The organism is Brevibacterium paucivorans, from assembly GCF_016907735.1.
Lineage (GTDB): Bacteria > Actinomycetota > Actinomycetes > Actinomycetales > Brevibacteriaceae > Brevibacterium > Brevibacterium paucivorans.
On the sequence record NZ_JAFBCP010000001.1, the window covers coordinates 345462 to 401737 of the forward strand.

58 protein-coding genes and 1 pseudogene (1 of these 59 only partly in view) are annotated in these 56276 nt (G+C 56.6%); 36 read left to right on the forward strand and 23 right to left on the reverse strand.

What is annotated here, in order from left to right; translation table 11 throughout:
* Positions 1-260 precede the first annotated feature (260 nt).
* The 5 genes from JOE56_RS01620 (at position 261) to JOE56_RS01640 (ending at position 5917) form a co-directional block, all read left to right on the forward strand.
* Positions 261-1940 (forward strand): peptide ABC transporter substrate-binding protein, encoded by a 1680-nt coding sequence (locus tag JOE56_RS01620; RefSeq protein ID WP_204514535.1) that lies wholly within the window; start codon positions 261-263, stop codon positions 1938-1940.
* Between the two features lie 96 nt (positions 1941-2036).
* The gene (locus tag JOE56_RS01625) at positions 2037-2963 is read left to right on the forward strand and encodes an ABC transporter permease (RefSeq protein ID WP_204514536.1); all 927 of its coding nucleotides are present in this window, start codon (positions 2037-2039) and stop codon (positions 2961-2963) included.
* Positions 2956-3903 (forward strand): ABC transporter permease, encoded by a 948-nt coding sequence (locus tag JOE56_RS01630; protein WP_204514537.1) that lies wholly within the window; start codon positions 2956-2958, stop codon positions 3901-3903. Before JOE56_RS01625 ends, JOE56_RS01630 begins: the two co-directional genes overlap by 8 nt.
* A 3-nt stretch (positions 3904-3906) precedes the next feature.
* Complete coding sequence (locus tag JOE56_RS01635) at positions 3907-4917, forward strand: ABC transporter ATP-binding protein (protein ID WP_204514538.1); 1011 nt, start codon at positions 3907-3909, stop codon at positions 4915-4917.
* Complete coding sequence (locus JOE56_RS01640; protein ID WP_102237695.1) at positions 4901-5917, forward strand: ABC transporter ATP-binding protein; 1017 nt, start codon at positions 4901-4903, stop codon at positions 5915-5917. The genes JOE56_RS01635 and JOE56_RS01640 overlap by 17 nt, the downstream gene beginning before the upstream one ends.
* 73 nt (positions 5918-5990) lie before the next feature.
* Here the strand turns inward: JOE56_RS01640 and JOE56_RS01645 are convergent, their stop codons facing one another.
* The gene (locus JOE56_RS01645) at positions 5991-6491 is read right to left on the reverse strand and encodes a PH domain-containing protein (protein WP_204514539.1); all 501 of its coding nucleotides are present in this window, start codon (positions 6489-6491) and stop codon (positions 5991-5993) included.
* A gap of 20 nt (positions 6492-6511) precedes the next feature.
* The gene (locus JOE56_RS01650) at positions 6512-7153 is read right to left on the reverse strand and encodes an MBL fold metallo-hydrolase (protein ID WP_204514540.1); all 642 of its coding nucleotides are present in this window, start codon (positions 7151-7153) and stop codon (positions 6512-6514) included.
* A 73-nt stretch (positions 7154-7226) separates the two neighbouring features.
* Between JOE56_RS01650 and JOE56_RS01655 the strand changes: the two genes are divergently transcribed.
* Both JOE56_RS01655 and JOE56_RS01660 read left to right on the forward strand, forming a co-directional pair.
* Entirely contained in the window at positions 7227-7526 is a 300-nt protein-coding gene (locus JOE56_RS01655; protein ID WP_338028668.1) for a DMT family transporter, read from the forward strand.
* Positions 7523-7876: a DMT family transporter gene (locus JOE56_RS01660; protein WP_204514541.1), complete on the forward strand. Its 354-nt coding sequence runs from the start codon at positions 7523-7525 to the stop codon at positions 7874-7876. Before JOE56_RS01655 ends, JOE56_RS01660 begins: the two co-directional genes overlap by 4 nt.
* Here JOE56_RS01660 and JOE56_RS01665 read toward each other — a convergent pair.
* Positions 7849-8634 carry an alpha/beta fold hydrolase gene (locus JOE56_RS01665; protein WP_204514542.1) on the reverse strand — a complete coding sequence of 262 codons (786 nt, stop codon included), beginning with the start codon at positions 8632-8634 and terminating at the stop codon, positions 7849-7851. The genes JOE56_RS01660 and JOE56_RS01665 overlap by 28 nt on opposite strands.
* Before the next feature lie 44 nt (positions 8635-8678).
* The gene (locus JOE56_RS01670; RefSeq protein ID WP_204514543.1) at positions 8679-9308 is read right to left on the reverse strand and encodes a thymidine kinase; all 630 of its coding nucleotides are present in this window, start codon (positions 9306-9308) and stop codon (positions 8679-8681) included.
* An 86-nt stretch (positions 9309-9394) separates the two neighbouring features.
* Here JOE56_RS01670 and JOE56_RS01675 point away from each other — a divergent pair, with 86 nt between their 5' ends.
* From JOE56_RS01675 to zupT, 4 genes are all read left to right on the forward strand, one after another.
* A complete protein-coding gene (locus tag JOE56_RS01675; protein ID WP_204514544.1) occupies positions 9395-11611 on the forward strand; it encodes an NADP-dependent isocitrate dehydrogenase in 2217 nt (738 codons plus the stop codon).
* Positions 11612-11619: 8 nt separating this feature from the next.
* Positions 11620-12045, forward strand: coding sequence for a lipopolysaccharide assembly protein LapA domain-containing protein (locus JOE56_RS01680; protein ID WP_204514545.1), 426 nt, complete (start codon positions 11620-11622; stop codon positions 12043-12045).
* Between the two features lie 66 nt (positions 12046-12111).
* On the forward strand, positions 12112-12477 hold the full coding sequence (locus JOE56_RS01685; RefSeq protein ID WP_204514546.1) for an immunity protein Imm33 domain-containing protein: 366 nt from the start codon (positions 12112-12114) through the stop codon (positions 12475-12477).
* A 99-nt stretch (positions 12478-12576) separates the two neighbouring features.
* Positions 12577-13335, forward strand: a complete 759-nt coding sequence (zupT, locus tag JOE56_RS01690) for a zinc transporter ZupT (RefSeq protein ID WP_204514547.1) — start codon at positions 12577-12579, stop codon at positions 13333-13335.
* A 502-nt stretch (positions 13336-13837) separates the two neighbouring features.
* Here the strand turns inward: zupT and JOE56_RS11720 are convergent.
* Together JOE56_RS11720 and JOE56_RS11410 are read right to left on the reverse strand one after the other, a co-directional pair.
* Positions 13838-14143: pseudogene (locus tag JOE56_RS11720) on the reverse strand (diacylglycerol kinase family protein); the annotation flags it as partial.
* Positions 14140-15321 carry a C40 family peptidase gene (locus JOE56_RS11410; RefSeq protein ID WP_204514549.1) on the reverse strand — a complete coding sequence of 394 codons (1182 nt, stop codon included), beginning with the start codon at positions 15319-15321 and terminating at the stop codon, positions 14140-14142. The pseudogene JOE56_RS11720 and the gene JOE56_RS11410, both read right to left, overlap by 4 nt.
* 162 nt (positions 15322-15483) lie before the next feature.
* On the opposite strand from JOE56_RS11410, the gene JOE56_RS01705 reads away from it, so the two are divergent.
* A complete protein-coding gene (locus tag JOE56_RS01705; protein ID WP_204514550.1) occupies positions 15484-17250 on the forward strand; it encodes an N-acetylmuramoyl-L-alanine amidase in 1767 nt (588 codons plus the stop codon).
* A 112-nt stretch (positions 17251-17362) separates the two neighbouring features.
* Here JOE56_RS01705 and tpx read toward each other — a convergent pair whose 3' ends face one another.
* Positions 17363-17854, reverse strand: coding sequence for a thiol peroxidase (tpx, locus tag JOE56_RS01710; RefSeq protein ID WP_102237682.1), 492 nt, complete (start codon positions 17852-17854; stop codon positions 17363-17365).
* An 89-nt stretch (positions 17855-17943) separates the two neighbouring features.
* Here tpx and JOE56_RS01715 point away from each other — a divergent pair, with 89 nt between their 5' ends.
* On the forward strand, positions 17944-18927 hold the full coding sequence (locus tag JOE56_RS01715) for a DUF808 domain-containing protein (protein ID WP_204514551.1): 984 nt from the start codon (positions 17944-17946) through the stop codon (positions 18925-18927).
* Here JOE56_RS01715 and JOE56_RS01720 read toward each other — a convergent pair.
* The 3 genes from JOE56_RS01720 to JOE56_RS01730 form a co-directional block, all read right to left on the reverse strand.
* Positions 18869-19834: an undecaprenyl phosphate translocase family protein gene (locus JOE56_RS01720; RefSeq protein WP_204514552.1), complete on the reverse strand. Its 966-nt coding sequence runs from the start codon at positions 19832-19834 to the stop codon at positions 18869-18871. The two genes, JOE56_RS01715 and JOE56_RS01720, sit on opposite strands and share 59 nt — an antisense overlap.
* Positions 19831-20283, reverse strand: coding sequence for a SufE family protein (locus JOE56_RS01725; RefSeq protein WP_204514553.1), 453 nt, complete (start codon positions 20281-20283; stop codon positions 19831-19833). Before JOE56_RS01725 ends, JOE56_RS01720 begins: the two co-directional genes overlap by 4 nt.
* 71 nt (positions 20284-20354) lie before the next feature.
* Positions 20355-21131, reverse strand: a complete 777-nt coding sequence (locus tag JOE56_RS01730) for an alpha/beta fold hydrolase (protein ID WP_204514554.1) — start codon at positions 21129-21131, stop codon at positions 20355-20357.
* Positions 21132-21183: 52 nt separating this feature from the next.
* On the opposite strand from JOE56_RS01730, the gene JOE56_RS11175 reads away from it, so the two are divergent.
* Positions 21184-22032, forward strand: coding sequence for a methyltransferase domain-containing protein (locus JOE56_RS11175; RefSeq protein WP_204514555.1), 849 nt, complete (start codon positions 21184-21186; stop codon positions 22030-22032).
* Here the strand turns inward: JOE56_RS11175 and JOE56_RS01740 are convergent.
* A complete protein-coding gene (locus JOE56_RS01740) occupies positions 22016-22774 on the reverse strand; it encodes an alpha/beta fold hydrolase (RefSeq protein WP_204514556.1) in 759 nt (252 codons plus the stop codon). The two genes, JOE56_RS11175 and JOE56_RS01740, sit on opposite strands and share 17 nt — an antisense overlap.
* 31 nt (positions 22775-22805) lie before the next feature.
* Here JOE56_RS01740 and lysX point away from each other — a divergent pair, with 31 nt between their 5' ends.
* Positions 22806-26183 carry a bifunctional lysylphosphatidylglycerol synthetase/lysine--tRNA ligase LysX gene (gene lysX, locus JOE56_RS01745; RefSeq protein ID WP_204514557.1) on the forward strand — a complete coding sequence of 1126 codons (3378 nt, stop codon included), beginning with the start codon at positions 22806-22808 and terminating at the stop codon, positions 26181-26183.
* On the opposite strand, the gene JOE56_RS01750 is transcribed toward lysX, so the two are convergent.
* Both JOE56_RS01750 and JOE56_RS01755 read right to left on the reverse strand, forming a co-directional pair.
* Positions 26170-27342, reverse strand: coding sequence for a hypothetical protein (locus JOE56_RS01750; protein ID WP_204514558.1), 1173 nt, complete (start codon positions 27340-27342; stop codon positions 26170-26172). The two genes, lysX and JOE56_RS01750, sit on opposite strands and share 14 nt — an antisense overlap.
* A complete protein-coding gene (locus JOE56_RS01755) occupies positions 27339-28538 on the reverse strand; it encodes a M20 metallopeptidase family protein (protein WP_204514559.1) in 1200 nt (399 codons plus the stop codon). The genes JOE56_RS01750 and JOE56_RS01755 overlap by 4 nt, the downstream gene beginning before the upstream one ends.
* Positions 28539-28684: 146 nt before the next feature.
* Here JOE56_RS01755 and JOE56_RS01760 point away from each other — a divergent pair, with 146 nt between their 5' ends.
* A complete protein-coding gene (locus tag JOE56_RS01760) occupies positions 28685-29287 on the forward strand; it encodes a DUF421 domain-containing protein (RefSeq protein WP_204514560.1) in 603 nt (200 codons plus the stop codon).
* Here the strand turns inward: JOE56_RS01760 and JOE56_RS01765 are convergent.
* The 4 genes from JOE56_RS01765 to JOE56_RS01780 all read right to left on the reverse strand — a co-directional run bounded on the left by JOE56_RS01765 (position 29273) and on the right by JOE56_RS01780 (position 34726).
* The gene (locus JOE56_RS01765) at positions 29273-30688 is read right to left on the reverse strand and encodes an MBL fold metallo-hydrolase (protein WP_204514561.1); all 1416 of its coding nucleotides are present in this window, start codon (positions 30686-30688) and stop codon (positions 29273-29275) included. The two genes, JOE56_RS01760 and JOE56_RS01765, sit on opposite strands and share 15 nt — an antisense overlap.
* Positions 30689-30761: 73 nt before the next feature.
* Entirely contained in the window at positions 30762-32297 is a 1536-nt protein-coding gene (locus tag JOE56_RS01770; protein ID WP_204514562.1) for an FMN-binding glutamate synthase family protein, read from the reverse strand.
* A gap of 189 nt (positions 32298-32486) precedes the next feature.
* Positions 32487-33230, reverse strand: coding sequence for an amino acid ABC transporter ATP-binding protein (locus JOE56_RS01775; protein ID WP_338028598.1), 744 nt, complete (start codon positions 33228-33230; stop codon positions 32487-32489).
* On the reverse strand, positions 33227-34726 hold the full coding sequence (locus tag JOE56_RS01780) for an amino acid ABC transporter substrate-binding protein/permease (RefSeq protein WP_338028599.1): 1500 nt from the start codon (positions 34724-34726) through the stop codon (positions 33227-33229). Before JOE56_RS01780 ends, JOE56_RS01775 begins: the two co-directional genes overlap by 4 nt.
* A gap of 195 nt (positions 34727-34921) precedes the next feature.
* On the opposite strand from JOE56_RS01780, the gene JOE56_RS01785 reads away from it, so the two are divergent.
* From JOE56_RS01785 to JOE56_RS01800, 4 genes are all read left to right on the forward strand, one after another.
* On the forward strand, positions 34922-36307 hold the full coding sequence (locus JOE56_RS01785; RefSeq protein ID WP_204514563.1) for an MFS transporter: 1386 nt from the start codon (positions 34922-34924) through the stop codon (positions 36305-36307).
* Positions 36308-36438: 131 nt separating this feature from the next.
* On the forward strand, positions 36439-37131 hold the full coding sequence (locus JOE56_RS01790) for a hypothetical protein (protein WP_204514564.1): 693 nt from the start codon (positions 36439-36441) through the stop codon (positions 37129-37131).
* A 10-nt stretch (positions 37132-37141) separates the two neighbouring features.
* Positions 37142-37822, forward strand: a complete 681-nt coding sequence (locus JOE56_RS01795) for a hypothetical protein (protein WP_204514565.1) — start codon at positions 37142-37144, stop codon at positions 37820-37822.
* Positions 37823-37832: 10 nt separating this feature from the next.
* Positions 37833-38480 (forward strand): hypothetical protein, encoded by a 648-nt coding sequence (locus JOE56_RS01800; RefSeq protein WP_204514566.1) that lies wholly within the window; start codon positions 37833-37835, stop codon positions 38478-38480.
* A 19-nt stretch (positions 38481-38499) separates the two neighbouring features.
* Here JOE56_RS01800 and JOE56_RS01805 read toward each other — a convergent pair whose 3' ends face one another.
* The gene (locus JOE56_RS01805; RefSeq protein ID WP_204514567.1) at positions 38500-39516 is read right to left on the reverse strand and encodes a magnesium and cobalt transport protein CorA; all 1017 of its coding nucleotides are present in this window, start codon (positions 39514-39516) and stop codon (positions 38500-38502) included.
* A gap of 341 nt (positions 39517-39857) precedes the next feature.
* Between JOE56_RS01805 and JOE56_RS01810 the strand changes: the two genes are divergently transcribed.
* From JOE56_RS01810 to JOE56_RS01830, 5 genes are all read left to right on the forward strand, one after another.
* The gene (locus tag JOE56_RS01810; RefSeq protein ID WP_239530340.1) at positions 39858-40331 is read left to right on the forward strand and encodes a hypothetical protein; all 474 of its coding nucleotides are present in this window, start codon (positions 39858-39860) and stop codon (positions 40329-40331) included.
* Between the two features lie 19 nt (positions 40332-40350).
* A complete protein-coding gene (locus JOE56_RS01815; RefSeq protein ID WP_204514568.1) occupies positions 40351-40782 on the forward strand; it encodes a hypothetical protein in 432 nt (143 codons plus the stop codon).
* A gap of 39 nt (positions 40783-40821) precedes the next feature.
* A complete protein-coding gene (locus JOE56_RS01820) occupies positions 40822-42414 on the forward strand; it encodes a helicase HerA-like domain-containing protein (RefSeq protein ID WP_204514569.1) in 1593 nt (530 codons plus the stop codon).
* A gap of 67 nt (positions 42415-42481) precedes the next feature.
* Positions 42482-43213 carry a GNAT family N-acetyltransferase gene (locus JOE56_RS01825; RefSeq protein ID WP_204514570.1) on the forward strand — a complete coding sequence of 244 codons (732 nt, stop codon included), beginning with the start codon at positions 42482-42484 and terminating at the stop codon, positions 43211-43213.
* 27 nt (positions 43214-43240) lie between these two features.
* On the forward strand, positions 43241-43819 hold the full coding sequence (locus JOE56_RS01830; protein ID WP_204514571.1) for a 1-acyl-sn-glycerol-3-phosphate acyltransferase: 579 nt from the start codon (positions 43241-43243) through the stop codon (positions 43817-43819).
* Positions 43820-43822: 3 nt separating this feature from the next.
* Here the strand turns inward: JOE56_RS01830 and JOE56_RS01835 are convergent, their stop codons facing one another.
* Positions 43823-44269: an OsmC family protein gene (locus JOE56_RS01835; protein WP_204514572.1), complete on the reverse strand. Its 447-nt coding sequence runs from the start codon at positions 44267-44269 to the stop codon at positions 43823-43825.
* A 31-nt stretch (positions 44270-44300) separates the two neighbouring features.
* On the opposite strand from JOE56_RS01835, the gene JOE56_RS01840 reads away from it, so the two are divergent.
* A complete protein-coding gene (locus JOE56_RS01840) occupies positions 44301-45233 on the forward strand; it encodes a patatin-like phospholipase family protein (protein ID WP_204514573.1) in 933 nt (310 codons plus the stop codon).
* Positions 45234-45480: 247 nt separating this feature from the next.
* Complete coding sequence (locus JOE56_RS01845) at positions 45481-46542, forward strand: 2,3-butanediol dehydrogenase (protein ID WP_204514574.1); 1062 nt, start codon at positions 45481-45483, stop codon at positions 46540-46542.
* Positions 46543-46667: 125 nt separating this feature from the next.
* Here JOE56_RS01845 and JOE56_RS01850 read toward each other — a convergent pair whose 3' ends face one another.
* Positions 46668-47105 carry a YtoQ family protein gene (locus tag JOE56_RS01850; RefSeq protein WP_204514575.1) on the reverse strand — a complete coding sequence of 146 codons (438 nt, stop codon included), beginning with the start codon at positions 47103-47105 and terminating at the stop codon, positions 46668-46670.
* 66 nt (positions 47106-47171) lie between these two features.
* Between JOE56_RS01850 and JOE56_RS01855 the strand changes: the two genes are divergently transcribed.
* The gene (locus tag JOE56_RS01855) at positions 47172-47615 is read left to right on the forward strand and encodes an ASCH domain-containing protein (RefSeq protein WP_204514576.1); all 444 of its coding nucleotides are present in this window, start codon (positions 47172-47174) and stop codon (positions 47613-47615) included.
* Between the two features lie 18 nt (positions 47616-47633).
* On the opposite strand, the gene JOE56_RS01860 is transcribed toward JOE56_RS01855, so the two are convergent.
* The gene (locus JOE56_RS01860; protein WP_204514577.1) at positions 47634-48155 is read right to left on the reverse strand and encodes a 2'-5' RNA ligase family protein; all 522 of its coding nucleotides are present in this window, start codon (positions 48153-48155) and stop codon (positions 47634-47636) included.
* Between the two features lie 12 nt (positions 48156-48167).
* Positions 48168-48773 (reverse strand): TetR/AcrR family transcriptional regulator, encoded by a 606-nt coding sequence (locus tag JOE56_RS01865; protein ID WP_204514578.1) that lies wholly within the window; start codon positions 48771-48773, stop codon positions 48168-48170.
* An 81-nt stretch (positions 48774-48854) separates the two neighbouring features.
* Between JOE56_RS01865 and JOE56_RS01870 the strand changes: the two genes are divergently transcribed.
* Positions 48855-49325 (forward strand): hypothetical protein, encoded by a 471-nt coding sequence (locus JOE56_RS01870; RefSeq protein WP_204514579.1) that lies wholly within the window; start codon positions 48855-48857, stop codon positions 49323-49325.
* A 144-nt stretch (positions 49326-49469) separates the two neighbouring features.
* Here JOE56_RS01870 and JOE56_RS01875 read toward each other — a convergent pair whose 3' ends face one another.
* On the reverse strand, positions 49470-50147 hold the full coding sequence (locus JOE56_RS01875; RefSeq protein WP_204514580.1) for a hypothetical protein: 678 nt from the start codon (positions 50145-50147) through the stop codon (positions 49470-49472).
* A gap of 246 nt (positions 50148-50393) precedes the next feature.
* Here JOE56_RS01875 and JOE56_RS01880 point away from each other — a divergent pair, with 246 nt between their 5' ends.
* The 7 genes from JOE56_RS01880 to JOE56_RS01910 all read left to right on the forward strand — a co-directional run.
* The gene (locus tag JOE56_RS01880; protein ID WP_204514581.1) at positions 50394-50750 is read left to right on the forward strand and encodes an ArsR/SmtB family transcription factor; all 357 of its coding nucleotides are present in this window, start codon (positions 50394-50396) and stop codon (positions 50748-50750) included.
* On the forward strand, positions 50743-51684 hold the full coding sequence (locus JOE56_RS01885; RefSeq protein ID WP_204514582.1) for a cation diffusion facilitator family transporter: 942 nt from the start codon (positions 50743-50745) through the stop codon (positions 51682-51684). The genes JOE56_RS01880 and JOE56_RS01885 overlap by 8 nt, the downstream gene beginning before the upstream one ends.
* A gap of 324 nt (positions 51685-52008) precedes the next feature.
* Positions 52009-53103, forward strand: a complete 1095-nt coding sequence (locus JOE56_RS01890; RefSeq protein WP_239530341.1) for a Fic family protein — start codon at positions 52009-52011, stop codon at positions 53101-53103.
* Between the two features lie 257 nt (positions 53104-53360).
* A complete protein-coding gene (locus JOE56_RS01895; RefSeq protein WP_204514584.1) occupies positions 53361-53600 on the forward strand; it encodes a CsbD family protein in 240 nt (79 codons plus the stop codon).
* Positions 53601-53700: 100 nt separating this feature from the next.
* A complete protein-coding gene (locus JOE56_RS01900; protein ID WP_204514585.1) occupies positions 53701-54120 on the forward strand; it encodes a thiol-disulfide oxidoreductase DCC family protein in 420 nt (139 codons plus the stop codon).
* A gap of 89 nt (positions 54121-54209) precedes the next feature.
* On the forward strand, positions 54210-54968 hold the full coding sequence (locus JOE56_RS01905; protein ID WP_204514586.1) for a LamB/YcsF family protein: 759 nt from the start codon (positions 54210-54212) through the stop codon (positions 54966-54968).
* Positions 54965-56276, forward strand: partial view of a 5-oxoprolinase subunit B/C family protein gene (locus JOE56_RS01910; protein WP_204514587.1) — the 5' portion only. Its footprint extends 251 nt past the window's final position; the window shows 1312 of its 1563 coding nt (coding positions 1-1312); it begins with the start codon at positions 54965-54967; its stop codon lies beyond the right edge, outside the window. The genes JOE56_RS01905 and JOE56_RS01910 overlap by 4 nt, the downstream gene beginning before the upstream one ends.

Genomic DNA, 56276 nt, shown 5'->3' on the forward strand with positions numbered 1-56276 from the left:
TCCCTAACTGATCGATGTTCAGGCGCACATTCGCACCCAACCGACCATTATACGATCCGCAAACCGCCGTTCGCGACTGTCTCGAATTAGTAACAAATCATTGAAACTGCAAATTCAATGTGCACAGCATCACAGTTTTCTGACGTAGACTGTCGATACTTCCGGACGGGAATCACGCATTGTGAGGCCCCGCATGTATGGCATTCAAGCAGTGCCTACGGATTCTTCATGGCGAAAAGCCTGAGAGATAAGGAGACAAGATGAAAAAGCGCTTGACAACGCTGGGAGCAGCTCTCGGTGTATCAGCGCTGCTACTGTCCGCGTGTGGCGGTAGCGGTGGCAACGGAGACGGCGGCAAAGAAGGCGGCGGCTCCCCCGTAGAGGTTTCTGGCACCAAGGCCAGCGACACGTATGAAGGCCAGGAGGGTGGCGAGATTACGTTCGCTGGATGTAACCCTCAGGACCTCCTGATTCCTGGGTTCACTCAGGAAACCTGCGGTGGTGACGTCCTCGACTCGATTCTGGTTGGCCTGACCGAAGTCGACCCATCGACCGGTAAGCCACGTTTGGCAAACGCTGAGTCAATCGAAGCTAACGACGAAAACACCATGTTCACCGTCAAGCTCAAGGACTGGAAGTTCGACGACGGTTCACCTGTCACAGCTAAGAGCTACGTCGACGCGTGGAACTGGGGAGCAAACGGTGCCAACGGTGCCAAGCAGCAGGCCTTCTTTGGTCCTGGCTTCCTCGATGTAAAGGGCTACGACAAGATTGCTGAGTCCAAGGACAAGGGTGCAACCATGGAAGGTCTGAAGGTCGTCGACGACAAGACCTTCACGGTTGAAACTACCAGCGCGAACTCACTGTTCGAAACGATGGTTGTTCACAGCACCTACATGCCGCTTCCTGAAGCGTTCTTCAAGGACCACGAAGCTTATAGCAAGAAGCCTATTGGTAACGGTCCATTCAAGCTGACTGAGTACAAGCAGGAACAGCAGATCGTTCTGGAAAAGAACACTGACTACCAGGGTGAAGCGAAGGCTCACGTCGACAAGCTCACCTTCAAGATGTACACCGAACCAGGTGCAGCTTACGCCGACGTTGTAGCCGGAAACGTTGACTACGTCGACGCAATTCCGCCAGACGCTGTTGCTGGTAACAAGTGGCAGACCGACCTGGGTGAAGGTCGCTGGCAGCTTGGACCATCGACTTTGTGGAACGGCTACTCGTTCCCTCAGTACGACGAAAAGTTCAAGGATCCTAAGGTTCGCCAGGCAATCTCCATGGCAATCGACCGCCAGGCAGTGACCGACGCCGTAACCAACGGTGAAAACACGCCAGGTACCGCATGGTCGCCTCCGGGCATTGAACCATTCCAGGACGACGTCTGTGGCGACAAGTGCCACGTTGACGGCGAAGCAGCGAAGAAGCTCCTCGAAGAAGGTGGCGGATTCGAAGGAACCCTGACCATCGCGTTTAACAACGATGGCCCTGGTAACAAGGAAGTCACCGAGGCAGTTTGTACCTCGATTAACGAGAACCTCGGAATCGACTGCCAGCCACAGTCCTTCCCAACATTTGCTGAAATGCTCGACAAGATCGACGCTAAGGAAATGACCGGAATGTACCGTTCCGGATGGCAGGCAGACTTCCCATCACCTCTGAGCTACCTCACGGCGTACTACATCACTGACGCTGGTTCCAACAAGAGCGGTTACTCCAATCCAGAAGTTGACAAGATGGCTTCTGAAGTCTTGAGCCAGGACGAGGCTGAGCAGGAAGCGACCTTTAAGAAGATGCAGGAAACCCTTGCAGAAGACATGCCCGTAACACCACTGTGGTACGGCACGCTCCGCTTGGGCTGGTCTGACAAGGTCGTAGCTCCTCAGGTCACGTGGAAGTCGACAATCGACTTCACGACTGTAGGACTCAAGAAGTAGTAACCATTCACTATTCGTGATGGACATTCCGCACGGCGGGCAATAAGAACTTCTTATTGCCCGCCTGTGTGGGTGTTCAGCTCTCGGGAGTAACTCATGGGTGCATATGTCATCCGCCGAATTTTACAAATCATTCCAGTGGTCATCGGCACCACGTTTCTTATCTATCTCATGGTGTGGGGTCTGCAGTCAGACCCCTTTGTTGGGCGTTGCGGTGAACGCGCATGCCCCGAAGCCTATGTTCAAATGATGCGGGCCAAGTACAACTTGGATGACCCGCTTCTTATCAGTTATGCAAAGTATTTTCTGAACCTCATTACCGGAGACTTCGGAACCACCTTCTCCGGAATTGATGTGACCGACCAGATCAAAAACCGCTTTCCCACTACATTCCGCTTGACGATCATCGCAATCGTTTTCGAGGCACTCATCGGCATCGCGGCTGGTGTGTGGGCCGGATTGCGTCGCGGAAAGTTCATCGACAGCTTGGTCCTGGTTTCGACTCTTGTCGTTATTTCTATTCCGGTTTTTGTTATTGGTCGTGTTCTCCAGCTCTACCTGGGTATGCAGTGGCAGATCTTCCCTGCGACCGCATCTCCCGAAGGTAAATGGAGCGAACTCATCCTTCCCGGCTTCGTTCTGGGATCCGCGTCGATCGCTTATGTCGCGCGCCTCGTTCGTAACTCCATTGCAGAAAATATGCGCGCCGACTATGTCCGGGCCGCCACAGCGAAGGGCCTGACTCAAACACGCGTTGTAGGTGTCCACGTTCTGCGCAACTCGATGTTGCCAGTCGTCACCTTCCTCGGAACCGACTTCGGTGCACTTCTAGGTGGCGCGATTGTCACAGAAGGTATTTTCAACGTTTCCGGTCTAGGTGGAATGGTCTTCGGTGCGCTTAACGGGCGCGAAGGCCAAACAGTGACCAGCGTTGTCGCTCTCTTCGTCCTTGTGTACCTCTTGGTCAACCTCGCCGTTGACATCCTGTACGCATGGCTCGACCCAAGGATCCGATATGAGTAATCCAGAAAGTTTGACAGTTACCGAAACGGCACCCACGCAAGACCCGGTAAAGCCCGACGGTGGCGATGCGCCACGCGCAACCTCGCTCACCGGCGACGCTTTCCGCTCGATGTTCAAGCGGCCCCTCTTTTGGATCACCGCAGGCGTTCTGTTGCTGTTTGTAGTGATGGCGATCGTGCCGGAGCTCTTCACGTCGAAGAACCCCAACGACTGCTCGCTTCTACGTACAAAACAGCTCCCCAGTTCAGAAGCGATCTTCGGCTACGACGTCCGTGGATGCGACGTGTATGCGCGCACGATCCACGGTGCCCGTGCGTCGATCCTGGTGGGAACCCTGACTTCTATTGGAGTCCTCTCGATCGGTGTGACGTTGGGTGCGATCGCTGGTTTCTACCGCAAGTTCGCCGATACGCTAATCTCGCGCTTGGGTGAGATCTTCGCTGGTATCCCAGTACTTCTTGCGGGTCTTTTGGTTTTGGTGTCCTTCCCAACGACACCTCAGACGCCGTACTTCCTGACGATCCTTAAGGTTGTCGTTGCACTGGCGCTCTTCGGTTGGCCAGGGCTGATGCGCATGATGCGCTCCACGGTTCTGCAGGTAGCCCAGATGGACTACGTGCAGTCGGCTCGTGCTCTGGGCGCGTCAGGGTGGCGCATGATGCTCAAGCACGTGATTCCAAACGCCATTGGACCGGTCATCGTGATCGCAACCATCAACCTGGGTGTGTACATCGCGGCCGAAGCTACCCTGTCGTTCCTGGGTATCGGTTTGCAAGGAAAGGTCGTGTCATGGGGAATCATGATTTCGGACTCGCAGTCGTACATGCGTGTTGCTCCGCACATGATGTTGTTCCCTGCAGCCGCGCTGAGCCTGTGTGTATTCTCGTTCATTGTGCTCGGTGACATTGTGCGCGACGCTTTCGATCCAAAGTCGAGGTAAAGAATGGACAACAACGACTCTGCAAAGCAGCCACTCTTGGACGTGCGGAACCTCACGGTTGAGTTCCGCACGCAACAGGGTGTCGTGAAAGCCGTCAACGGAGTGAACTACTCGGTTAACGAAGGAGAGACGCTCGCCGTTCTGGGTGAGTCTGGGTCGGGTAAATCTGTCACGGCCCAGGCGATTATGGGAATTCTGGACACCCCACCCGGTTTTGTGACCGGAGGAGAAGTTCTATTCCGCGGGCGTGACGTTCTGAAGATGTCGAAAGACGACCGTCGGAAAGTCCGCGGGCAAAACATCGCGATGGTGTTCCAGGATGCCCTGTCATCGCTCAACCCGCTGTTCCCGGTTGGGTGGCAGATTTCCGAGGTGTTGCGCAAGCGCAAGGGCATGAACCGTAAGGACGCCCGCGACCGCGCGATCGAGCTGATGAAGCGTGTGCGTATTCCTGCCGCAGCTGACCGTGTGGGTGACTATCCACACCAGTTTTCCGGTGGTATGCGTCAGCGCATCATGATCGCAATGTCGATTGCGCTCGACCCCGATGTCCTCATCGCTGACGAACCCACCACCGCACTCGACGTGACGGTTCAAGCGCAGATCATGGATCTGCTCAAAGAACTACAAGAAGAACGCGGTATGGGTCTGGTGCTCATTACGCACGACCTGGGTGTCGTCGCCGACGTTGCCGATAAGATCGCTGTGATGTACGCCGGGCGTATTGTCGAATCCGCTGATGTTCACGATATCTACCGTCAGCCGGCCCACCCGTACACGGAAGGGCTTTTGGCGTCGATCCCACGTGTGGACATGAAGGGGCAGGAACTTGCCGCTATTAAGGGCTTGCCTCCGAACCTTCTTAATCTCCCTTCTGGTTGCGAGTTCGCACCTCGGTGTCCGTATGCCATGGACCAGTGCCGTGCAGAACGTCCATCTAAAGAAGAGATAGCCCCGGGTCGATTCGTCACGTGTCACCGAGCTGAGGAGGTTTTCAATGGCACAGCAAAATGAGCCAATTCTGCAGGTCCGCGACCTCACCAAGCACTACCCCCTCACCAAGGGTGCCGTCATTAAGCGTAAGTACGGTGCGGTGAAAGCCGTCGACGGTGTTTCGTTCGACCTGTACCCCGGTGAAACCCTGGGTGTTGTGGGTGAGTCCGGGTGTGGAAAGTCCACCATGGCACGCCTCCTCATGGGGCTAGAAAAGCCCACTTCCGGTGAGGTTCTGTACCGCGGTGAACCAGTGTTTGGGCGTTCAGGAGCCAGCCTTAAACGGATGCGCCGAAACGTTCAGATTGTGTTCCAGGACCCGTACACGTCGCTGAACCCGCGTATGACAGTGGGTGACATTGTGGGTGAGCCACTCGAGATTCACCCGGATGTTGTTCCCAAGAACAAACGAGCTGATCGCGTGCGCGAACTGCTCGAACTGGTGGGTCTGAGTCCGGATCTCATCAACCGCTACCCGCACCAGTTCTCTGGTGGTCAGCGTCAGCGTATTGGGATCGCCCGTGGTTTGGCACTCAACCCAGAGATCATCATTTGTGACGAACCAGTTTCGGCGCTCGACGTGTCGATTCAGGCGCAGGTGATGAACCTGTTGGGCAAGCTCCAAAAGGAGCTGGGTCTGGCGTACATCTTCATCGCGCACGACCTTTCTGTTGTCCGCCACATTTCTGACCGCGTGGGCGTGATGTACCTGGGTCGTTTCGCTGAGATCGGCAACGAAACGGACATTTACGAAAATGCCGGCCACCCCTACACGCAGGCGCTGTTGTCTGCTGTTCCGGTACCAGACCCGGACGCACGCGACACCAAGAAGCAGATCGTTCTGCAAGGTGACCCGCCTTCACCGGCGAACCCACCAAGCGGATGCCGCTTCAGGACGCGGTGTTGGAAGGCGCAGGAAATCTGTGCCACCGAAGTCCCCGAATTGAAGGTCCGCGAAGGCTCGGGTGTCGAACACGACACTGCATGCCACTTCGCAAACACCGACCCTGGCGTGGAGTAACGCCCACCCAAAGACACGTATGGCCCGGATCATTTCCGGGCCATACGTGTTTTGTTATCGAGGACATATTTGGTTACAGAGCAGTCATCCCCCACACGAACCAAGCGAGCGAAACGCCTATCAACACAAGCGGAAGCACATCCACTTTTTGCTGGGGTGGCGGAGTTTCCTCCTTGCTCTGCTTCACATTGGTGAGGTGCGATGTGACCATCTCGATTTCGGGAAGTGCTGGCGCTGCACCCGATGCGCGCTCAGTCCGGGCCTTCTTCGAGCCCATGTCGGTGAGCGCCCACGCGTTGATCTTCTTTCCAGAACAGCGCAACTGAAGTCCGTACGTGGTGTCAACCGACGTGACCGAGGTCGACTCCACCTGCGTGCTCCGCACTGGGTTGGTAACGCGCACCCCGGTGTCGGTCAACGTCACGTTGGGGCGACCGTAGAAAATCCACGCGCCACATGCAAACAGGACGGGCAGACCGCACAGAGCAACACCTCGGACGGAAAATTCTTGCCACAGAATTGAGCCAACCGCGACAACCACCACCGCAGTGGTGACGAGCCACGTCCAGCGCATGCTTCCCAGCTGGAGCCGGGTCACCATCCGCGCTGGCGCCACTCGTCCAGGTGCGGACGCTCTGCACCCAGTTCAGTGCGTGCTCCGTGCCCGGGGAGGACAACCGTGTCGTCGGCGAACGGTTCGAAAATACGGGTTTCGAGGTCGTTCATCAGTTGCGTAAAGTCTTCTGGGTTGGTGGTTTTTCCGGGCCCGCCGGGGAAGAGCGAGTCACCGCTGAAGATGAAGCGCTGTTCGCCTGGGTAGTCACGCAAGACGTACGCGATCGAACCTGGGGTGTGTCCCTTGAGGTGGACGGCGCGCAGACGGAATCCGTCGAACTCAAGCATGTCGTCGTTGGCAAGCTGTTCGTCGATTTCGATCCCGGTCTGGTTTTCGATTTCAGACACGTCGTACAGTCCAGCGAGAGTACGCGCTTCGAACGTGCGCGCAATGTCAGCGAGGGACTGGATGTGGTCTGGGTGGCTGTGGGTTGTGAGGATGGCTTCGATCTTTCCGTTGCCGTGTTCCTTCACAAGCTTTTCGATCTGAGAAGTGTCGTTGGCTGCGTCGATGAGCACCTGTTTGTCGGTGTTTTTCGAGGTGATGAGGTAGACGTTGTTTTCCATGTCCGACACGGAAATCCAACGAATTGTGACGTCGTTGAGTTCGAGCGTTTCCATACGTCCTCCTTTGTAAAACGTTCACTCTCAACCCTAGTCTTGAACCAGGGAGTGATTCAGCCTGGCGTGGGTAATTCTTGTAATTTCTGGGATGTTTGAAGTGGTGTGGGCATTTGCCCTAGCTGCCCGTTCCATGAAGTTGTGGCTCCGAGCCCTGATTTTTGTGTTCGGAGGCGTTGTTTCGATGGGCGGCCTTGCGCTGGCTTTACGCACAATCCCCGTAGGTGTGGGGTACGCGGTGTGGATTGGCGCGGGTGCCGTCACGACTGTTGTTGTGTCCGTTATGCGAGGTCATGAAAAACCCACTGCGCTTCGTTTGGCGTGCGTGTTTCTTGTAATTGCCGGTGTTGTGGGACTGCAGGTGATGGTATGAGCTGGCTCATTCTCATTGTCAGCGGCGCGCTTGAAGCGGTGTGGGCACACGCCCTGGCGGGTGATCTTGCCTATGCCCCTGTGTGGTTCGTGACTGGACTGTGCTTGTCACTGGCCGGTTTAAGCTACGCCATGCGCACGATTCCCATGGGAACGTCGTATGCCGTGTGGTCGGGTGTTGGAGCGGCAACAACCGCGGTGTGGGCGGCGTTCCGGGGTGAGCCGTTTGGCCCCGGAACAATCGTGTGCCTGGTAGCGATCATTGCCGGTGTTGTGGGCCTGCAGTTGGCTTCGCGACCGTCAAAGACCGCACCCAAACCTTCTCAAGAGCCCATGAACGACGCTAAGTGATCGGCAACGAGTTCAGGGTGTTCGACCATGACGATGTGCGCGGCGTCTGGGATGACTGCAAACGCGCCCTGTGAGGTTTGGCGTGACAGTTCGCGCATGGAGTCCGGGTCGTTGCCGTAGTCTTGTGCCCCAGCCATGTACAGGATGGGAATGTCAATGTTGCTCACGCGGTCTGTGATGTCGTAGGTGGCTAGGGCCGCGCAACAGGCAATGTAGGCCTGGTCCGAGGTCGTTGCCATGTCTTCGAGGACCATGTGACCGGCCGCGATGTCATCGTCGAGGAAACCGGCTGCGAACCACCGGTCCGCAGTGTCCGGAAGAAGGGAACGGGTGCCGTCTTCACGGACTGTTGCGATGCGGTCGTGCCAGGAGTCAGGTTCACCGAATTTGGAGGCTGTGCAGACCGCCGCGACTCGTTCGACGCGGTCAGCGTGGTCGAGTGCCAGGATCTGGGCTACTCCCCCAGAGATTGAGCACCCGGCGTAGAAAAATTTTTGGGCATCGAGTGAGTCGGCAACAGCAACAGTGCGTTGTGCGATCTGGTCGACGGTCAGGTTGGCAGCTTCGCCGTCTTGGGGAGCGTTTGCGGCATCGAGACCGTGCCCAGGAAGTTCGGTGATGACCACGCGGAAGTGTTCGACGAGGCGATATCCCACCGAAGCCCACACTGTGGAGGCCGTGCCAAGAGGTGTACCAAGAATAAGAAGTGGAAGATCGGAATCGGTTGCGTTCAGAATTCGATAAGCAAGCGGTTTCACGTATGCTCCTTTCTTGTTACTCCAATCCTATGTGTGGATCTGTGCTATTGCAGTACTCCACCGCTTTCTTTCAAGTAGCACGCAGGGCACAGTGATTCGTATGTCACGCTCATACCGTCGATAGCCACCTGGTCGCCGTCGAACACGTAGTTGCCGTCGACTTTGCGTCCGTTGAACATGGCTTTGCGCCCGCACCGGCAAATAGTCTTGAGCTCTTCGAGGCTGTGCGCAATTTCTAGTAGCCGTGCTGAACCGGGGAAGGCGTGTGTGCGAAAGTCCGTGCGAATGCCGTAGCACATCACTGGGACGTCGCGGTACACGGCGATCCGCATGAGTCCGTCGACTTGTTCGTGGGTGAGGAACTGGGCTTCGTCAATGAGGAGGCAGGCTACGGGATCCGTGGAAAACTCCAGGCTCTCGATTAGTGCGGAGTGGTCGACGTATCCCGCGACGTCGTCAAAGACATCTTCAACCGTGTCGCTGTTTTCGATGAGGAAGTCGACAGTTCGAGTGACGCCCAAACGCGACACGATCTGTGTGTTGCCTTTTGTGTCAATCGCCGGCTTTGCCAAAAGAACCCGTTGCCCGCGCTCTTCATAGTTGTAGGCAGCTTGCAAAAGCGCGGTCGACTTCCCCGAGTTCATTGCGCCGTACCGGAAATACAGTTTTGCCACGTCCGACCTTCCTTCCCCGGTTCATGCTACAGCGTGCCGAATGGATAGACTGAGCAATGAAAACTACCGTCAACAGGGAAGCACACATGGCTCAGATCATTTACACCCGTACGGATGAAGCTCCGCTTCTTGCAACCTATTCGCTTAAGCCCATCGTCGAAGCTTTTGCGCGCAAAGCCGGAATCGACGTCACCACTCGTGACATTTCGCTTGCCAGCCGTATCTTGTCTCAGTTCCCTGACTACTTGAAAGAAGACCAGCGTCACAGCGATGCGCTGGCTGAACTGGGTGACCTCGCGAAGAAACCAGAAGCTAACATCATTAAACTTCCAAACATCTCGGCTTCGGTTCCTCAGCTCAAGGCCACCATCAAGGAGCTTCAGAACCAGGGTTTTGCTCTTCCTAACTACCCTGAAGAACCATCGACTGACGAAGAACGCGACATTCGCGCCCGTTACGACCGGGTGAAGGGTTCAGCAGTTAACCCTGTTCTGCGTGAAGGTAACTCCGACCGCCGTGCGCCCAAGGCAGTGAAGCAGTACGCACAGGCCCACCCACACTCCATGGGTGAGTGGACCGAGGACTCCAAGACGCAGGTCGCAACCATGGGCGAGAACGACTTCCGTTCCAACGAACAGTCCGTCATCATGCCTGCCGACGACACGCTGACGATCCGTCACGTGGGAGCCCAGGGCACCTCGGTCTTGAAGGACGACCTCAAGGTCCTCAAGGACGAAATCATCGACTCCACTTTCATGGATGTTGCACGCCTGGACGCCTTCTTGAAGGACCAGATCGCCAAGGCTAAAGAAACGGGTGTGCTGTTCTCGGTTCACCTCAAGGCCACCATGATGAAGGTGTCGGACCCAGTTCTGTTCGGCCACGTCATCACAGCCTTCTTCCCTCAGACATTCGCTGACTACGGCGACGTGCTGGCGCAGGCAGGTCTGAGCCCAGCGGACGGTTTGGGCGCTATCCTGACCGGTCTTGACGAACTCGACGGTGACGACGCTGAACAGATCAAGAAATCGATCTCTCGTGAGCTCGAAGAGGGTCCAGCCCTGGCAATGGTGAACTCCGACAAGGGAATCACCAACCTCCACGTGCCGTCAGACGTGATCGTGGATGCTTCGATGCCAGCCATGATTCGTATCGGTGGAAAGATGTGGGGACCAGACGGGAACGAAGCCGACACGCTGGCTGTTATCCCTGACTCGTCCTACGCCGGCGTCTACCAGACCGTGATTGACGACTGCAAGGCACACGGAGCATACGACCCAGCGACCATGGGTTCAGTGCCAAACGTGGGTCTCATGGCGCAGAAGGCTGAAGAGTACGGAAGCCACGACAAGACCTTCGAAATCAAGGAAGAAGGAACCGTCGAGGTTGTTAACTCAGCTGGCGAAGTTCTCATGAGCCACAAGGTGTCCGCTGGTGACATCTGGCGTGCATGCCAGACCAAGGATGTTCCGGTTCGCGACTGGGTCAAGCTCGCTGTTACCCGCGCTCGTTTGTCCGAAACTCCTGCAGTGTTCTGGCTGGATGAAACTCGTGCCCACGACCGTAACCTCACCGAGAAGGTCAACGAGTACCTCAAGGAACACGACACCGACGGTCTGGACATTCGCATCATGAACCCGGTTGAAGCGACCCAGTTCTCGCTTGATCGGATTCGCGAAGGCAAGGACACCATTTCGGTGACCGGTAACGTTCTGCGTGACTACAACACCGACTTGTTCCCAATTCTGGAGCTTGGAACGTCAGCCAAAATGCTCTCGGTTGTTCCACTGATCGCCGGTGGTGGGCTGTTCGAAACCGGTGCTGGTGGTTCGGCACCTAAGCACGTGCAGCAGCTGGTGGAAGAAAACCACTTGCGTTGGGACTCGTTGGGTGAGTTCTTCGCGATTGCTGAATCGCTACGCCACTTCAAGCTCAGCGACGACAACGAGCGTGCTGGCGTGTTGGCTTCCACCTTGGATGACGCAACTGCGACGTTCCTGGAAGAGAACCGTTCACCGTCGCGCAAGGTGGGCGAGATCGACAACCGCGGCAGCCACTTCTACCTCACCCTGTACTGGGCTGAGGAACTGGCTAAGCAGACGGATGACGCTGAGCTCGCACAGGCGTTTGAACCTATTGCCCGTGAACTGCGTGAGCAAGAAGAGACGATTACCAAGGACCTCATTGAGGTGCAGGGTGAAGGCGTTGACTTGGGTGGTTACTACAACCCCGAAGACGCCAAGGTCACCCAGGTCATGCGTCCTTCCACCACGTTTAACGACATCATCGCCAAGCTTGGATAGGTGAAAGTATGAGTAATCCTCAGGCAACACCTCCGTCATTTGGTTCCGGACCACAGTCTTTTGGGTCTGGACCGCAGGTGCCCAACGGAGCCTCAGCGGCGGAGGAAGACATGCAGGTACCACAAGCACAGCACACCGATGAACCGGTTTACGACCAGTCGTCGAACGCTACGAAACAGGAGAAATCCGGGGTTTCCGCGTTCGTGTGGGTGGCGTTGATTCTGGGCGCGTTGATTCTGGTGTTGCTTTTGGTGTTTGTCATGCAGAACAACCAGCCGGTAGACATCAGCTACTTTGCGTGGTCGTTCTCTATGCCACTGGGAGTCGCACTTCTTCTCGCTGCGATCGCTGGAATTTTGATTGCTGCGATTATTGGAACAGTGCGCATCATCTTGCTTGGGCGTAGGCTCAAGCGAGCTCAGAAGAATTCCTAACTCAACACAGTGAACCGGGCCCCAGGATTGGGGCCCGGTTCGCCCTTTAATAACCTGGAGTACACAGTGAGCAAGTACGTCGAATTCATCCCCGATGCTGGCGCATGCACAGTTTCAAAGAACGTCCTGTCCGGCGAAGGGAAAGTGCGTTGGATGGTGCGTGGAAAGTCCCATGCGCCGGCGGACAACGGGTGGCAGATCCTTAGCGATATCGATACGTCTGATTACCTGAATGACCCTTCGAACTGGCAGATTGCCGACTTCAACGATCTGTGTGCTATCGAGCCCGCCCTCATCGGAATCTGGGACATGCCGGTAGGGTCTGACCTCGAGTTACGCCGGCACGAAAAAGGCATGAGCATCATCGACAGTAAAACCGGTCGCGTCATCCCGCACGAGGAGTTGTTCGTTCCGCCTCAGTTCCGCAACTAAGTAGCTTGTCCTCATCAGCCCAACTCAGATACGACAACTTGCTTCAGCGCGTCCGCGTTGAGTTGTGTACTCACGACGTGCAGGTATAGAACCTATGTCATGGAGTTCGTCGTACCGTTTCTGATGAGCATGGTCGCAGGTCTAGCAACTGGCGTTGGCGCCCTGCTTGGGGTCACAAACCTCGCCCGTTCCACGCGTTTCTTTGCGTGCGCGTTAGGATTCTCAGCCGGCGTCATGATTTACGTCTCGCTCGTGGAAATCCTTCCCAAAGCGATCGAATCAGTCGAGATCCCAGCCGCACAGTGGATCGCGGTGGGTGCGCTGTTCGGCGGAATCATTTTTGCGGCAGCTATCGACGCACTCGTCCCGGACCAGTTCAGCCCTTCCTCAACAACCACCTCGGACGTGCGCTTGCTACGCATGGGCGCCTTCACGGCCATTGCAATTGCGCTCCACAACTTCCCCGAAGGCTTCGCCACGTTCCTCACCGCACACACCGACCTCACGCTGGCCATCCCGATCGTTGTAGCGATCGCCATCCACAACATCCCTGAAGGCCTGGCCGTGGCCGTCCCCGTCCTTCATGCGACTGGCTCATCTGCCAAGGCCTTCCGCTGGTCGCTCTTATCCGGGCTGGCGGAACCGGCCGGAGCCGCTCTGGGGTACCTGATCCTCGCCCCGATTATGACCCCCACCATTTTCGGAATCGTGTTCGCCGGCGTAGGCGGGATCATGGTGTACATTTCGTTCAGCCAACTTCTCCCGGCCGCCCACAATCAGGGTCACGCACGCGCGCCACTCATCGGACTTTTCGCGGGAATGGCAGTCATGGCGCTGTCTCTGCTCATGCTGGGATGAGAACAGGTAACGCCCGAGGTCGCACCCGGACCCGCGCCCGCTGCACCTTGGTATAGACCTCACCGTCGACGTGGATGCCGTGCGGTGCGTCGAGGTCGAACGACTGCCCCACACGTACGCGCACAGCAGCCGGTGACACGTTGGCACCCAGCGCCCACGCCCCGGCTACCACCCAGTCCGCGACACCTGTGGGTGCAAAGCTCGTGTGGCACAGCGTGCCGGAGTCCAAACTGGTGTCAAAAATTCGCACCCGGTGCGGCACACCCGCAACGTTTCCCACTTCTTGCGTCCATGGACTCCCCTTCCATGTCCCCAGGTTCACACCAGTCGCGATGTATGACCACCAGTGACGCTGGGCAGGTGTGCGTTGAATGGCTCGTACTGAGTTTCCCGCCCCCACCGCGACCAGGCTCGTGGTTGTGAGGCCGTTGGGTTCAAGCGTCACGTGGGCGACGTCCACGCAGACTGGGCCGGGCGGAAACGTCGCCACGAGGTTTCGCCAAAACAGGTTCGCTGTGCCGACCGGTATCGGAGTCAGGCGTGGCGGTTCAGCCGGCTGGTGCTCATCGATCCACTCCGTCAAGGCATGTGCGCACTGTGCAACGGTCCCGTCGCCACCCACCACAATGAGTCGCTGGGCACCCGCGTCCAAGAGTCGCGTCGCCTGCTCCCCGCCCGGGTGAGCGGGCGTGGTGTAGGTGACAACGACCTCGGCCGAGGTGGTAGCAACCGAGCTGGAAGTGGCGCGTATGCGCTCAACAACCTGGCGTGTACCCAGGCGCGCGGGGTGCGCCACGACTCCAATCACACGTAACGTTTCACACCGGCGAAGTCACGCGCTCCGCCCCATGACTTCCAGTTCACGATTTCGACCGAACGTGACGCGTTAGGCGCGTGAATCATCTTTCCGTGGCCCACGTACATACCCACGTGGTACACACTGCCCTTGCCACGCTTGGAAGCGAAGAAGATCAGGTCACCCGGCTGCATGTCACCCTGGGAGACCGTGCGTCCGGTCTTCGACTGTGGTCCCGAATCGCGCGGAATGGTGATGCCGTGCGCCCGGTAGATCGAGTAAGTGAAGCCCGAGCAGTCAAAGCCGTACGCCGACGCTCCACCCCACGTGTACTTCAGTCCCAAGAACTGGCGACCCGTTTCCACTAACTGCGACGGTTTGGGCTTTGGACGCACTTTGCGCTGGTCGAAACGCTCAACGTCGTTGAAGGAGATCCATCCGAACCGGTTGTCCGGCAGTGCTACGCGGGCTTTTCCATCGCGCGTGCTGGTGATTGGCAGGCGCGTGTTAAACGGAACCTCGATGCGCGTGCGTCCCGTCGATTTGGTGGGTTCGGCCTCCACATGCGCGCGCGACTTCTTGACGGAAACCACGTGCGTCATCTTCTCGCTGGCGTTGCCAAAAGTGGTGCTCTTCGCCAACTGTCGCTTGGGCACCCACGCTTCATATCCGCGCGGTTTGCCCGGCGCTGGCTCGGTGGTGACACCTACTCGTGCCCAGTCGTCGCGTACCTCCCACACGTACACAGCATCACCGTAGATCGCTTGTGTTTCCGTTCGTCCGGTCAGTCCCTTGCGGTCGGTCAGCCCGCGGTTCCACTCGTCCATTTTGGCTGGGTTCTGCAGTGCTGGCGCGTCTTGCTTACGTGGCGATGTGGGCGACTTCCACAGCGTGGCCGTGGAAACTACGACATACGCTGTGTCGCCCTTGCGCACGTCGCCGTGCCGTGCGGGAACCGGGGCCTTGGGCATCGGTGCTGGCGCCTTGGCTTTGGGCGCAGACAGATTGGGTTCCTTCACCTGTGGCGCCGGTTCTTTGTGTTTGCGCGGTTTGGTTTCTTGCACGTTGTGGTCTCGGATATTTCCCGTGAGCAGATAGTCGTGGTCACCAGGTTCCGTTGCAAGGGCTGGCGTGACCGTGCCGGCTACCAGCGTGGCTGCCAATATCACCGAGGTGGCAAACGTTTTCATGAATCTGTCCTTACTAGGGGAAGACGGACATTTTGCTCACAAGTTTAGCTATCCAAAACACAGCCGAGATAGACACGCTTCGGCGAGTCGTTGACAGATCTCCAGGTTTAACCCGTATCGTGTTCTTCGTCGGTCCCGTCTTCCCCTATTTTAGGACCCCAGATGAAACGTCTTTTTGTGTCGGCAGTTGCCCTGACGGCTGCAGCCGCATCCGTCGCTCCTGCGACAACGCACAGCACCCTGCCGTTCGGTCCTGGTGCAGAACCATTCCAGACTCACACCCGCACAGAGTCCGGCGCGTATGATGCACAGTCCCAGGCGGCCGCCAACGTCAGCGACCAGAACGCACCGGTCACCACTACCAAGCAGAGCGTCGAAGGTGCCGAGCAAACCATCGACACCACAAAAGCTAACTCCCAAAAGAACAACTCTCGCCTCATCACCGTCATGGGTGTCACCTGGGAAGGCGAAGGTGAACGCGACGTTCAGTACCGTACCCGCCACGCACAAGGTGACAACTGGGGCGACTGGGAACAGTTGCCCGTGAGCGACGAAGGTAACGACCCTAGTTCCCAAGACCACAGAGAATCGACCGACGCTGTCGTGGTTGCTCCATATGAAGTGGTGCAGGTGAAATCCGACGCCCCTATCACAGTCTCGGTCTCCGTTACAGAACGCACGCAGGTCGACGACATCGTTGCAGGCCACGCTATTGACCGCCCGCTACACGACACCGACAACGCAACCCCAGAACACCGCGACGAAGCAGGTGAGCTGGGGGCGACCTCGGCGACCAACACCGCCTACAATGCCAGCGGCACACACGGCGCATACTCAGCACAGAACGTCGCAAGCGTTGACGGACTCGAATACGTGACCCGCAGCCAATGGGGTGCAAGCAAACCACGTTGCGACATCGACCAGGCCAAGCGCAACGAAGGTGTGGTCATCCACCACACCAACGGTGCAAGCAAGTACTCACAGAGCGAAGTGCCCGGCATTTTGCGCGGTATCCAGGCCTACCACCAGAAGAGCCGCGGATGGTGCGACATCGGGTACAACATGCTCATCGACAGGTTCGGCAAAATCTACGAAGGCCGTGCAGGTGGGCTCGACAAGGCGACTGTGGGCGCACACGCGGTCGCAGTCAACGAAGGTACGTTCGGCGTTGCCGTTATGGGAACGTATCACAAGCCGGCACCTCGGGAAGTTCTTGACTCACTGTCCAAGGTCATTCGCTGGCAGTCACACAAGTGGGGCTGGAAAGTCGACGCTGAGATGAAGATCCGTTCTGCTGGTGGCCCCGGTGCCCTCAAACCGAAAGGCGCGATGTTCACACTGCCACGTGTGATTGGTCACCGTGACGTGGGGGAAACTGACTGCCCCGGTGACGGCTTGTACGGCCAGATTCCGGATATCCGTCGCATGTCGACCAGCAGTCCAATCGACGAGTACGCGAACAAGCACAAGCTTGGAAAGCCAAGCTCGGACGTGAAGACGCTCAAGGACCGCAAGGACACGCAGGCACGCGCATACGGATCGCGGTTGGTGCTTTCAAACGAACGCGGAACGTACCGGATCGAGGGCGCTATTCTCAACGCGTGGAAGAAGATGGGATGGGAACGGTCTCACGTGGGCCTACCGACTGCTGATGCCGTCTGCGGTCTTCCAGGCGGGGGTTGCTACCAGAAATTCGAAAAGGGCGTCGTCCACTGGTCGAAGGGCTCGGGTGCGCACGCCACCTCTGGCGCGATCCACAACGAGTGGGCCAAGAACAAGTACGAGCGCGGACCGTTGGGTTACCCGATCGCTGAAGAAGTGACCAAGAAGGGCGTGGCTTCTCAGAAGTTCCAGTACGGGTCCATCACCTGGACCAGTAAAAATGGGGCCAAGGTCAAGGTGGCCAAGGTGAGCGGAAACGCGAAATAAGGTCTTAGCACAGCGCTGAAAACACTGAAGCTGGCGAACCGAAATTGGTTCGCCAGCTTCAGTTCTCCCGAGGTGGTAGCTCGCTTATGTGCGAACGTCACGCACCGTTCGTTTAGTTCAGTGCGTTCAGGGCTGAGTCGTAATCAGGCTCTTCGCCAATTTCGTCTACCTGCTGTGAGTACACGATCTTGCCGTTTTCGTCGATCACGATCACTGCGCGGGAGTACAGGCCTTTGAGAGGGCCGTCGGTCATTTCCACACCGTAGTCGTCACCGAACGGTGAGCGGAATCCGGAGCCGGACACGACATTGTCGATTCCCTCTGCCCCGCAGAACCGGCCTAGTGCAAATGGCAGGTCCTTTGATGCACAGATCACGACCGTGTTCTCAAGTTCCGTGGCTTTTTCGTTGAACGTGCGCACCGACTTTGCACACACCCCGGTGTCGACCGAAGGGAAGATGTTGAGGACCACGCGCTTGCCCTTGTAGTCCGACAGTGCGACTGGTTCGAGGTCGGTTCCGGTCAGTTCAAATTCTGGAGCCGATCCGGTTGGCAGGTTTCCGTTAGTTGTGACTGGGTTTCCTTGAAACGTGATAGTAGCCATACCCCCAGTCTTACGTCCTGCTCTGCTCCACGCAAGAGGGTAAAGTGAACTCGTCACGAACACACTTCACATTCACAGAAGGGACCCCGATGAGTGGTGGTCTTGTAGCTCTACTCGACGACATTGCGGCAATCGCGCGCATGGCAGCAGCTAGCGTCGACGACGTTGCCGTGGGCGCTGCAAAAACCAGCGCGAAAGCGGCAGGCGTGGTCGTCGACGACGCCGCCGTGACTCCGCAGTACGTCTCTGGGGTCGAGCCTGCCCGTGAGCTCCCCATCATCCGCAAGATCGCAACGGGTTCGATTTTCAACAAACTCGTCATCATTCTGCCTTTAGCGCTTCTGTTAAGCGCTGTCGCTCCGTTTCTGCTCACCCCACTCCTCATGGTGGGAGGCACGTACTTGTGTTATGAGGGCGCTGAAAAGATCTGGCACAAGCTCACGCATCGTGGCGACGAAGAAAGCTCCACCACTGACCAGGACGCGCACGCAAAGGCTTCACAGGAAAACGAGCAATCGGGCAAGGGTGGTGATGCTGAAAAGCAGCTGGTGCGCTCCGCGATCGTCACCGACTTCATCCTGTCGACAGAAATCATGGTGATCTCACTCAACGAGGTCATTTCCGAGCCACTCCTCATGCGCACAGCCATTCTGATCGCCGTCGCGCTTTTCATCACTGTTGCGGTTTATGGAGTGGTGGGGTTGATCGTCAAAATGGACGACATCGGTCTTCGCCTCGCTCAGAAGCCCGCCACGCAGAAGTTCGGAAGGTTCCTGGTGAACGCAATGCCCAAGCTCCTGAGCATCCTGACGATCGTGGGAGTTTTTGCAATGCTGTGGGTGGGTGGCCACATTCTGATCGTGGGGGCCGATGAGCTGGGATGGCACATGCCACTCCAGCTTGCTCACGGCTTAGGTCATCGTTTCATTGACATCCCCGCTGTGGGCGGGGTCCTCAACTGGCTGGGCGAGACCGTTGTCGCAATGATCGTTGGCCTGCTGTGGGGCCTTGTGGTTATTGCAGTTGTGGCTGCGGTGAAGGCGACTGTACGAACTTTTCGATCACAATCATGACCACCACGATCACGCCACCTACAAGCATGAGCACCACGGGCCCAGCAACGGGCGCGTAAGGTGCTACCAGCGTTCCAGGCGCGGACGGGTCCGGAGATTCTTGCCATGGCCACAGGGCTCGCACCGACCCCAACATCAGTCCAGCCATAGCCATCAGCGTGACCAAACGGAAACGCTTGAGCAGGAACTGAAGAAGCTGCACAAAGGACGCTAAACCAATGACGGCGCCCAGCATGAAGATGGCGATATAGCCCCAATCGCGCTGGTGAACTGCCTCAAGTGTAGTGGTGTACAAGCCCACTGCTAACAGGAAGAACGACCCAGATACTCCCGGAATTACCAATGCGCAGATCGCGATAGCAGCTGCACAAATAACAATCCACGCAGGTGGGTGCGCAACAGCACCTCCGCCGGCCTGACCCACCAAGACAAACGCAACGATCGTTGCAATGACGAATGCGATCACGCCACCTATCCACGTTTTGGCGGTGTTGATGTTCCGCTCAACAGCACTGTCATACGCCATGGAAACAGGAACATAGATCGACACAATCACCAGGCCAAAGAACAGCCCGCGTGCGTGTTCCGGAGAGTTCGTCACAAAAGAACTCATGATTCCAGCGATCGAAAATACCGCCGTCACCATTCCCAGGAACACCGGAATGAGAAGTCCCCACTGCACATTGCGCAGTTCCTGCATGAACCCTTGAACTCGGTCAGGCCCGATCACCAACCGCTTGACAGCATGGAGAACGGCGACCGCGGAGGCGATGAGTTCATCGTAGATTCCCGTCACAAGGGCAATCGTGCCTCCGGAAACACCGGGAACCAGTTCAACAAGCCCCATAAGGAAACCACGTACAAAGTCGAACGGCATGAGCTTGATCGATCGTTTGGGCTGCGTCACAGTTGAGCTTTCTCCTTCACCTGTCGCTGAACACGCTTCAGCATTCCGGTCATGCCGTTTAGCCTCAGCGGACTCACCAGAGAGGTGAGCGATAGTTGTAGCGCAAAATCTTCCGGCACTGCCTGGACCTGACGAGCCGTAGCACCGTCCAGCCCTTCCGCTAAGATCCCTGCGAATCCACGCGTCGTAGGAGCTTCGGCGGGGGCGGAAAAGAACAGAGAAACTCGCGCGTCTTCTCCCGTTCCATCGACTTCGGCGATAAAGAAGATTGGTGATTGACACTCCGGAACCGGTTCCAACGCCTCGGGATCATCCGCATACCGCTGCGGAAGGTCCGGAATCTCATCGGAAAACTCGAGCAACAACTCCAACCGTTGTTCCTCGGGCGTTTGTGCGAAATCGCGGACAACGTCGTGCAGTTCCGACGGAACCTCAGCAGATAGTGTCACGGTCACTCCTCTTCATTTCCGTTCCAACGATAAGCTACTAAGCCGGCTGAACCCCCGCTTTTCCGTACGTGTCAATCGTCACCTGCAAGGAAGAACGCGCGCACAGCATCGACAAACACCTGTGGTTGCTCCGAATGGAGCCAGTGCCCTGCATCGCGGATCACAAGACGTACGGCCCTGGGGAAATACTCACGAACAAGGGGCAAGAACTTGGGGTCACCGTAAGCGGAGTTCTCCCCCACCATCCACAGCACTTTGCGATCGTACGTGGCATCAATTGATGGGAAGTCGCCAATCTCTTTAAGACTGTCAAAAAGGAGGTTGAGGTTCGGTTGCCATTCAAACCCGTCACCGCTCCTACGAAGGTTCTGTAACAAGAAACCACGCACCGACTCATTGGGAATGTCCTCAGCGATGCGCTCGTGCGCTTCCGCACGCGAGGTCAAACTATCCAGATCAAGCTTTTTCAGGGTGCCCAGCAGGTGAACAAACTCGCCCATGTTGCCACCGGCTTGCGGGGAAATATCTTCGATGATCAGCTTGTCAACGAGCTCCGGTTGGGTGAGGGCAAGCGTCATCGCCACTTTCCCACCCATCGAATGCCCCAGCAGATACACCGGCGCGTCCGGTTCGATCTCTTTCGCTACCGCCTGTGCCATGTCCGTGTAGCTGAACGTGTCGGTCCACGGCGATTCACCGTGGTTAGGCAGGTCAATCAGGACCATTCGGAAGTCTTTGCTGAGCTCTTTTGCAACCCCAGTAAAGTTCTTCCCACGCCCCATGAGACCATGCAGAAACACCAGAGTGGGGCCTTGGTCCCCCATGCGTGTGACGTTCAGTGTGTCCATGTTTCCCCTCCATGTTTCCGTAGCCTCACGACGCTCCTCGTAGAATGTCACCGTGACCACCACTCCTGCTTATGACCTGTTGCGATGCCCCGTGTGCGCCCGCCGGGGAGAACCAGCAGCGCGTTTGCAGGTGCAGGATTCGCAAGTGGTGTGCAGTCACCGGCACTCGTTTAACATAGCGCGTCAGGGCTACCTTAGCCTGCTTTCGGGCCCCGCTCCCACAAGTGGGGACAGCACAGACATGGTGTTGGCCCGGGACCGTTTCCTCGCCTCCGGCGCGTACGCGCCGTTGAAGGATTCCCTCGCCGAGGTCGTCGCGGCTCTGCCTCACACGCACCTTCTGGACGTTGGTTGCGGAACCGGGTACTACCTCGGCGGTCTGATGGAAACCCTGAAGCCACCAAAGGTGGGGTTGGGGTTCGACACTGCCACCCGCGCCGTGAGGTTAGCTGCCCGCGCCCACCCGAATATCACCGCGTTTACATGGGATGTTTTCCGGGATTTTCCGCTTCTGGACAGCACAATTGATGTTGTTTTGGACGTGTTCTCGCCGCGCAATGGCGCAGAGTTTCACCGGGTGCTCTCCCCCGGCGGGCACACGGTAGTCGTGACACCCGAACCGCAACACTTGCAGGAGCTACGCGCAAGCACGGACATGGTGGGAATTGATCCGAACAAAGATGAACGTTTGAGCCGGGCTTTGCACATGTTCGAGTCGGTGGGTGAATCGGTAGTTTCGTACGACTGCGCGCTCACCCCAGACTTGGCACGCGACCTCATCTTTATGACACCGTCTGCCCGGCACCTATCAACGGAAACGGTCACGGATTCCCAGCTCCCCACCTCGGCGACAGTAGCCGTGAAAATATCCGTCTGGCGAAAACCTACAACGCAGCAATAACCCGTTGAGGTTCGGTAACTGGGAACATATGATCGGCACCTTCTGCGATGTGCAGCTCGGCTCCGATCAGGCGCGCCAACCGGCGTTGTTTTGCCACTGACACCGCACGGGCAGTCCCTGAGGAGCACACGATGATGGGGCGCAACCTGCGGTCAAGCACATGGTTCGACATGAGCAGTGAACTCAATCGGTATTCCTGTTCCCAACTCGAAAACCACTGGTCCACCACGGTCTGCAGGCCCGGACGAGTCACGTATCGGTGAGTGGCATGGGTGCGCGGCAACTGGTCGGCCAAGCCGGAAGCACGGGTGAAGAGGTGTGTGCGGATCTGAGCACCCCACGGTGTGAGAGCCCGGGCAACTTTTCTCACTGCTGGGGCCGAATACCGTTCAAAAACGGTGCCGCGCGTAAACCAACCACCTACGAAGGTCAGAGGCGCAGACGGGTCCAGAAGAACCAACCGCGTAATGTCAGTGGGGTGTTTCAGCGCCCACTCCAGGGCAGTAACTCCACCTACGGAATGGCCAATGAGGGCAAACGGTTCACTGGTGTCGACGGCTTTTCTTAGGTCGTCAATATCCCCTGTTGGGTCGTGTTCCCACGCGTCGATCACTTCTACTGGACCGGGAAGAAGCTTACTTAAACCGCTGTAGTCTTCCGGTAAGAGGCTCAGCCCAGGAACGATTACCCACTTCACGGGTCTATTGTAATCCTCGCCACATCCACGGATGTTATGGCACACAATACGACCCCAGTGTCAGTAAAGTTGCTGTATGACACAGCGCACGTCTCCACGCAAAACAGAAGTCCTGGCACGGGTGTTCATTTGGCTTTACGTTTTAGCCGCTGTGTGGACAACGTTGACGATCCCCATTCGCCTGAGCAATGTAGCCGACGCGGGGTACATTCTCTTTTCGCTGTTCACGGTTCCAGCTGAGCCGTCCTTGGTGGCAGTGGTTTTCCTTATCGCTGTAGCGACCACCGCGGCCCGACGACTGCGGATCGCCCACACTGCCATGCTGGTGGTCGCGTCGCTGGGCGTGCTCGCATCGGTGCTTAACACCAGCGCAGTCATATCGCTGGGACCTAACAGTGAGCTACACATTTCAGTGACGAGTCCTCTCGACGCACTGTTCTTCAGCCTCCCTTTCAGGATTGCGGGTTTTGTGCTGAACGTCGTCTCGTTGATCCTCATCATCATGATGCGGCCCGCGTTTCCTGGACGAATCCGCAAAGCTAATTTCCTCAAGGCGCTGGGCATTTTGTTGTCCGGGTTGGCTGTGTCGTTTGTGGTGGCGCTTCTCGCCTCTTCCCTTACCCCGATTGGGGTGGGTGCATGGAGTGATCGTCTGACATTTGCGCTTTCAGCGGCTTTGGGATCCACCTCTGGGCTCAGTTCGATTACGGACGGACAGCACCCAACGACGTTCATCGTGTTCTACATTTGTGGTGCCATTTCAGCTATTGCACTGATCTGGGCACTCATTGTGATGTTCCGCATCAAAGCCAAACCGGCCACCGTCACGCCTGATGAAGAGCTCGAAATCCGTCGCATGGTGCTCGACTTCGGAGACCTGGACTCACTGTCATATTTTGCGACTCGACGCGACAAGAGTGCGGTATTCTCTCCCGACCGCAGAGCCGCCGTTCTGTACGGCGCCGTGGGAAATGTTTTTGTTGCGAGCGGCGACCCTGTGGGGGACCCGGAATCCTGGCCACACGCAATCCAATCGTGGCACTCTCACTGCCGTTCCGTAGGTGCTCGTCCCGTAGTTTTGGCATGTTCACAAGAGTCAGCACGCCTGTATAGGGCCTTGGGATTGGCGATCGTTGCGATCGGTGACGAAGCTGTCGTCAACACTGCCGACTTCAACATTTCTAGCCCCGCGCTCGCTGACATTCGCAAAACTATCAGGCGCATGAACCGTGAGGGCATCACCGCGAAGGTGGCACGCGTGCGTGACCTTCCTGCTGATCTTGTCACTCAGTTAGAAAACTGCCGCGACGCGTGGCGTAATCACGAGGTCGAACGCGGATTCTCAATGGCGCTGGGGCGAATGGGGGATCCCGCCGACTCCAACTCTGTCATCGCGTTGGCATGCGACAGTTCTGGCTACCCGATAGGGTTTTTAAGCTTCGTCCCGTGGGGTCGTAACGGACTGTCACTCGACGTCATGGTTCACTCCCCCACAGCCGTCCCCGGAGTGACGGATTTCTTGGTCGCTCAAACTGCCTTGCAGGGCCGGGAGATAGGCATCAAGCAGATATCTTTGAACTTCGCCGTTTTCCGTGACGTGTTCGTCGCCACCGATGAACTGCGCGCCGGACCCCTGACCCGGGCAAGCGACAAGCTGCTGAAGGTCGCGTCACGATCTTTCCAAATCGAATCGCTGTACCGGGCTAATCAGAAGTACCAACCACAGTGGTCTCCCCGATGGGTCGCGTTCGACGACACCATGGTTGCCTTCCACGCGCTCTATTCAATGGGTGTCGCCGAAGGCTTCATTCCCCCACCCAGCCTGCGCGCCATCCTCGCCTGGATGTGGGCCAGCGTCACCCAAACCACCCCCACTCCCCTTTTCGGCGCCCAACCCACGATCACCTCGGCGGATTTCCTCAACCGTGTAAAAGAACTCGACGAGGAATTCATCCGCCCGCCGTCACCCCAATACACCTGGTCGCCACAACAGCGTCACCGGATCGACCACAAACTCGCGTTGGAGTCAGCGGGCGTCGAAACCTACCCGGTTGAAGGGCCGGTCTCTACCACCTCGGTGTTGGACCTAAACGCGCGAAACCGCCCGGTTCCAGCGCCCGGAACCCTCACCCACGCCGAGGTGACCGTCCGTGGCCGTGTTCGGTCACGCAGGCGGTTCGGCGGCTTGGTTTTCATGGATATCGAGCAGGATGGCGCGTTCGCGCAAACCGTGTGGGACCGTTCAGAGGTCAGCGACTGGCATGTGGGGCTACTCGACGTAGGTGACTTCGTGAGCGTCACCGGACGTGTGGGAACCACCGATCACGGTGAGCTGTCAGTGTTCGTCGAACAGGCGACAGTGCTGGCCAAAGCCATCAGGCCCACCCCTGCTTTGGGGCACCCGGTGGGAGAAGAGGAGCGCCGCACCAACCGGTCGCTGGACTTGCTCACCGATGTGGAAGCGCGCGACATTTTGGTGGCACGGTCATCAGCGATCCGCTCATTGCGCGACACCCTGCACGCACAGTCGTACATGGAAGTCGAAACACCCATGTTGCACACAGTGCACGGAGGTGCGGCTGCCCGGCCGTTTACCACCCACATCAACGCGTATGACATGGACCTGTCGCTGCGCATTGCACCCGAGCTGTATCTCAAACGGCTCATGGTGGGTGGCATGGACAGGATTTTTGAGATCGGGCGGAACTTCCGCAACGAAGGGGTGGATGCCACCCACAACCCGGAGTTCACCTCGCTTGAAGCGTACGCTTCCGGGCTGACGTACCACGATATAGAGCGTCTCACGATCGCTCTTATTGAGAACGCGGCACGGGCGGTCAACGGTGAGCCGGTCGCCAAGTACCGTGATGCGTCTGGAAAGGTGCAAGAGCTGTATCTGCCGGGTTCATGGCGGTCAATGACAATCCACGAAGCCGTGTCACACGCCGTGGGTCAGGAACTCACGTTGGATACCGCGCCCGAGGTGTACCGCGCAGAGTGCGCACGTGCCGGTATTGAAGTTCCTACGGACGCTTCCCAGGCTTACATGCTCATGGAGCTGTACGACGAACTGGTCGAAAAACAGACCGTAGAGCCCACGTTCTACTACGACTTCCCAGCCGAGAAGTCACCGCTGGCCCGCCCAGGTAGGCACGACAGTCGCGTATCCGAACAGTGGGACCTGGTGGCTTTTGGGATGGAAGTTGGAACCGCGTATTCGGAACTCATCGACCCCATGATCCAGCGACAACGGCTTACCGAACAATCGTTGGCGGCTGCCGCTGGTGACCCCGAGGCGATGGAGGTCGACGAAGCATTCCTCACCGCCCTTGAAATGGGTGCCCCACCTATGGGTGGGCTGGGATTGGGCGTGGATCGCGTGGTCATGATGCTCACGGCCACCACGATCCGCCAAACCCTGACTTTCCCGTTTTTGAAACCTACAGGAAGCTGACCAAGACTGAAGCAATCACCACGGATCCTGCACTGACCGAGGTGAACCCACCCACCAGCATGGGTGGCAGCATCGCTTCGCTCAGTGCCTCACGTTCTTCGTCTGTGCGTCCTACCGAACGCACAACTTCGTTGGTGAGGAGGTAGTCGGCTGGGAAACCGTACATAGCGGTCAGCGCCACCGACATTCCAAGGGTCGTCTTCCATTTGAGGAGCTTGGTGGCGATCGCACCACCAATCATGATGCCCACAGCACCCACTGCCAGAATGACAGCCACTGGTAGCAGAGCAGCCAGAACATCCGACAGGGAGGCAGCAACCAGAGGTGCCATCACAATAGCGACAACACTGGCCATGGCGATTCCGAACGAGCTGGATTTCTCCATTGAGCGTTCTGGAGTCAGGCCAATTGCGGTCGACGCAACACCCAGGACCAGGGCGATGATTGACGACGGAATGTGCGTGGGCATAGCCAGAAGCGTCGCAAGTGAACCGCCCACCAGAATGAGGAACAAGACGAAGAGTTCGTTGTCGACCAGCATGTCGGGAAGGTTGACGAGCTTCTTACCGCTGCCATTTTCCTTTTCGACTTTCTTTTGCTTGCGAGCCAGTTCTTCCAGGTCACCGGAATCACGAAGTTTGATCGCGAACTTGCGCAACAATAGGTTAGTCAATGGCATGGACGGCAGGGACTGAAGCATCAGCACAAGGGCTGGCAACACTACGATTGCGGAGTCCACGTTGGCAGCTTTCAAGCCATCGGTGGTCAAACCCGTTGATACGATCCCACCAGCCAGAGGACCGGAACCAGCCACAACGTACTGGAAGCCAAAGATTGGGCCCACCACTGCAGCGATCACACCCACGGCGACGATCATTCCAGCAATCGAAATCACTACACTGCGCCACTGAGCGAGCATCGTTTTCAAAGGGATCAGCGAACCCATGTGGAACAAAAGAGGTGCCACCAGAATCGCGTAGATCTGTGGGAAGAACGAGTCGTCGATGATGGTGTTGGGAATGATCTTGAGTTGAACTGCAATAAACGTTCCCAACATGGCGATCAAAAGTGCCGGGATGCGGGCTTTTGACCACAGGGACATCAGCTCGCCCAACGCAATGAAGGCGAGAATGATTGTTGCGGCGAAGATAGGGGTCATGAGTTGCTTCCTCGTTGGTTGTGCTCCCACGCAATGTGGGCGAGCGCTGCGGCCTGGTCGGCCAAGACGGAGTCGTCAAAAAGTACGTGTGGTGAATGGTTGTAGGCGGCTGTAGCCGGATCCACCTCAGGTGGGCTCGCTTGAAGCATCAGGTATGCACCGGGCACTTCTTGTAAAACGAACGAAAAGTCTTCCGAGCCCATAACCGGTTCATCCGGCACGCGGAAACGTTCACGGCCGAACACCTTGGTTAGTGTTGAGTTCACGAGTTCTGCTTCGTCACGCGTATTGACCGTGACGGGATAAAATTGCTCCCAGTCAAAATCAACTGTGCAGTTATGCGCTTGGGCAATACTGTCGGCCAGCTGTTTGGCATACTGCGGAAACTTCTGAGTGGTTTCGTGGGACAGCGTCCTTACTGTCCCACCCATCGAAGCAGACGGTGGGATCACATTCAGTGCCTCGCCACCCTGCAGCGTTGTGATGGAGAGAACTACCGGGTCAAAAACGTTGAAGCGTCGGGTAATCATGACCTGAAGTGCCTGGCAGAACTCAACGAGTGGTGACACTGGGTCGATGGCCTCGTCCGGCCTAGAACCGTGGCCACCTTCACCATGGAAAGTCACGCGTAGGTAGTTCGACCCAGCCATTGCTGTTCCGGGACGACACTCAAAGATGCCCTGCTCACCAGGGAGAACGTGAAGAGCGAACGCAGCATCAACTGGTGAGCCGGCAATTGATAAAAGGCCTTCGTCGAGCATTGGCTTTGCCCCTCCGGGCCCCTCCTCCCCCGGCTGGAACATGAAAACAACAGTTCCCGCAAGTTCGTCCTTGTGGGCGCTTAAAAGTCGGGCTGCACCAACCAAGCCTGCTGTGTGCAGGTCGTGGCCACACGCGTGCATGTTGCCATTCGTGGCCGCATACGGCAAACCGGTTTCTTCAACAACGGGAAGGGCGTCCATGTCACCACGAAGCAACACTGTGGGTCCGGGCTTATCACCACGTAAAACCGCCGTGATCGAGGACAATTCTTTGCCCAAGGTGATTTCTACCGGCAACCCGGACAGCGCTTCGAGCACACGTTTTTGGGTACGCGGCAGATCATTTCCCAACTCTGGATCAGCGTGAAGTGCTCTGCGGAGCGCAATGAGATCTCTCGCCAATTCCTTCGCTTCCGCAATAAAATCGATCGTCATCGTGCCTCTTTTCAGCCAGTTCTATAACGTGGCTCACAAATTAGCAGTCCCGAATATGCCTAGGTACGCCGGTTTTGTTATGTGAAACTCAGGCTCTTTGCGCCCCTGACCTGTGAGCCCCCACTACCAGGAGTACTGTTGCTCATATGATCGAACGTTTCACTCCTCCGCAGGGATGGGCGACTGCTGCTGGTGAGGTGTTCGGAATTGACCTGTGGCGAATTCCGTTCGTTATCGCCTCGGCAGTCATCATCTACGTAGCATTCCTCGTTCTCGTCAGAGTCTTTGGCATCCGCATTCTGGGCACCATGAGTTCTTTTGACGCGGTTGTCATCATTATGTTCGGGGCTGTCGCTGGTCGAGTCATTTTGGGCCACCCGCCCACCGTGATGGTCGGGGTCATCGGCTTAGCCACCCTGATAGTGATGGAAGCGATCTTTGGCGCAGTTCAACACACGGTTGGTTTTAGGCGTGCCGTGAGTGCTCGCCCGCGCGTTGTTATGGCTCACGGCCAGATGATCCCTCATGCCATGCGCCGTGCGCACATCACCGAGGCCAATCTGTATGTGGCAATTCGCGAAGCCGGCATCGCGTCCCCTGAATTGGTTCAGTGTGTCATCCTCGAAGCCACTGGCCGGCTTTCAGTTATCAAAGAGGGTACACCTATTGACCCGCGCCTTTTGGAGAATGTTGAGGGCCGGGAACTCGTAATGCAAGATCCCGGCCCTTCAGGCTTAACGCAACAATAGCGATACGTGAGGTCTAGGCGTTCTCAGCAGCCTGGTCCTTAACCACTTTCCGTAACTGCCTTCAAGTTCTGCAACATCGAATCCTGCCCTACGCAGAGCAGACGCAGCAACCGAATTTCGCACCCCAGACTGACAGTACGACACAATTCTTGTGTCTTGAGGCAAATCCTGGGTACGCCACAGAACACGTCCTCCGTTGATGTTGTGAGCATCCGGAATATGCCCTGCATCGAACTCGCCACGGCCACGAACATCGAGAAGATAGTCAGCATCCGTCACTTCACTAAATGGAATGACAGCAGGCACATATACCGGAAGACCCTCCGTGCCAGTGACATAGCCAGTCACGGTGTCGATCCCCACTCTCACTAAGTGATCACGGATTTCGTTTGCTTCGTCACGGTCACTCGCCAGGATCACCAGTGGCGTCGAATCCTTCTGCGGATCGTACACCCAGGCACCAAAACTCGCAGCCTTGTCCGGCCCAGGAATATTGAGCGAACCAGCGACTGTCCCCTCATGTACGGCACTGTGGTGGCGCGGATCCACAACAACCACCTCGGCGGTTTCTACCAACGGCGCCAATTCCGCCGAGGTGTACTCCACCAAATCTTTGACCTCACCAATGACGGCCGGCCCGTCACGGTTTTCCGTCTTCATACGGGCGAAGTACGCGTGGGCGTCCGGTTGCCCGTCCAGGAGCTGGTTGACGAATCCTTCTCGGTCGCCGTTCTTGACAAACGGCGCCCACCACGCGTTGTGCTTTTCGTAGCCCACGGTCGATGACGGAACGGCCCCCAGGGCCTTTCCGCACGGGCTGCCTGCTCCGTGTGCGGGATACACCTGCACGTAGTCCGGCAAGGTCATGAACTCGCGCGCCAGGCTGTCGAACTGGTCTTGCGCACCGCCAAAGCGGGTGTCTTTGCCACCGGCTGCCTCATCTAACAGATCTGGACGGCCCAGATCACCGGCAAAAACGAAGTCGCCGGTGAAGGCGTACCCGGGTTCGTCGGAAAACGCACCGTCGGTGAGCAGGAACATCAGGTGTTCTGGCGTGTGGCCGGGCGTGTGACGGGCCTCGAGAGTGAGATTACCGATCGTGATGGTGTCGCCGTGGCCAATCAGTTCAGCATCGAACCCGTATGTCCAGTCGGCACCGCCTTCTTTGGACACGTACGCGGTTGCACCCGCGTTCTGAAGCTCACGGGTTCCCGAAAGGTAGTCGGCGTGGATGTGCGTTTCCGTGACGGCGACGATCTTCATTCCGCGTCGCTGGGCCAGTTCGGTGTATACGTGGATATCCCGGCGTGGATCGATGACGATCGCCTCGCCCGATGCTTGGCAGCCAATAAAGTAACTGGCGTGCGACAAGTCTTCGTCGTAGAAACGTTCAAGAAGCATGTTTACCTTCCAGCTTGACCGAACGGGCCTTCAATCACTCTAACTGACTCTGTGCTCCACACAGCCACACGTCTTATCGGTGCGACGGCTGGAACGAGTTAGCGCTGGCGGCGTTCCATGCCTCTGCCCAGGACTCGGGCACATCGCTGAGCAGTTGCCCTTCTCCCACATGGTCAAACAGTTCGTTAAAGCTCACGGTTTGTTTGTGAGAGATGCGCTTACGCAACATGGACCGGTCTAGCTCGCTGGGGTCCTGCACGCCCATAGAAGCCATGAGGTGAACCGCTTGGTACACAGTCGCTTTGTGGTAGCGGAAAACACGCATGGACTTGTCTTCGACATCCAGAGCGCGAGCGCGACGCGCGTCTTGCGTCGCAACGCCCACTGGGCATTCGCCAGTGTTGCACACTTGCGCCTGGATACACCCAATAGCCATCATCATGGCGCGTGCCGACATCGTGAAGTCGGCTCCCTGGATGAGGCGTTTCACGATGTCGTTTCCGGCTGCGACCTTTCCTGCAGCACCAAGTTTGATGCGATTGCGAAGTCCGGTCCCCACGAGTGCGTTGTGGACCGTAGACAGGCCCTCGGTCAAAGGCATTCCCACGTGGTCTTCGAACTCAAGTGGCGCTGCACCTGTTCCGCCTTCTGAACCGTCAATAATGATGAAGTCAGGTGTGGTGCCCACCTCAAGCATGGCTTTGCACACTGCAAGCACTTGGGTGCGAGAAGACACGCACAGTTTGAACCCGGCGGGCTTGCCACCCGACAGCTCACGCATACGGGCGATGAACTCGATGAGTTCCACCGGCGTGCTAAACACGCGGTGCATGGCGGGCGAAATACAGTCCTTGCCTACCGGAATCCCACGAATCTCGGCGATTTCCTCTGTCACCTTGGGTCCAGGCAACATGCCTCCCAGGCCCGGTTTGGCTCCCTGTGAGAGTTTGAGTGAAACGCATTTAATCTGTTCGTCGGCGGCACGGTCGCGGAAACGCTGCGGATCAAAGTTGCCGTCCTCGTCGCGCGCACCAAAGTAGCCTGTACCCAGTTCCCACAAGAGATCGCCGTTTGCTTCTTGGTGGTAGGACGAGATCGCGCCTTCACCTGTGTCGTGAAGGAATCCACCCAGCTCAGCACCCTTGTTGAGCGCGCGTATAGCGTTGTCGGACAGCGACCCGAAGCTCATGGCAGACACGTTCATGAGCGACATGCTGTACGGTTGCGTGCAGTCTTCTCCCCCGACCATGACACGTGGAGGATCCTCGGGTGTGGCTACTGGCACCATGGAGTGGGGTAGGTATTCTGCCCCGATCCGCGACACGTCGAGCTCCGTACCGAAAGCACCTTCGTCGTCCTCGCCTTTTGCGCGAGCGTAAATCAGACTACACGTGTCACGGTCGAATGGCCTGCCGTCCCAGTTGCGTTCAATAAAGTACTGCTGGATCTGTGGTCGGATTCCTTCCAGTGCGTAGCGTGCCCGCCCCACGACTGGGTAGTTGCGCAGTAGCGAGTGCTTATTCTGCAGAATGTCTCGCACTGCGAGTCCAGCGGTGGCTGTCGCCGTCACGGCTGCTGCAAGGCTGATGATTTTTGATCGGGAACCCATGAGTGACCTTCCGTGTGTGCGCTATCCGTTTTAAACATAGCCCTGATGTGACGGGGACGCATGTTCCACACGGGTGAGCGTTGTGAATGGTTCTGTCTAGTTCTTTCCTTCCCCTGCTTTGGAGAAGGAAAACCCCGAGGTCGTTCCACCTCGGGGTTGTCACGCCAGCTTTGGCTACGCCGGCTTTGGTTACAGAACTTTGGCCAGGAAGTCTTGCGTACGTCGATGTTCCGGACTGTCAAAGACGTTCTCTGGAGGCCCTGATTCGACAAGCTCCCCACCGGCAAGGAAGAACACACGGTCGCAAACTTCGCGAGCAAAGCCCATTTCGTGAGTCACCAGGATCATGGTCATGCCTTCTTTTGCGAGGTCCCGGATCACTTGTAGCACTTCACCGACCATTTCCGGGTCGAGTGCCGAGGTGGCCTCGTCGAAGAGCATGATCTGAGGTTCCATAGCCAGGGCACGAGCGATTGCGACGCGCTGTTTCTGTCCACCTGAAAGTTTGTGTGGACGTTCATCGGCTTTGTCTGAAAGGCCTACTCGTTCCAGGAGTCGCATCGCATAGTCACGCGCGTCCTTGGAGCTCTTTTTCTTCAACTCAACCGGTGCCAGCATGATGTTCTCAATCACTGTCATGTTGGGAAACAGGTTGAAGTGCTGAAAAACCATTCCAATGTGTTGACGCACGGAGTTGAGATTCGTTGCTGGGTCCGTAATGTCGGTTCCCTCGATCACAACCTTCCCCGACGTGGGGTCTTCCAAGCGATTCAGCATGCGAAGAATCGTGGACTTACCTGAACCGGACGGCCCAATGAGTGAAATGACTTCACCGTGGGCCACCTCGAAGTCGATTCCTTTAATCACTTCGTTGTCGCCGAACGACTTGCGTAGCCCGCTGACCTTGATTGCAGGTGACTTTTCCTTATTCACTTGTTGAGCCTCCTGTCGACGATGTTGGCAATCCAGGTGAGCACCGTAATGATGACGAAGTAGATCACACCCACAATGATGAGCATTTCAGTGGTGCGGAAGTTTGAGGCGTACACCTGTTGTGCTTGGTAGAGAAGTTCAGCAAATCCAATGGTCAGAAGGAGCGAGGAGTCCTTCAGCGTAATGACCAACTGGTTGATGATGGACGGAGTAGCGATCTTCACTGCTTGAGGAACAACGACTTTTTGCATCGACTTGCCCCATGGCAGACCCAACGAACGAGCTGCTTCCATTTGCCCGACATCAACAGCCTGGATACCTCCGCGCACAATCTCAGTGAGGTACGCGCCAGCGTTGAGCGCCAAGGTGGCTACACCGGCGAGGAACACGTCACCTTTAGTGCCCATGAGTTGCGGCAGGCCAAAGTAGAAGAAGAACGCCCAGACCAGAAGCGGTGTTCCACGGAAAATCGCGACGAATGCTGAAGCAACTGCGGTGAGCACACGGTTTTGTGACACCTTCATGAATCCGAAGACCAGGCCCAGCACCATCGCAATGACAAAGGACACGAGGGTGATAGCCAGTGTGTTCCACAAACCTTTTGCAAGTGCTGGCCATGTCTGTTGCGCCAGTGAAAAGATATTGCCCGGTTTCGAGTTGTCTTTGCTGGCACCACCAAGATAGGAATCGACAATTTTGTCGTATTCCCCTGAGTCCCGCAGGTTTTTCAGCCCGGCGTTGAAAGCTTCAAGAAGTTCAGTGTTTTCGCCTTTTTTCACGGCGAACCCGTACTGAGACCCCGGCACTTTGTCGGTGACGATTTTCAGTCCGTTGCCCTGTTCGACACCGTAGGCAAGGACTGGGTAGTCGTCGAAAACTGCGACAGCGGTTCCGTTTTTGACGGACTCGTACATGGTGGCTGACTGGTCTAGACCTTTGATTTTGAAGTTATGTTCTTTTGCCAGTTCTTTGGCTACTGCTTCGCCTTCGGTACCAGTTTTAGCGACGACGGTTTTACCTTCGAGGTCCTCATATCCCTGGATCTCATCGTCGTTTTCGGAAATGGCCATCTGGATGCCGGAATCGAAGTACGGTTCGGAGAAGTCAAACTTTTGTTTGCGTTCGTCGGTGATGCCCATTCCAGCAATCACGCCGTCTGCTTGACCAGCATCAACTGCCGTCACAGCCGCTTGGAAACCAACGGACTGAATGTCAACTTCGAACCCTTGATTTTCAGCAATGGCTCTAAGAAGGTCCATGTCGATACCCGTGAGTTTGCCTGTCGCGGGATCACGGAACTCAAACGGTGCGAACGTGGTATCAGTCGCGATGGTGTACTTCTTGCCTTGGACACCACTGGCATGTACCGACGTTTTCGATGTGTCAGGTTGAGCTTGCGCTGGAGTTATCCCTGCTACGGTCAGAACGCCAACAAAAAGCGCCATGACGACCCACGTGAGAGTCCTCGTAAAGCGTCGTTGGATTTGAACGGGCACTGTAAATCCTTCTCTGTTTACGTTTCATGAAAGATGTCTCAGAGTCTCCACCATAGCGAGTGTGCTGAAAGTCACTCTCACCACCCCCTTGATTGGAGTCTTCCTGCTCAGTACGGGTTGGGCTACGGAGTAGCGAGCTTCGCAAGCTTGTGTGCGAGTTGAAGAAATAGTGCATAAAGGCAGTACCCTCGAACCATGTCTGAAAAATCACACAATATTTCGGCGACGAGCACGCGAGCGCCACAATCGCTCGGCCATTCTGTCGCTAACACACTCAAAGGCTCCGCAGGGAACCTCGTTGAGTGGTACGACGTTTATGTTTATTCGGTGTTCGCTAAAGCGTTTGAGCACCAGTTCTTTTCGAAGGAGGACGCGAACTCCACCATTTACGTGTGGGCTATTTTCGCTGTCACCTTCCTTATGCGTCCCGTTGGGTCGTGGTATTTTGGTCGTTTCGCTGACCGTTTCGGCCGCAAAGCAGCTCTGACGTTCTCAATCATGGTGATGGCCGGATGTTCGTTCGTCATCGCCCTGACACCCACTCGCGAGTCCATTGGTGTATGGGCGGCGGTCATTTTGATCCTGTGTCGCTTGATCCAAGGTTTTGCCACCGGTGGCGAGTATGGAACCTCTGCAACGTACATGTCCGAAGCCGCCGTGGCTAAACACCGTGGTTTCCTTTCATCATTCCAGTACGTGACGCTGGTAGGTGGGCACGTCCTTGCCCAAACCGTTTTTCTGACCATGCTGCTTTTTGCTGACATGGAGTGGATTTCGGGAATCGGTTGGCGCATCGCTTTCCTTATTGGTGGCCTGGGTGCTCTTGTTGTCCTGTGGTTGCGTCGCACGATGGACGAATCGATGACGCAGGAATCTATTGATGCGGCGCGTTCCGGTGAGTCAAAGCAGTCAGGGTCTATGAAGGAACTGCTCACCGTGTACTGGCGCGAACTGCTTGTGTGCTTCTTGGTGACCATGGGTGGGACGCTGGCGTTCTACGGTTACTCCGTCAACGGCCCCAACGTGGTGAAGGCTTCGTTTAGTGAAGATGCCATCACTGGTTCCGTTATTTCACTCATTGCGTTGACCCTTCTCATGATCTTGCAGCCCATCGGTGGAGCGATTTCGGACCGTGTGGGTCGACGCACGCTGTTGGTGTTCTTCGGTGTGGGCGGTGTGCTTTTCACCTGGGTCATGTTCTTGGTGCTTCCTGGGGTCACCAACCCGGTTGTGGCTTTCCTTATTCTTGCAGTCGGATTCGTGATCCTGACCGGATACACGTCCATCAACGCGATTGTTAAGGCCGAGATTTTCCCCGTTCACGTGCGTGCGCTGGGTGTTGGCCTGGGTTATGCACTTGCTAACTCGATTTTCGGTGGAACGGCACCCGTGATCTGGTCAGCGGCAAAAGCTAACCACGCTGGCCTATTCGTGGTGTATGCAACGGTCACAATTGGAGTTTCGCTCTTGGTCTACCTGTTCATGCTGCGTAACCGGGGCCTGAACTGGTTGGACAACCCTGAAGAGATGACCGAGCGGAAGAACGGCCCGGACCACAAACACTTCCCTATGGGAGTCTGATTCGGTCCATTCAGCTGGGGCTCTTCCTGTTTTCAGGAAGAGCCCCAGTTTTGTTTGAAGCTACACAGCACGTTTCAGTTCTGTGTCATGCGCTCGAATTGCATGAGTTCGAAGCTATCTAGACTCTAAGTATGGCCCGGATCAAGCAACGCTACCTCGACGAGCTCGAACACGAGTTCAACACAACAGGACAAGTGACGCTTCGCGTCCGTCCCATTGCGAAAATCCTTCGCTGGGTTGTGTATTCTCTTGGGGCCCTGGTCGCGTGGCCGGGTTCGGTCATTGCCTTATGGGTAAACTACGTGGAAGGCACGTGGAAAGAGCCTCGAACGTGGTTGCTTTTAGTCTGTTGCGCGGCCTTCGCAATAGGGCTTCCAGTGGTAGCCGTGCAAGCGGTAGTTCTGCTTTTTAAGCCTCGTCCCCAAGATAAACTGGAAACATTGGACTGGGTCATCACACGTGTGGGGGTCTACCCACCGGATGCCGCCCGCGCCTCGGAAGAAATACCGCCTCTTTTCTACACATGGGACGGCATTCACGACATCGACACTAAGCGTTTTCCAGATAGATGGCTGTGGCCACCATACACAGCGATCATTGAACCAGACGTTCACACGGTTGAAAGAGTTCAAACAGAACGCCCATACATCAAAGGCAAGTGGCTTTACGTCCCGCTCAACGGAATCCCATGGTTTGCCCACTTTTCCAGGACGATACGACCGGACAGCCACATTACCTGGGTACACACGCCAGATGCCCGCACACTGGCAAGCTTCCTGCAAACGTGTAAAAAACGCTACTCACTGTCCGCACAAAACCACTAGGAAACCCACGATGACCCGGATCAAGCAACGCTACCTCGACGAGCTCGAACACGAGTTCAACACAACAGGACAAGTGACACTTCGTGTCCGTCCCATTGCGAAAACCTTTAACTGGGTTGTGATACCACCTCTAGTACTGCTCATGTGGGTGGGTTCGCTCGCCACTTTATGGGTCACCTACGTGGAAGGACCCTCGCATAACCTTCTCGCGTGGTTGAATCCTGACGTGTGGTTGATTCTAGCGTGTTCCGCTGCCTTCGTCATCATGGTTCCAGTGGCAGCCGTGAGAATGATAGTTCTGCTTCTTAGGCCCCGCCCCCAAGACAAACTGGCAACTCGGGACTGGGTCATCACACGCGAGGGCCTGTACCCGCCTGACTTCTCCCGCATCTCGGAAGAAATACCGCCCTTTTTCTACTCATGGGACGGAATCCTTCACATCGAGGCCCAGCAGCGCTCGGACACATGGCCGTTGCCACTATACACAGCGATCATTGCACCAGACGTTCACACGGTTGAAAGATTTCGAACGGAACGCCCACACATCAAAGGTAAGTTGGCGTACTACTACCTCAACGGAAACATACGACCCGCTCACATCACCTGGAGACACACACGGGATGCCCGCACCCTGGCAAAATTCCTGCAAGCGTGTAAACAGAGCTACTCACTCTCCACACAAGACCATTAGGAAACCCACGATGGCCCGGATCAAGCAACGCTACCTCGACGAGCTCGAACACGAGTTCAACACAACAGGACAAGTGACACTTCGTGTCCGTCCCATTGCGAAAACTTTTAACTGGGTTGTGATGCCCCTTGTGTGGCTGGGTTCGGTTGCCGTTTTATGGCTCACCTACGTGGAAGGAACCTGGAAAGACCCTCGCGCGTGGTTGCTTCTTGCCGGGTTTGTTGCCTTAGCCATCATGATTCCAGCGGCAGCCGTGAGAATGATAGTAGTTCTGCTTCTTAAGCTTCGTCCCCAAGACAAACTGGCAACTCGGGACTGGGTCATCACACGCGAGGGCCTGTACCCGCCTGACTTCGCCCGCATCTCGGAAGAAATACCGCCCCTTTTCTACGCTTGGGACGAAATCCTTCACATCGATGCCCAGCAGTTCCCGAACAGATGTCTGATACCTTACACAGCGATCATTGCACCAGACGTTCACACGGTTGAAAGACTTCAAACAGAACGCCCACATATCAAAGGTAAGTTGCCGTACTACTACCTCAACGGAAACATACGACCCGCTCCCATCACCTGGATACACACGCGGGATGCCCGCACCCTGGCAGAGTTTTTAAACCGTTGCAAGGCGCAGTATTCGTCCACCACGAGGCGATGATCACGCCCCTACAGGCTCGTTACATCCAGTCAGATTTTCGGAAGAAGTAATACAGAAGAACGCCAACTCCCACCATCATCCCGATCGCCATGGGGTACCCAAGGGCCCAGTGAAGCTCGGGCATGTGGTCAAAGTTCATTCCATAGATCGCACCAATAAGAGTGGGAGCAAACAGGATCGCAGCCCAACCTGAAATCTTCTTCATGTCCTCGTTCTGGCGTTGCGACACCAGCGTCGCGTTCACACTCAGAATCTGCGCAAGAGCGTCACGGAGATCGGCCGTTTGCCGAAGCGCATGCAGCAGATCATCTTCGACGTCATCGAGATATGTACGCAAGTCTTCTGGAATTTCATACTTATCGAACCCGTCGCGCAATGAGTCGATCACTTCATTCAGAGACGCAATCGTGTGTTGCATATCGATGACCTCTTGGCTCAGACGGTAAATACGTTCAGCTACCGCCGCGTCACCGGAAAACACTTGCCGTTCAATCTGCTCGCGGTCAATCGCGATACCCCGCAACACTGGGGCATAACCCACCACAATCGCTGCGAGCAGACGATAAATGATAGCTTCTGGTCCGTATGACAACATCCCCTGGTTCGCAAGAACGGTCTTGCCGTGCTTACGAGCAACCAGCGCGTTATACACGTCCATCTGCAAACCGTCTTCCCCATCGATCCAACGCCCGTCTTGGCACAGGACAACAACCACGCCATCCTTCATCAGGACGTGAAACTCCGAAAACCTCACTTCTTCTTGTTCGTCGATGTAGCTGGCAGCCCGGGCGACCAGGAACATGACGTCACCGTAGCGTTCCACTTTTGGACGTTGGTGCGCATTGAGCAGGTCATCGGTGAGCAGAGGGTGAAGGTCCCACTCGTTTTCAAGCTCACGAATCTCTTCTTTTGTGGGTGACGGGTACAGCAGAAGCACCATGTTGTCGGGCGACGAATTGGTCAAATCCATGGCCTGCTTGAGCGACATTTCGCCTTCAACACGGCACGGAACACCGTTGTCAATTTCCGTGACCACAGGAGACTTGGTACGGGCAGGAGCAGTAGTAGTTGTTGCAACGACTTTTCTACTTCGCGGAACGCGGAAACCTCTGCTTAAGCGACGACTAGGCATTGCTTCCTCCTCCCGAGTCCATGGGGCGCAGTGTGCGCGTTAAACACACGCGGTACGTGTGCTCAATGAGAATACCAAGAGCCAGCGTATTTCATCGCTACATCAGTAGGTGCGAACTTGCCTGGTGATGTGGGCTGAGCAAAGTGCCATCATGCACGTTGCCTGCTCATTCCCATAGACTTTCGCATAACCAAGTGCGCAATACGGAAATTCTGCGTACATCTGGCGACATTGGAGGGAGCACAATGACTACACCCGATTTTGAGGTCGACTTAGACTCCGCCGATTCGATCCTGGAAATTACGGGCTGGTGCCTGCGTGCAGACGAGCGGCTCAACGAGGAAAAGCCGTGGGACGGTTTTGTGATCCTGACCGGTTTTGAGGAGGCGCACGCGGCGATGCAGGCATGGCGTTTTGTCGGCGCAGAGACCCTGCCCACGGCGGTGAACATTGCCAATCCGGCGTTCAACCTTGACGTGATGGAGCAGCTGCGTGAGCTCACTGCCGACCCCAAACGCGGTAAATGGCAGACCTGGGTGATTCTCTACGACCTCGCCAGCGACAGTTTCGATCACATATTCCTGTGGCCAGGAGAAGATGCGGGGTACAACGTGATCGGCTATGACACCCCGATGTCGACGATTGAAGCACTGAATCCGGCCCATCCTGCCGAAGAACCTCAATGGCTGACTTCGGCCAGGGGTAAGCCGTCCGTCTGACGACATTGGAGGAAGCGCAATGACTACACCCGATATCGAGGTCGACTACGACTCCGCCGATTCGATCCTGGAAGTCATCGGCAGGTGTCTGCGGGTGGACAGAAAGCTCAATCAACGCAAACCATGGGACGGATTTGTGGTTGTGTCCGGCTACGAACAGGGGCATTCGGCGCACCAGGCGTGGCGGTTTGTCGGTGAGGAGACTCGGATCACCACGGTGTCCTCGCTCAACCCGGCGTTCAACGAAGCGCTGATAGCGCGGCTACGCGAGCTCACTGCCGATCCCAAGCGTGGCAACTGGCAGACCTGGATTGCCCGATACGACCTCGCCACCGACAGCTTCGACCACACATTCCTGTGGCCCGGAGAAGATGACTGGTACAACGTGCTTGCCTATGACACTCCGATGTCGGCAATCGAAAGACTGAACCCAGCCCATCAGACCGAATAATCGCAAACAGCGTACCCGTGACTGTGCTTGAATACAGACATGACTTCAGCGCTTGATGCTATTCGCGACGGATACTCCTTTTCTGAACCAGCAATTGAACTCGGCTCCGCCCTCGACGGTGACAAACCCGTCACTGACGCGCGCGTCCGCATTCCTTTAAGCATGCTCAACCGCCACGGCCTGATCGCCGGCGCCACTGGAACGGGAAAGACCGTTACACTGCAGGTGCTCACAGAAGCGATCACTCGCGCTGGAGTCCCCGTGTTCGCCGCCGACCTCAAAGGTGACCTATCCGGCATGGCCTCAGAAGGCCAAGCGTCAGAAAAACTCTTAGCCCGCACCAAGGCAAACGGACAGGACTGGGAGCCTGCCGCCTCGGCGGTCACCTTCTACGCGCTGGGAGGCGAAGGCACCGGAATTCCGATGCGCGCAACCGTCAGCTCCTTTGGACCGCTCCTCCTCGCTAAGGTGCTGGGCCTCAACGAAACCCAGGAGTCCGTCCTGGGGCTGATCTTCCACTACGCCGACTCCAACGGACTGGCCCTGCTGGACTTAAGCGACCTCAAAGCCGTGCTCATGTTCCTCACTTCCGATGAAGGAAAAGCGGAACTCAAGAGCATCGGTGGGGTGTCAACGGCCTCGGCGGGCGTGATTCTGCGATCCATTGCCAACCTCGAAGCGCAAGGCGCGGAAGCCTTCTTTGGCGAACCAGAATTCGACATTTCCGACCTATTACGCACCGAGGGCCCGGCGGGTGTCGTTTCGATGCTGGAACTGCCCGCGGTGCAGAACCGGCCCGCACTGTTCTCGACATTCCTCATGTGGCTGCTGGCCGAACTGTTCGAACAACTCCCCGAGGTGGGCGATGCGGACAAACCTAAACTGGTGTTCTTCTTCGACGAAGCGCACTTGTTGTTCCAGGGCGCGTCGAAAGCCTTCATCGAGTCAGTGACACAAACCGTGCGCCTCATTCGTTCCAAGGGCGTGGGCATTTTCTTCGTCACGCAGCGCCCCACCGATGTACCGGAAGAAATCCTGGCGCAGCTGGGCTCGCGCGTGCAGCACCAATTACGCGCGCACACCCCCAAAGAAGCCAAGGCGCTGAAGGACACGGTCGCCACGTTCCCCGTGACGGATTTCGACCTGGGCGAGTTGCTCACCAGCCTGGGTACCGGCGAAGCGATCGTCACGGTCATGGACCCAGACGGCTCCCCCACACCTGTTGCGCCCACCAAGGTGTTTGCTCCCACATCAAAGATGGGCCCCACCCCGCCCGAGGTCGTTGCTCAGATGGTCGCAGATTCTCCCCTAAGTGCCACGTACGGCGAGCGCCTGGACCGCGAATCCGCCCGCGAGATCCTGACGCAGCGCTTGGAGGAAGGCGCTGAGGATGACGCCCAGGCGAAGGAGAACGTGGCTGGTTCTGACGCCCGCTCCACAGAGGAACAACCTCAGCGGATTCCCGCACCTCGGACCACACGGGAGACATCCCAGTCTTCGAAGCGACAAGACAAGTCGCTACTTGAGTCAGTACTGTCATCGTCCGAAGTTCGCACGTTCACGCGCACAGCTGCCCGCGAGATTGCACGCGGCATTTTCGGGACGGGACGTCGCAGGCGCCGTCGCAGGTAACAAAGCCAGTCCCCTAGACCAGGCTCCACGCACCTACCTGTCAAGCAGGCCCCAACGAAGAGAACAGATGACACTGAACGAATTTGGCCAACCGATCGGCCCGGCACTCCCCCACTGGACCCCTGCGCAGTCGCCACAACCGGTGACGCTGGAGGGCCAGTCGTGTACGCTTGCCCCGCTGGTGGCAGACCAACACGCCAGCGACCTCTTCAACGCGTACGCACTGGCACCCGACGACAGCGCGTGGACGTACATGAAGGACGGGCCGTTTGCCACCTCGGCGGACTACCTCACCTGGGCACGCAAGGCCCAGGCCAGCACCGACCCACGCCACTACGTGGTGCTCCTCAAATCGTCTGCGGACCAGCCAGCCACAAAGCCCGCGGGCACTATGGCACTCATGCGCCAAGACCCCAGCAACGGCGTGGTTGAAGTTGGCACTGTGCAGTTTTCACCCCTGCTCCAGCGCACCCGCGCAGCAACCGAAGCGCAGTTCCTGCTCATGCGCTACGTGTTCGACGACCTGGGATACCGCCGGTACGAATGGAAGTGCGATGACCTCCACAGCGTGTCACGCAGGGCCGCCACACGTTTGGGTTTCACCTACGAAGGCACGTTCCGCAACGCAGTCGTGTACAAGGGTCGTAGCCGGGACACCGCCTGGTTCGCCCTCACAGACGCGGAATGGCCCGCAGTCCGCGCAGGGTTTGAACGGTGGCTGGATCCCGCGAACTTCAACGCTGACGGCACGCAGGTACGCACCCTTGCGCAGTGCCACGAGGAACCTCGCTGCGTGTGAGTAGGCGAGCCCTCATAGACTACAAACATGATCCGTCGCCTCGTCGCCCGCGCATTCTGGTTCTTCTCCAGTTGGAAGCTCCGCACCGCCCCCGCGCCTAAACAGCCCACGATCCTCATCGGTGCTCCGCACACGTCGAACTGGGACTTTGTGCTCATGCTGGGAATCGCGTGGCGTTTGGGTATCCACATGCGGTGGATGGGCAAGCAAGAGCTGTTTACCGGCTGGAAGGGTCCGGTGATGCGCAAGTTGGGTGGGATTCCCGTGGACCGGGCTAATCCTGCAGGGATGGTCGCCGAGGTCGTTGACACCTTGCGCAGTGGCGACAACCTGAGTCTGGTGATTACTCCCGACGGAACCCGCAAAGGGCATTCGCATTGGAAGTCAGGGTTTTACCGGATTGCCCGTGAGACTGGTTTGCCGTTGGTATTGGGGTATGTGGACCGGACAACCATGACAACGGGCCTGGGTCCCACGGTTGTGCTCACCGGCGATGTGAAAGCAGACATGGACCGGATTCGTGAGTTCTACTCAGACAAAGCCGGTTTCTACCCTCAGCACAAAGTGGAGCCCCGCCTCAGAGACGAAGACTCGTTTCAGGGTTAAGGGTTACGCGTCGTCACCTGAAGCGATGTCGAACGTGACAGGTGTCCCGTGCTCCACGGTGCGCGATACCGTGCAGTACTTGTCATGCGACAAGTTCACCAGCCGTTCGATCATTCCGGTCGCGCGTTGTCCTGCTTCGTCATCCGGGAACGTAATGTCGAAGTTCAGGGTAATGGGACCTAGGCGTGAAGCGTCACCGTCTTCGACGACCTTCTCCGAACGCGCTGTAACCGTGAAGTTTTCAGGTTCAGTACGTCGCGAAGTCACTGTGTCTACGTCGATCGATGAGCAGCCAGCGATCGCGGCCAGTAACAGTTCGACGGGTGACATGAGGTCTTCGCCCCGCCCAAATTCGATGTGACCGCCTTTTCCGTTCGTGGCGACGTATCGGTTTTCGGCTGTCCTCGACAGTTCGATGGCAAAAGGTTTGCGTTCTTCGCTGTTCGTCATGTTCTCCACTCTAGATCGTTAACATGGGCTCATGAGCCCTGAGCCTGAAGCCACTTCTCCCCGCGCATCCGCCTCGTACCCCCTCATTGACGACACTGCCCTCATTTTTGAAGGCGGAGGAATGCGAGCGGCATTGACATCAGCGGTCGTTGTCACCCTCATCAAACAGGGCATCTACTTCAACTGGGTGGCAGGTGTGAGCGCTGGTGCCAGCAACACAGCTAACTATGTGTCGCGGGACCCTGGACGCGCCCGCCGTTGTTTTGTGGACTTTGCCGCCGACCCTCAGTTTGGCAACCTGCGCACCATGCTCGCGGGCAAAGGACTCTTTAACGCTGAGTACATTTACGAGAACACGAGCCTGCCGCACCAAGCACTCCCCTTTGACTGGGACACGTTTTCCAACTCCGGCACTCGCATCCGGATTCCTGCTTTCGACGCCGAATCAGGTGACCTGAAGGTGTGGACTGAAAATGACTTTCCAACAATGCAAGATCTCATGGTACGCGTACGCGCGTCCTCAACTATGCCGGTCATCATGCCACCCACTCACATTGACGGCCGAACCTACGTGGACGGCGCGTTGGGACCAGACGGCGGAATCGCGTTGTCGCAGGCGCGTGCAGACGGGTTCGAACGTTTCTTTGTTGTTCTCACGCAAGAACGTTCGTACAAGAAAACTCCTCAAAGGTTTAGCGAGTTCTACCGCCGTTATTTCCGACGTCACCCGGCCATCGCTGAAGCCCTCTTGACCCGGTGGAAGCGCTACAACGAAACGCGTGAAGAACTGTTTGAGCTCGAAAAACAAGGCAGGGCCTATCTGTTCGTTCCAGAACGCATGCCCATTGGAAACGGGGAACGGAGCCTTTCAAAACTGGCGGCCGCACACCGGGCGGGGCTGTCGCAATCACGCCGTGAGATACCCCAGTGGCTGGATTTCCTGGGCGTGTCCACTGACCACTAAACACCGGTCAGTCTTCACACACCTCGGGCACCTGTGACTCCACCCACAACATGCCTGTGCGACCCGACACACTCTCAAGAACGCCCGCCTCACCTAAGTCACTCTGCAAGACGCCAAGTTTCAGGTTGAAAGATTAACAGTGCAGGGCTTCAGGCCGTACGCACTCATGACTACACTCATAAGTGAACAGCGATATAACCCCTGTTCATCACCGCAAGTCGGACTCATTCATCGTTAGGAAGTGAATATGAAGGCCGCACGTTACTACGACCAAAAAGACATTCGTATTGAAGACATCCCTGAACCAGAACTCAAGCCTGGCACTGTAGCAATCGACGTTGCTTGGTGTGGAATCTGCGGCACTGACCTTCACGAATACCTCGAGGGCCCCATTTTCGTTCCACCTAAGGGCAAGCCACACCCCATTTCTGGTGAAGAAGCCCCTGTGACTTTGGGCCACGAATTCTCCGGCACCATCACCGCCTTGGGTGAAGGTGTGACAGGACTCGAAGTTGGCCAGAGCGTTGTTGTTGAACCTTACATTGTGGGCGAAGACGTCGACACCAGCGAAGGCTCCAGTTACCAGCTTTCCGAGAACATGAACTTCATCGGACTCGGTGGCCGAGGTGGTGGCCTGTCTGAGAAGATCGTCGTTGAGCAGCGCTGGGTACACCCTGTTGGTGACATCCCGCTGGACGAAGCTGCTCTTATCGAACCCCTTTCCGTGGGTCACCACGCATTTGTACGTTCGGGTGCCGGCGAAGGCGATGTCGCAATCGTTGGTGGAGCTGGACCGATTGGTCTTCTCACCGCTGGTGTTCTCAAGGCTTCTGGACTCACCGTTTACATTTCCGAACTGTCTGAAGCACGCAAGGAAATGGCTCGCACAACTGGCGTGGCGGACGAAGTCTTTGACCCACGCGAAGTTGACGTTGCTGCGAAGGTCAAGGAACTCACCGGTGGCAAGGGTGCCGACGTAGGCTTTGAATGCTCATCAGTACCTGTTGTGCTGGACATGCTCATCGATGCTGTTAAGCCAGGCGGTGTGATCGTTAACGTGTCCATTTGGGGTCGTAAGCCAGAAGTCGACATGCCGAACCTGGTTCTCAAGGAAATCGACCTGCGTGGAACGATTGGTTACTCGAACGACCACCCAGCAACCATCAAGCTGGTGCAGGAAGGCAAGCTGGACCTGTCGAAGTTCATCACCGGTCGCCTTGCTTTGGATGAACTCGTTGAGAAGGGCTTCGACGAGCTCATCAACAACAACGAGAAGCACGTGAAGATTTTGGTGAATCCTAACGCCTGATCTGTTCAAGTAGCGCACCGCGCTCGAACATAGAAGATCCGGCCCGGCAGGAAACCTGAGTGGTTTCCAGCCGGGCCGGATCTTTGTATTAGACAGTCACCGGCAGTGGGCCAGTGCGCACGGCTTTAGCGCAGAACGTATTGCAGGGTTTTCACGACTTGTTCTGTCGTTTCGCACCATGCGAGCGCAGCTGCGTCAACTTCTTTCAGCGGGTGAACAATGTCAGCTGAGTGTAGTGTGATGTACGGCGTGCCCAATGCGGCCGCATACCCGGCGTCAAACGCCGCGTTCCACTGCTTGTACTTGTCACCGAAACGCACAACCACAAGGTCAGCTTTTTCAATGAGAGTGCGCGTGCGGATCGCGTTAACTTTTGCCGACTGGTTGTCTCGCCAGAACGATGTCTGGGTTTCTGCCAAGTGGTCACCGGCTGCATCGCTCGCGTCGTGATCTGTCACAGGGGCGGTAAAAACGACGTCGAGGCCAGCAGCGGTTGCACCGCGCTCGATTTCTTCGCGCCATTCTGTGTGGATTTCGCCAGAGAGGTACACGTTAAAGCTCATGATGCTCCTTTGTTAGTGTGTTTGCGTTTTCCATTATGCGCAAGGTCTCGCACTAGCATGTGAGCTATGAAACATCGGTTCATTGACCTCGCCAACATCTCTATTGGGGAGTACGCATTCCCTGGCCCACTCAGGGATGCGTTGGTCAGTGCAATCCTTTCGGGAGAAAAAACCTCAACAGCCACGCTTGTCGAGGAATTCACGCGCTCAGGTGAGCCACTCCCCTCCCCAACCGGCGGAGACCTTGAAGCAGTGATCGACTCCGAAGGAAAAGTCGTGTGCGTGACGCGCACGACCCGCAATTACGTCACTACCCTGGCGCATGTCACCGATGAGCACGCACGCAAAGAAGGCGAAGGTTACGCAGATGCCCACGAATGGCGCATAGGACACGAGCACTTTTGGACCTCGGAACAGTTTGTCGCGGAGATGGGCGACCCGCCACTTGAGATCACTGATGATACACAGGTGCTGTGTTCAGAGTTCGAAGTCATCGAAAGATATGTGTAGCCGGCACACAGTTGCCCGCTACCCCGCCGGTTCCGGCCCAGCGAGGTGCGTGTACTCCTGCGTTGCAGGTCGCCAATACGCTGCTCTGAGTGCCGTCAGTTCTTTAAACCGTGTTGGGGTGACATCTTCCAGCCCTCGCACATAATCCGGCACTAGCGCGCGCGGAATCCTTAACCCCACAGTCAGGTGAGGAATCCACTCCACCCCTCTCCCATCCGGGTTGAGGCCACACAGCTCGCGCGCAACCTCGGTCACGGCACTGTCTGTCTCTAACAACCATGCGATTGTTTGTTTACTCCGCGTCCCAAAAATCACGGTACCCGCACGTGTGAATGCCGCTGGCACCACGGGAGGCAGGATCTCAGCGGCACGGGAGACCACCTCGGGAGACATGCGCGGCGCGAAAGTCACCGTGATGTGCGGGCGCTGGTTTTGTTTGGGCAGGCCGAGGTCGTTCAGAGCAGAGAAGATCTCCCTCACCTGTTGCTCCTGGTCAGGTGGCAGGTAGAAAAGGATGTTGTCCGGTGAACGCACGCTCATATGCTGTGCAGTTTAGTTGGTTGCGCGCTGAAGAACAGTGGCACAGAGCCAGGTCACATGATTTTTTGCGTCATCAAGGGTCAGCGTCTTTGCCCCCAGCTGGAACATGAGACCATCGCAGGCAGCCGACAGCAAAGAAGCTGTACGCGGAATGTCTGCTTCATCGATGTGCCCCTCCTGGGCCAAAACCTGCAGCCATCGGACAATTCGGCCCAGACCCACTTCGTATAAGCGCGACATCATCTGAGCGGGTCCCTCGCCAGACTGTGGGACAAACAAGCGCGCCATCTGCGCGACCCACGCGCTCACCATCGCTTCCACACTTTGATCATCAGGAGGCAAGAACTGGATCATGCATTCTGCTAACCGCTCGTGCGGTGGCTGGGAGGAGTCGCGAATGTTGAGGTCCGGTGTCACGGACGAGATGAGACGTTCTGCCACGGCCCGTCCGAGGTCGCTTTGGGTGGGAAAGTAGTAGCGTAGCGTGCTAGCACCAATTCCCACGTGCTGTGCAACAGCTCGCACAGTCGCGGCTTTGGGCCCTTTTTTCTGCGCGAGCTCGATTGCCGCCTGGATAATTTCTTCTCGCCTATCCGTCACCGGCACAACACCTTTCATTTTGGCTGAACTCTCCTCTTGACAGTGTAGTACATCGTACTAGTACACTGAACTAGCACAACGTACTACTGAGGAGAAAGAATGCTAGAGACACTGCAGAACTTCACACTCTCACTTCCCGAATGGGCGCGTTGGACCGGGGTGATCCTCATTTCAGCGATCCCGCTCGTCGAGTCCTACCTTGGGTCAGTCATTGGAATCATGGCCGGCATCCATCCGGCAGTTGCAATTCCCGCCGCAGTGATTGGCAACACTGCCTCGATGCTGCTCTTGGTTTTTGGGGCACACAAACTGCGCAAACGCGTGAGCAAAGACGACGAGTCTTCCATGGGCCCCAAGAAAGCGAAGCTCAAGAGGCTGTTCGACAAATGGGGTGTTCCCGGCGTCAGTTTGCTAGGTCAGACATTTCTACCCAGCCAGATCACTTCTATGACCATGGTGTCCTTTGGTGCGTCGCGCAACGCGGTGGCTAGTTGGCAGTTCGTGTCGATCGTACTGTGGGGCGTGCTGTGTGGATCGCTCGCGGCAGCCGGGATCATGGTCTTTGGATAAGCAAGGAACGCCCCGAGGTCGTTCACAGTTGCGAGTCCAACCCCCTCGTAGCTCGCACGCGTCGCACAGTACGGAACACCTGATGGGCAAGGATCAGCACGATCCTTCCACACCGCTTAGTAACCACCTCGGCGGGAAGGGATGTTAGAGAACCTTGTGTTTCTTCGATGAGACCTGGAAACCATGCGAACCTTGCTTGCAGATCACACCGTCTTGTTTGTTGGTGGTGCACTGAAAGCCATGGACGTCCAATACCTGCCCGTACTCAAGTGTTTTGGCTGGCCCGTTTCCGTCCTGCCGAATGTACGAAGTGTCAGTCAGTCCGATCATTTCAGCTTTTGAACCTGAGTTCATGCGGGTACCGTTGGCTTCTCTGTATTCATACCCTGGGTAGTTAACGACAGGAGCGTCAGCTGGCGGTTTTGTCAATGTACAGCCCACATACTCTTTAGAAATCTCACACCTGTGTAGTTGGGACGGGGCCTGAAAGAAGTAACCGCCGTCGCTGTATTCGTGCTTGACGAAGAAGGCTTGAGGCTCCACCTTTGTTCCGCCGAAATACTTGCCGAGCGGGTTACCGCCGACTTTTGAATCGCTCGACTCATTCGACTTGCTCTTGCCACCTTTGGTCGATGAGCCCGCGACAATGTCGCTCGACCCGGCGGTCTTTGTGGGCGCACTTTCCTGCACTTGCTCTTCAGCAGGCGCTGTTTGGGCCTGGTTTTCAGGCTCTACTTTGCCGGCAAAAGGAAGATCATTAAGAGCACATCCAGACATAACAACAACGGTGGCGACCATCAGACCCGCACGCAAACGCTTCATACCTTTATTGTATATGTGCATTTATCATATATGTGCGTTTCCGGCGACTGCGAGGCTCGCAAAACACTGAAGTCGTCATATCGATGTTGACAGTTGTTTGGCAGCGTAGATTACATGAGGCATTTCTCGCCGTCAGTGTTCGAACCACTCGGCGATCCTCACAACCAAGCGCTTGTTGAGCGCATCCGGAAAGCTTATCCGAACAACTGCATAGCATTCATCGATTCATAGCGATATAATCGATGTATGGCGATAAACAATCATGTGGCAGACTCCCACACTGAGCTCGAAAGCTGGGCGACACTCTTTAAGAGCCTTTCTGACCCACACCGACTTCAGATCATCCAACATTTGCAGTTAGGCGAACACCGGGTTGCTGACCTTGTCGACCACCTCGGTCTTGCCCAATCCACCGTGTCAACGCACGTGGCCTCGCTTCGCAACGCTGGCCTCCTCGCCAGCCACACCCACGGCAGGGCCACCTACTACACCTTGGCGCACCCGCAGGAAACCGTACAGCTCCTCAAGGCCGCCTCAGAAGTCTTGACAAGCTCAGACACATGCATTGAGTCCTCACAACAGCAGAGCACCAGCCATGCCTGACCTGGTTAAGCAGTCCGCACACGACCACGAAGGACACAACCACAGCATTTCTGCCGACGCTGACCGCCGGTATCTGTGGCTGGCTTTGATCATTCTTGGCGCGTTTATGATCGCCGAGGTCGTCGTCAGTTTCATGACCGGCTCCCTCGCCTTGCTTTCGGATGCCGGGCACATGTTGTCCGATGTGGGCGCAATTGCGCTGGCACTGTGGACAATTCGCTTGGTTGCCCGTCCCGCCAAAGGGGCGCTGACGTGGGGGTTAAAACGCGTTGAAATCATCTCTGCTGCGGTCAATGGCATCACGCTCCTGGTTGTTGCCGGCATTATTGCTGTTGAAGCGATCCACCGTCTTTTTGAACCTCCCGAGGTCGATGGCGGCCCTGTGCTGATCGTTGCCGCGGTGGGGGTGGCAGTCAATATCGTGGTCGCATGGTTGGTTGCGCGTGCAAACCGTTCGAGCCTTAACGTAGAGGGTGCATATCAGCACATTCTGACCGACCTCTACAGTTTCATCGGGACAATGATCGCCGCCCTGATCATCATGTTCACTGAGTGGGTGATGGCTGATGTCATTGCGTCGTTGCTGGTGTGCTGGCTCATGGTGTACGCGGCATGGAACCTGCTCCGAGACGCAGGCCGAGTTCTGCTTGAAGCGGCGCCAAAAGGCGTTGCCCTTGAGGAAATCACGGAACACATCCTTGAGCTTCCCCACGTGCAGCGTGTACACGATTTGCACGTGTGGAGCGTCTCGACTGACCTGCCGGCCCTTTCGGCACACATCGTTGTCAACGACGAGTGTTTTGAGGATGGGCACGTCCCCCAACTACTCGATCAAGTGCAGGACTGTGTTGCGGGGCATTTCGACGTTGAGCATTCCACGTTTCAGTTCGAACCGCCTAAGCATGATGCACACGAATACCACCCGCACCCCTAGTTTGAACTGTCACTTCATGGTTCATCTTTGTCTGGTTTCAAGGCATCGTTCACACCCCGCAGATGCGAAGAACCGTTTACCCACCACAGCTCAAAACAGATGTGTTGACTACACACCCTTTTTGTTCTTTTTGTTCACGTTTTCGGCCACAAATCGGCCAGTTACCCAACACAGCAAGTTCACAACCGAGCACTTGTGGTGAGTAACTGAGGGGTTATATACCCAAGAACCCTCATGTACACATATGTCGATTTCATCGACATGTTGAGAAGATATGTCGAAATTTCGCCGTTCTTTCGACATATCTTGGCTAGGCTGACACCCATGTGGAATCAACCGAATGAGCCATATCAAGATTTGCCACCGCTTCCACCGAAACAGCAAATCGAAACACCTGCCGTGTTCAAAGCGACCATTGAGGCTAGTCGCGCGCTTGCACGGCTAGACGGTGCGTACAAGCGTTTGCCCGACCCTACAATGCTCATCAACTTGATTCCTCTTATGGAGGCACAAGCTTCCAGTGAAATCGAGAACATCGTCACAACCAACGACGAGCTGTTTAAAGCAGCGAACGGCGCGTTGCAAGAAATCACCCCACAAGTCAAAGAAGCGTTGCGATACAGGGAAGCTCTCCGCGCAGGTTACGAGTCCTTGCACGAGCGACCAATCATGACGCAAACTGCAGTCAAAATTTGTTCACACTTACAGGCCGCTCAGGCGAAGATCCGTGACGTGTCCGGCACCTATATAGGAAATCCAACGTCCGGAAAGCGCATTTATACTCCCCCAGAGGGCAAAGATGTCATTCTTGGCCATTTGCGCGCGTGGGAAGAGTTCATACACGATAACCACCAACTTGACCCGCTTGTTGTTATGGCCCTGGCGCACTACCAGTTCGAAGCGATACACCCATTTTTTGGTGGAAATGGTCGAACTGGCAGGATCCTCAACCTACTGATTCTTATTGAAAAGGGCCTCCTGCAGTTACCGGTCCTCTATCTTTCAGGACATATCGTGCGGAACAAGGATCAGTACTACGCACTTCTTAACCGTGTGACACAGGACAGCGAGTGGGAAGATTGGATACTTTTCATGCTGGCTGGAGTTAGATCGACCGCTGAATGGACCTTACAGCTAGTGGAAACCACTGACCGGATGCGAGAAGAGACCGCTCAAAAGATCCGCGACCACTACCCACGACTGCCCGCAAAAGAACTCACTGAATTGATGTTCAGCCAGCCATACCTTCGAATCGACAACGTCATAAACGCGGGACTTGCCAAGCGCCAAACCGCTTCAACGTGGCTTAATACGATTGCAGAAGCGAATCTACTCACAAAAGAACGTGTAGGACGCAGTGTTCTCTTCATCAACTCTGAACTGCTCAAAACTCTCTTCCATACGCCTTTACCGCAGTAAGTGTGACGGCGATGTGAACCCTCATGTACACATATGTCGATTTCATCGACATATTGAGAAGATATGTCGAAATTTCGCCGTTTTTTCGACATATCCCTCGTTTGATGCCCCACTCCTCGCGCTCGAAGAGCAACTGTCAGAACGTGGCGTGGCCGTAGACCGGTTGCGACGGACTCTCAAGGAGCAAGGGTTCGTTCACCCCATAGGATGGAAGCGTGCACGTAAATGTGCAGTGTCAAACTCGAAGGAGGTGCGCGATGAGCGCAGAAGACAAGTTTGAAAACACCACCGACAAAGTGGGCGGAAAGATTCAGGAAGGCGCCGGAAAGCTCACCGGGGACAAGGAAACCGAAACCCGCGGTAAAGCAGAAGCCGCTAAGGCCGACTTCAAAGACAAGCTCGACGATGTGAAGAACTCGGCCAAAGACACGTTTGACGACGTCAAAGACTCCGTAAAGGGTGCTGTCGACGGCCTGCTTGGAAACGACAAGAAGTAAGACTCACTAAAGCTCCGAGCTTCCCGCTAGGCATCCTCAGCGGGAACCTCGGGGTTTCCACACTCACAGTCCAAACGGTCCGCACAATAGAAATCACCACATGCCACACGATTTGGTCGACCTTGTTTTTGACGGTCAGTGCGGTTTTTGCACGCGTGCCGCCTACGCAATCAAGCGCTTTGATAGAAAAGCGCGTATCCGACTGCACCCCGCTCAACGGCCCGGCGTTCACGAACGGTTCAGTCTCACTAAAACTGACACACAGCAAGCTGCTTGGGCCTTCACTCACGACCGCAGTGCCTCCGGAGCGGAGTCCATCAACCTAGTCCTCGACGTGACCTTTGGAACTCGGCTGTTCACACAGCTCTACAGGATCCCCGGAATTCACTCCTTACAAGACCGTGCATACGAATGGGTCGCAGAACACCGCTACCTTCTTCGCGACACAACACCCTGGTGCCAGTCGCACCCAGGTGACTGCCTCCTCGGGACCGGCACGGCAAGCTGCTCATTGCGTTAAAAAGGTAAGTCGTGGGAGATCTCTCAGGGGTTTAAACTTCTACAAAAAACTCTAGAATCGTTGAAAGAACACTCTTAGGGAAACGGAACATGACGACTATCGACATCAACTCAGACCTGGGAGAATCTGTCGCCGGCGTTGCACTAAGTGACGATGACGCGATTCTTGATGTCGTTTCCTCTGCCAATGTGGCTTGTGGCTACCATGCCGGAACACCCCACGGAATCGCAGCGACAGTGAAGTCAGCTGCAAGCCGAAACGTCACGATTGGCGCCCACCCGTCATATAACGATCCCGCCGGCTTTGGCCGTCGCTTCATTGACTACGACCCCCACCAGCTCGCTGATGAGGTGCTTTACCAAATTGGCGCATTAGATGCGATCGCTCGTTCTCACGGAACTCACGTGCAATACGTCAAACCACACGGGGCGCTCTATAACGAAATCGTGCACAACACTTCCCACGCCCAGGCGGTCGTCGAAGCAGTACGCGCGTTTTCACACGACATACCTCTACTTCTTTTGCCCGGTTCGGTTGCGGGAACAATCGCACAAAAGGCCGGGATTGACGTTGTGACAGAAGCTTTTGCCGACCGCGCATACAACCCGGACGGAACACTCGTGTCCCGCAAAGAAGCTGGAGCCGTCGTCACCGATGTTGACCACGTGTGTGCCCGCGTCATTGACATGGCAACAAAAGGAACCGTGACAGCCCGCAACGGGTCCACAATTCGCATCGACGCTCAATCAATCTGTGTTCATGGAGACTCCCCCGGAGCAGTCGACATGTCCCGCGCTATTCGCCAGGCACTCGATGACGCCGGCGTGACCGTAGAAAGTTTCATATGAGTCCCGAGTTTCGCTTCATGGGTACCCGCTCGGTCCTCATCGACCTCCCGGACATGCAGACCGTCATGAGATGGCACGCCCATTTGCATGCACACCCTCTCGACGGCCAAATCGAAGTCATCGCCGCAGCCAACACGTTGCTCTTTAAAGCAGATACACGCAGAGCCCTCGACGCGGCGTTTACCACTCTGCGCACTCTCCAACCACCACACGTGTGGGAAAGCGACAACAAAACCGTTGACATCGACGTGGTGTATTCCGGAGCAGACCTCGACGAAACCGCGAACCTTTACAACATGTCACCCCACGCGCTCATCAACTACCACACCAAGGAGGAGTGGACGGCAGCCTTTTGTGGATTTGCCCCAGGCTTCGTCTACTGCACCTCAGCTTCACAAATCTGGGACACACCCCGAAAATCGTCACCACGAACACGCGTCCCAGCAGGATCCATTGCCCTGGCTGGGCCCTATTCGGCGGTATACCCGATCGACTCCCCCGGCGGGTGGCAACTGATCGGAACCACCCCTTCCCCGGTTTGGGATGAAACGGAGAACCCGCCTAACCTCATCCGTCCGGGCGACACGGTTCGCTACCGCGCTGTCACGGAACGTATCGATGTGAAGCCGCGGACCACCTCGGCGGTTTCCGTTCCGGGTGGGGAGCACGTAGCAACCGTGACCGAGGTGGGGCTACAGGCTCTCTTTCAAGACCTCGGTCGCGTGGGGCACGGCGATGTGGGCGTCTCAACGTCCGGAGTATTGGACCGAGGATCCGCGCGTCAAGCCAACCGTATGGTGGGCAATCATTCACGCTCCACAGTCATTGAGTGCTTGTTTGGCGGGTTCACTGTATACGCTGAAACGGATCTGACGTGCGCAGTTACAGGTGCGCACACACCACTGACAATCGATGGGCGACCAGCTCCCCTGCGAACCCCGCTTGCGGTTCCTGCAGGTGCCGAACTCGCGTTAGGCACCCCCACATGCGGAGCACGTAACTACATTGCTTTCCGAGGTGGTTGTGCCGCTCCCACTGTCATGGGGTCATCCGCTACCGACACGCTTTCCAAACTGGGCCCCGACCCTATTGGTGTTGGTCAGAAGCTCCGCCTATATCCAGACCCTGCGCCCGCAGCTGTGGGAGAACCCGAACCCAGCACCTTACCTGCCCACCTTGATTCGGTTACGTTACGCGCTGTTCCTGGCCCGCGTGCACACTGGTGCGCACCTGGTGAGCTCGACACACTTGCCTCACAAACGTGGACCGTCAGCCCAACGTCTAATCGGATCGCGCTTCGGCTCAATC

Bases quoted from the DNA above. Each gene is read 5' to 3' on its own strand.
- JOE56_RS01620 (WP_204514535.1), top strand. From the start codon at position 261: ATGAAAAAGCGCTTGACAACGCTGGGAGCAGCTCTCGGTGTATCAGCG.
- JOE56_RS01625 (WP_204514536.1), top strand. From the start codon at position 2,037: ATGGGTGCATATGTCATCCGCCGAATTTTACAAATCATTCCAGTGGTC.
- JOE56_RS01630 (WP_204514537.1), top strand. From the start codon at position 2,956: ATGAGTAATCCAGAAAGTTTGACAGTTACCGAAACGGCACCCACGCAA.
- JOE56_RS01635 (WP_204514538.1), top strand. From the start codon at position 3,907: ATGGACAACAACGACTCTGCAAAGCAGCCACTCTTGGACGTGCGGAAC.
- JOE56_RS01640 (WP_102237695.1), top strand. From the start codon at position 4,901: ATGGCACAGCAAAATGAGCCAATTCTGCAGGTCCGCGACCTCACCAAG.
- JOE56_RS01645 (WP_204514539.1), bottom strand. From the start codon at position 6,491: ATGCGCTGGACGTGGCTCGTCACCACTGCGGTGGTGGTTGTCGCGGTT.
- JOE56_RS01650 (WP_204514540.1), bottom strand. From the start codon at position 7,153: ATGGAAACGCTCGAACTCAACGACGTCACAATTCGTTGGATTTCCGTG.
- JOE56_RS01660 (WP_204514541.1), top strand. From the start codon at position 7,523: ATGAGCTGGCTCATTCTCATTGTCAGCGGCGCGCTTGAAGCGGTGTGG.
- JOE56_RS01675 (WP_204514544.1), top strand. From the start codon at position 9,395: ATGGCTCAGATCATTTACACCCGTACGGATGAAGCTCCGCTTCTTGCA.
- JOE56_RS01680 (WP_204514545.1), top strand. From the start codon at position 11,620: ATGAGTAATCCTCAGGCAACACCTCCGTCATTTGGTTCCGGACCACAG.
- zupT (WP_204514547.1), top strand. From the start codon at position 12,577: ATGGAGTTCGTCGTACCGTTTCTGATGAGCATGGTCGCAGGTCTAGCA.
- JOE56_RS11410 (WP_204514549.1), bottom strand. From the start codon at position 15,321: ATGAAAACGTTTGCCACCTCGGTGATATTGGCAGCCACGCTGGTAGCC.
- JOE56_RS01705 (WP_204514550.1), top strand. From the start codon at position 15,484: ATGAAACGTCTTTTTGTGTCGGCAGTTGCCCTGACGGCTGCAGCCGCA.
- tpx (WP_102237682.1), bottom strand. From the start codon at position 17,854: ATGGCTACTATCACGTTTCAAGGAAACCCAGTCACAACTAACGGAAAC.
- JOE56_RS01715 (WP_204514551.1), top strand. From the start codon at position 17,944: ATGAGTGGTGGTCTTGTAGCTCTACTCGACGACATTGCGGCAATCGCG.
- JOE56_RS01730 (WP_204514554.1), bottom strand. From the start codon at position 21,131: ATGGACACACTGAACGTCACACGCATGGGGGACCAAGGCCCCACTCTG.
- lysX (WP_204514557.1), top strand. From the start codon at position 22,806: ATGACACAGCGCACGTCTCCACGCAAAACAGAAGTCCTGGCACGGGTG.
- JOE56_RS01750 (WP_204514558.1), bottom strand. From the start codon at position 27,342: ATGACCCCTATCTTCGCCGCAACAATCATTCTCGCCTTCATTGCGTTG.
- JOE56_RS01755 (WP_204514559.1), bottom strand. From the start codon at position 28,538: ATGACGATCGATTTTATTGCGGAAGCGAAGGAATTGGCGAGAGATCTC.
- JOE56_RS01760 (WP_204514560.1), top strand. From the start codon at position 28,685: ATGATCGAACGTTTCACTCCTCCGCAGGGATGGGCGACTGCTGCTGGT.
- JOE56_RS01765 (WP_204514561.1), bottom strand. From the start codon at position 30,688: ATGCTTCTTGAACGTTTCTACGACGAAGACTTGTCGCACGCCAGTTAC.
- JOE56_RS01770 (WP_204514562.1), bottom strand. From the start codon at position 32,297: ATGGGTTCCCGATCAAAAATCATCAGCCTTGCAGCAGCCGTGACGGCG.
- JOE56_RS01785 (WP_204514563.1), top strand. From the start codon at position 34,922: ATGTCTGAAAAATCACACAATATTTCGGCGACGAGCACGCGAGCGCCA.
- JOE56_RS01790 (WP_204514564.1), top strand. From the start codon at position 36,439: ATGGCCCGGATCAAGCAACGCTACCTCGACGAGCTCGAACACGAGTTC.
- JOE56_RS01795 (WP_204514565.1), top strand. From the start codon at position 37,142: ATGACCCGGATCAAGCAACGCTACCTCGACGAGCTCGAACACGAGTTC.
- JOE56_RS01800 (WP_204514566.1), top strand. From the start codon at position 37,833: ATGGCCCGGATCAAGCAACGCTACCTCGACGAGCTCGAACACGAGTTC.
- JOE56_RS01810 (WP_239530340.1), top strand. From the start codon at position 39,858: ATGACTACACCCGATTTTGAGGTCGACTTAGACTCCGCCGATTCGATC.
- JOE56_RS01815 (WP_204514568.1), top strand. From the start codon at position 40,351: ATGACTACACCCGATATCGAGGTCGACTACGACTCCGCCGATTCGATC.
- JOE56_RS01820 (WP_204514569.1), top strand. From the start codon at position 40,822: ATGACTTCAGCGCTTGATGCTATTCGCGACGGATACTCCTTTTCTGAA.
- JOE56_RS01825 (WP_204514570.1), top strand. From the start codon at position 42,482: ATGACACTGAACGAATTTGGCCAACCGATCGGCCCGGCACTCCCCCAC.
- JOE56_RS01830 (WP_204514571.1), top strand. From the start codon at position 43,241: ATGATCCGTCGCCTCGTCGCCCGCGCATTCTGGTTCTTCTCCAGTTGG.
- JOE56_RS01835 (WP_204514572.1), bottom strand. From the start codon at position 44,269: ATGACGAACAGCGAAGAACGCAAACCTTTTGCCATCGAACTGTCGAGG.
- JOE56_RS01840 (WP_204514573.1), top strand. From the start codon at position 44,301: ATGAGCCCTGAGCCTGAAGCCACTTCTCCCCGCGCATCCGCCTCGTAC.
- JOE56_RS01845 (WP_204514574.1), top strand. From the start codon at position 45,481: ATGAAGGCCGCACGTTACTACGACCAAAAAGACATTCGTATTGAAGAC.
- JOE56_RS01850 (WP_204514575.1), bottom strand. From the start codon at position 47,105: ATGAGCTTTAACGTGTACCTCTCTGGCGAAATCCACACAGAATGGCGC.
- JOE56_RS01855 (WP_204514576.1), top strand. From the start codon at position 47,172: ATGAAACATCGGTTCATTGACCTCGCCAACATCTCTATTGGGGAGTAC.
- JOE56_RS01860 (WP_204514577.1), bottom strand. From the start codon at position 48,155: ATGAGCGTGCGTTCACCGGACAACATCCTTTTCTACCTGCCACCTGAC.
- JOE56_RS01865 (WP_204514578.1), bottom strand. From the start codon at position 48,773: ATGAAAGGTGTTGTGCCGGTGACGGATAGGCGAGAAGAAATTATCCAG.
- JOE56_RS01870 (WP_204514579.1), top strand. From the start codon at position 48,855: ATGCTAGAGACACTGCAGAACTTCACACTCTCACTTCCCGAATGGGCG.
- JOE56_RS01875 (WP_204514580.1), bottom strand. From the start codon at position 50,147: ATGAAGCGTTTGCGTGCGGGTCTGATGGTCGCCACCGTTGTTGTTATG.
- JOE56_RS01880 (WP_204514581.1), top strand. From the start codon at position 50,394: ATGGCGATAAACAATCATGTGGCAGACTCCCACACTGAGCTCGAAAGC.
- JOE56_RS01885 (WP_204514582.1), top strand. From the start codon at position 50,743: ATGCCTGACCTGGTTAAGCAGTCCGCACACGACCACGAAGGACACAAC.
- JOE56_RS01890 (WP_239530341.1), top strand. From the start codon at position 52,009: ATGTGGAATCAACCGAATGAGCCATATCAAGATTTGCCACCGCTTCCA.
- JOE56_RS01895 (WP_204514584.1), top strand. From the start codon at position 53,361: ATGAGCGCAGAAGACAAGTTTGAAAACACCACCGACAAAGTGGGCGGA.
- JOE56_RS01900 (WP_204514585.1), top strand. From the start codon at position 53,701: ATGCCACACGATTTGGTCGACCTTGTTTTTGACGGTCAGTGCGGTTTT.
- JOE56_RS01905 (WP_204514586.1), top strand. From the start codon at position 54,210: ATGACGACTATCGACATCAACTCAGACCTGGGAGAATCTGTCGCCGGC.